Here is a 56,259-nt window from a genome sequence, read left to right as displayed (position 1 = left end):
CCACCCACGTCCCCGCACCGGCCGCGATCGAGAGAAGTACGGACACCTCGCCCCAGGCGGCCAGCAGGCCGGACAGCACGGTGCCGTTGAGCAGACCGCCGGCCGTGCCGGCCGCCGTGTGCCACGGAGCCCTGCGGGCCACCGCACCGACCGCCCGGCGCAGTCCCAGGCCGATGAAGAACAGCGCGGGGACGCCGAGCACGCCCGACAGCAGCGCTGTCCACCAGGGCGACGGCGGCCAGACGAGCAGGAAAACGACGGCGAGCACGGTGCAGAGCATCGCCATGAGCAGCAGACCGGTGTCCGCGTCCGTCTTGTCGTCCGGTGCGACGGTCGGCGCCCCCATGTAGGCAGCCGCCATGGCGACCAGGAAGACCAGTACGCCCAGGGACAGGGTCCAGACCGGGGACCAGCCGGTCAGCAGGGCGAGCTGGGACCAGAGGGCGCCAGTGGCGAGGAGTCCGCTCCAGGCCGACACCCGTCCGGCCCCGGGGACCGTCTGTGCGACGGCGGGCGCGGGGGCGGGGTCCGGCTCGGTCACCGCAGCGGGCTGCGGAGCGGCCTGCTGCGGCTCCGCCTCCGGTGCCGGTCCGCGCGGGGGCCCGGCCACCGGTGCGCGAGGCGCGTCGACCGTCGGCGCAGCGGCGAGCTCCCGGACCCCGGGGATCCCGGGAGGTCCGTCCTCGGCACCGTCCAGCACCCCGCGCAGGCGCTCCGACACCTCTTCGGCCGTGGCGGGCCGGTGGTCCGGGTCCTTGTGCAGCAGGGAGACGACCAGCCGGTCGAGGGCGTCCGGAACGTCGGGGCGCAGGCTCCGCACCGGTTCCGGCGTCCCGTTCAGGTGCTGGGACAGTACCGACCACCCCGCCCCCTCGAACGGCGGTCTGCCCGCGAGGAGCTCGTACAGCAGGCAGCCCAGCGAGTAGAGGTCGCTGCGCCCGTCGAGCGTCCGGTCGCCGCGTACCTGCTCCGGGGACATGTAGGCGGGCGTGCCGATCGCGGAGCCGGTGCCGGTGAGCCCGGTCCCGGACTCCTCGATCAGCCGGGCGATGCCGAAGTCGCAGATTTTCAGGTCGTGTTCGCCGTCCCCGTACACCATGACGTTGGCCGGCTTGATGTCCCGGTGGACGACGCCCGCGCGGTGGGCGGCCGCGAGGCCGGCGCAGATCTGGAGCCCCCAGGCCACCACCGACTCGACGCTCCGCCGCTCCGTGGCGGCGAAGGAGGCCATGGAGCGGCCGGGGACCAGCTCCATGACCAGGAAGAGCACCTGGTGCCCCGCGACGGCGGCCTCGCCGTGGTCGTGGATGGTCACAATGCGCGGGTGGGTCAGACGCGCGGTCGCCCGCGCCTCCTGACGGAACCGTGCGGCCGACTGGCTGGTCGTGAGAGGCGTCTGCGTGATGACCTTGACCGCCACGTCACGGTCGAGCCGTGAGTCGACCGCCCGCCACACCTGGCCCATCCCGCCGGCCCCGAGCAGCTCCACCAGCCGGTAGCGGCTTTCGAGCACCTCTCCGCGCACCGAGCGGCCCCCTTCGATCGTCGTGTCCGGGGCGTCGCGACCCGGCGGCGTGCCCCACGGCTCCCCGGGCAGCAGCCTACGCAGCGACCGGCCCGGAAACACGCCCGGCCGGACATCCTCCCGCGCGAAGCCTCAGGCCTCGTCGCTCTCCGGTTTCAGCAGCGGGTGCACCACACCGGGGAAGACCCGGGCCCGCACGATCTCCTCGGCCGAACCGCCCTGGATCACCGTCTCCGCCACGCCCCAGGGCCGCCCCGGCAGCTGGACGAGCAGCGTGTACGAGGCCGGGCAGCCGGTGCACTCGTAGCGGTCGACCCAGGTCTCCACCTCGGTGGCGCTTCCCGGGTAGCGCGCCACGTGCCGGTGCCGGGCGTGGCAGCGCTCGCACTTCTCGCCGGGCTCGCAGGTGCCGCCGCAGGGGCACGGTACGTCGAAGGACTCGGCCGGACGCCAGCGCTGGGTGAGGACGGCCTCGCGGGTGGCGCCCATGTCCTTCATCGCCTTGAGGTTGCTGGCGGCGACGTTGTACGACTCACCGGTCGCGGCCATCCGGTCCCGGATCACGTCCTTGCGCCCACGGTTCGTCGTCATCTGTTCCTCCTGGGGTTCACGCAGCCCGCCAGGTGGCCCACGAGATCGGTACGCCCCAGGTTACCGGGCTCGGCGAGGCGCCCGCGACACTCCAGGACCGCCCGCGCACGCCCTGGCCTCAGCCCCGCCGGACGCGGCCCGCGAGCCTCCTCCCCAGTCGGCCCAGGGTGCCCTGACTGCGGCGGTTCCAGTCCCGGAAGGCCTCGGCCCGGCCGCTGCTGCCGGAGCGGCCCACGGCCTCCTCCACAGCCGCCACCCCGTCGGCGGGCAGCGCGCGCACGGCGGGGCGCAGCACCTCCTCCAGCAGGGCGGCGGTGGTCCGGCTCCACTCGGTACCGGCGTGCGGATGGGCCGTCCAGACGGCGAAGCAGCCGGCCGCGTAGCCGGGATCTGCCGTCAGCCGGGCCCGGACGTCGGGGCCGTGCGCGGCCAGGTCGTACGCGGCGATGAGGTCGGCGTCACCGCTGTGCGCGAGGGCGTACAGCTCGTCCTCAGGCCCGTCCGGCGCGAGCAGCCGCCCCGCCAGGGAGCCGAACGCGTGCCCGAGCACCCCCGGCTCGACCGGCTCCGCGCCCGGTCGCAGCGCGCGGACCCGTTGCGCCCACTCCGGCTCCGCCTCCCCGGACCGCAGCTCGCGGGCGAAGTCCAGCAGCAGCAGGGCCCCGCGCTCCCGGCCCGCGATCTCCTGCGGGAAGCCGCGCAGCAGGTCGTGGGCGAGCCGGGGCGCCTCCTCGTCCTCTGCGGGGGCGTTCAGTGCGGCGGCGACCAGGTGCGACCAGGTGCCGGCCGTCCGGTGCGCGTCCGAGGTCGCGGTCTCCAGGAGCAGCCGGGCCTCGCCCACCGTCGGGGCGTCCGCGCCCCAGACCAGGCCCACCGCCGTGCGCAGCACCAGCGGCTCGGCGAACGGCGACATCCCCGCTGCCCGCAGCACCCGCTGCACGGCGCCCACCCGGTCGTCGCCGCAACCTGCTTTGGCCTCGGGCGCCTCGGCGCACATCCGCAGGTGCGGCAGCAGCTGCGTACCGGTGAACGGCAGCGCCACCCGGCCCAGCAGCCGTTCCGCCCCGGCGGGGTCCTCGGGCGCGATCCGGTCCAGCGCGCCGAGCAGCGCCGTACGCACGTCGAACTGCTCGTCCATCAGCTCCAGCAGCGCGGGCGCCCAGCCGGGGGAGTGCGCCGGGTCCGTGTCCCGCGCGTCCGCCGTGCCCCGCACGCCCCGCGCGTCCGCATCGGTGTCCCGTGCGTCCGCCGTGTCCCGCGCTTCTGCCGTGTCCCGTGCGTCCGCGAGGAGGGCGGACGCCAGTCGCCGTACGACGCCGGGCAGCAGCTCCGCGCAGTCCACGCCGAGCAGCCGGGCCACCCGGAGCAGCTGCACGGTACGGGCCACGTCGAGACCGGCCCCCGCGCCGCTCAGCTCGGTGACGATCTCCGGCCCGAGCACCGCCGCGACGGCCGCGCCCTCCGGACCGCTGAACGCCGTGCGGCCGGGCAGTTCGACGGAGCCGTTCCCGCCCCGTACCGCCTCCGTCACCAGCATCGCGGCCAGCGGGGCCGTGGTCGTCGCGGGGGAGCGGCCGTCCAGCGCGGCGAACAGCCGTCCCGCCGCGTCGAACTCGGCCCCGGTGCGGTCGTCGACGCCCGTCGAGGTCAGCGCGTCGACGAGCTGCCGGGTGCGTTTCGCGTCCAGCGCGTAGGGCCGTTCGGCGGCCCAGTCGGCGGCAGCGGCACGCTCGTTCGGCCCGAGCGCGATGCCCGCGCACAGCGCGGTCACGGCGACCGGCCCGGCGGCGTACGGCTCACCGGGCAGCTCGGCCGCCTCCCGGAACAGCTCGGGCATACGGCTCCGCCAGATCCGCGCAGCCGTCTCGGCCCAGGCGTCGCCCACCGCCCCCTCCGGGCGCGGACCGGTGCAGGTGTGCACCCGGAACCCGGGCCCGGACAGCTCGTGCGCGTCCTGCGGGAGCACGCCGATGACGCGCTGCGGGGCGCGCTCCGGGTGACGGGTGTACGTGGTGAAGGTCAGCCGCTCGGTGCTCTCCGGCGGCAGGACGGCGGCGGCCAGCGCGATCCACCGGGCCACGTCGGCGCTCTGCCGTTCGACGAGCACGACCTTCACGGCATCGGCGGCATCGGCGGTCTCGGCCGACTCGTCCAGCCCGCGCAGATCGGCCAGCACGCCCGCGAGCCAGGGCCCCCGGGAGACGGCGAAGTCGTTGAGCCCCTCACGCTCAGCGGCGCGGCCGGTCGCGGCGGAGAGCGCGGTGACCGGATCGACGGCGGGCACCCGGTCCGGGGTCGTGGCGGCCCAGCGGGCGGAGCGGCAGGCGGTGATCGGGGGCATGCCGCCCGGCAGATGGGTACCGGCGGGCAGATGGACCGCGTGGGCGTGGAAGCGCAGCGAGGACAGCTGCGGGGTGCGGACCGGCACGGTGCGGGCCAGCAGATGACTGCCGTCGGACAGCACGCTGAAACTGAACGACTCGGGCAGCGCGCGCAGGGCGTTCTCGGTGACCTGGCGGGCGGTGCCGACGGGCGGCTCGTACGCCAGAAGCGGACCGGCCTCGGTGAGCGCGGCAGCGGGTATCGCCGCGTCAACCGCGCTGAAACGGGCGGATATCTCCGCGTCCTCGCCGCTCTCGGGTCCGTCCCCGGCCGTTGCGGAGGTGTAGTGCAACTGCGCGAGGCTCATGCGTTGGCTCTCTTCGTCCCTGCCATGAAGGTCCCCTGCCACCCGCACCCGCCATTCCGCGGTGGCAGCGCCGACCCGGGCAGGGTGACGACCCCGGCGGGGAGAGTTCCGCAGTCGCTGGGGCGACGCTATCAAGTACCCGCGTGCGCTTGCGGCGAGAAGCCGGGGCGGGGGCGGGCGTCCCGGTCGGCGGCGGCCTTCACCGCCGCCGACCGGGACGAGCGCCTGCCGTACCCGAGGGCCGGTCACCCGGCTCGGAGGCGGACGCTCAGCCCTGAACGGTGTAGCCGACGAACCGGGTCCAGGCGGCGGGGGCGAGGGCGAGCTGCGGGCCCTCGTGCACCTTGGAGTCGCGGATGTGGACGGTGGTGGGGCAGGTGGCCACCTCAACGCAGGAGTCGCCGGAGCCGCCGCTGTAGCTGGACTTGTGCCAGGACAGGGCGACTTCGACGCAGCTGTCGCCGGAGCCACTGCTGTAGCTGCTCTTGAACCAGGCCAGTTCGGTGGTGCTGCTCATAACGCTCCTCGCATCTGCCGCAGCAGGCTCAAGGATTCCTCGGGGGAGAGAGCCTGCGAACGCATCCTGGCATATCGCATTTGGAGCGTGCTCACCACTTTGGGATCGGAGATGAACTGACCGCTCTCCTGGCCCTCGCAGTAGCCGAACCAGCGGTTCTCCGGCGTCTCAAGAAGCTGCACGGGCCCATGCAGTCCCGCGTGCTGCTCCCGCCGCACCGGCATGATCTGAATCTCGATGTTCCGTTGCGAGGCGAGCTCCAGCAGGTGGTCGATCAGTTCGGCGGTGACGTCCTTGCCACCCAGCCCGCGCAGCAGCAGATGCTCCTCCAGGATGAAGCTGTAGGCGGTGTTGGGCCGCTGTAACAGCTCCTGGCGCTCCAGCCGGGCAGTCAGATGCGTCTCGATCTGCTCGTCGTCCATGAGCGGCAGTTGTTCAGTGAACAGCGTCCGGGCGTACGCCTCCGTCTGCAACAAGCCCGGAATCAACCGGCATTCGTACGTGTAGAGGGCGATCGCCTCCTGTTCCAGCTGCGCCCACTGGCGGAACCAGTTCGCCAGTCCCGGCCGCCGCGACAGATACTTCGCCGCCGCCTTCAACACCCCCAGGCCGTCGAGCACGGATTCGGCCCGCTCCACGAAGAGCGGTGGCGGAAACCTGCGGCCCTGCTCGATCGAGGCGACCATCGGCACGGAGTACCGCACCATCGGGGCGAACTGTTCCTGGGTAAGCCCGGCGCGTTTGCGCAGGACCTTGAGTACTTCCCCGAACGACTTGAGGCTCTCCGAGTACTCGGGTTCGTCGGTCATGCGCGGCCGCCTTTCGCGTGCTGTCCCCGATCCGCAACCCGCTCATGGTCACGCATCGTGACCCATACTGTCCACGCTCCGTACCCGTACGCTGACCGAGCGTACGGGTTCTGTAGCTGGTCGCAGGAGTCCCCGCCGCCCAGGCTGACCCGCATGGAAGCATCCGTCACCCCCCACCGGCCGCGCACCGAGAGGTTGTTCGTGCAGCGGTTCAGCTCCACATCCCGAGGGGCGCGGCTCGCCCGCAGACTCGCCGTTCATCAGCTGAACGTATGGGGCATCCCGTACCGCTCGGAGGTGTCCGGCACCGCCGCACTGCTGGTGGCCGAGCTGGCGGCCAACGCGGCGACGCACGGCCGCGTACCGGGAAGGGACTTCGAGCTGCTGCTCGGCATGACCGCCGGATGCCCGGGGACGCTCGGCAGGCTCAGGATCGAGGTGTCCGATACCCGGGGCGAGCGCCGCCCGCCCGGCCCCGGGGAGGTCGTGAAGCCGCCGCCCGGGTCCGGCGGCGGGTACGGGCTGGTGCTCGTCGAGGCGTTGGCGGACCGGTGGGCGGTGCTGGATCGCGTACCGGGCAAGACGGTCGGCGTGGAACTGGACCTGGTGTACTGAACCGGGCCGCCGCTCCGGCCCGGTTGCCCGCCCGCCTCGTTACTCGAAGCGGGAGGTGTCGCCCGCTCCCCGCCGTACGATCTCCAGCTCGCCGCTGGAGAAGTCGATGACGGTGGTCGGCTCCGTGCCGCAGTCGCCGGAGTCGACCACGACGTCCACCTCGTGGTCGAGCCGCTCCTTGATCTCCCAGCCCTGCGTCATTGGCTCCTCCTCGTCGGGCAGGAGCAGGGTGCTGGAGAGCAGCGGCTCTCCGAGCTCCTCCAACAGGGCCTGGACGACGGCGTGGTCGGGGATGCGGACGCCGACGGTCTTCTTCTTCGGGTGCAGCAGCTGGCGCGGCACCTCCTTCGTCGCCGGAAGGATGAAGGTGTACTGACCGGGGGTCGCCGCCTTGATCGTGCGGAACACGTCATTGTCGATCTGCACGAACTGCCCTAGCTGGGCGAAGTTCTGACACATGAGCGTGAAGTGATGGCGGTCGTCGAGGTGGCGGATCGTGCGGATACGGGAGATGCCGTCACGGCTGCCGAGCTGGCATCCCAGCGCGTAGCAGGAGTCCGTCGGGTACGCGACGAGCGCGCCGGAGCGGATGCTGTCGGCCACGTTGCTGATGGTGCGCCGCTGGGGATTTTCGGGGTGTACATCGAAATACTTCGCCATCCGGCGAGTCTACGGGCGTGCGGGCGGTCCGGCCTGTGGGTGGAATGCGCCATGCAAGCGATGTGTATCGTGCACTGATAATGTGTCATGCACACTGAATGCAGCATGCATACAATCCGTGGTATATCTGTACAGAAGAGGTGGCCTTCCCGGCGGGAGGCGGGCCCGCATTCGGAGTCAGTCGGAGGAAGCCTCGCGTGGACATGCCCGTGGACCGGATCGAGTTCGAGACCATGCTGCTCGGCCGCCATATGAACCTGCTCGCCTCCCGGGGCGGGGGTCGGCTGGACCGTAGCGCCTATATCCTCCTCAGCCGCATCCAGGTCGAGGGCCCCATGTCCATCGGTGAGCTGCGCGACGCCTTCGGCCTGGACGCCTCCACGCTGAACCGGCAGACCGCCGCCATGCTCCGCGCGGGTGTCGTCGAGCGCATCCCCGACCCGGAGGGCGGCATCGCCCGGAAGTTCGTCATCACGGACGAGGGCACGCGCCGCCTGGACCGGGACCGGTCGGAGAACCTGGATGGCCTGGGGAGGCTGCTGGCCGACTGGACGCCCGAGGAGGCCGCCCAGCTCGCGGACAACCTGGCCCGGCTCAACCGCGACATCGAACGCCTCGACGGACGGCCCTGGCCGCGCGACAAGACCTGACGGCTTCCCCGATCCAGGAGTACGGCCATGAGTGACACCGGGGTGGGCGCCACCCTCATCGTGGGACTCCACGGGGTATTGGACCGGCACCCCTGGATCGACCGGGTGAACGCCGAGTTCGATCTCGAAGAGGACGTTTTCAGCCTCGCCGTGCGGCGGGCGTCCGCCTATGCCTGGAGCTCCACCGTCCTCACGGACAAGCCCGCCGCCGACAACCTCTGGGACCACAACGACGCGGACGGCGACTGGACGCAGGACGGGCAGGTCCGTCAGCTGGCCTGGCTCCAGGCCTCGCTTCCCCGGCCCCAGAACATTCCGGGGAGGCGACAGCGCGCCCGCCGCCTCCCCGTCCTGCCGGTCATCACGGTCCTCTCGGACGCGCTGCGCCGCGTCGGGACCGTACGCCTCGCCGGCATCCACGCCCTCGTGCCGCTGCACCGCGCCGGGGACGCCCGCGTCGAACTGGCTGAGGTCGCCGACTGGTTCGCCCTCGCGGACCCCTCCGGTGCGGCCTCGCTGACGGTCACCGTCTCCGCCCTGCCCTCGGCGGACCTCGGCGCGCGGGCGTCCGAGATCCGCGAGGCCGCGCTCGAACGCACCTACGGGCACCTGGGGGTCGAGCTCCTCAAGCCCGTCACGGTGCAGACCCCGGGGCTGGCCCAGCCCCTCGCCGGAGTGGTGCAGGCCGAGGGGGTGCGGCGGGCGCTCGCCTACCGCTGCGAGGCGCGCGAGTGGTCGACGGATGTGGCCGCCTGGGCGACCGAGGTGTTCGCGGACTCGGTGCGGGCGGTGACGGGGCTCTCGGGCCCGGCGCTCATCACGGTGTCCTCGGACGTCTGAGACGCGGGCGCTCAATGCAGACGGTCACCACGGTCCCGAGGCGGCCGGAAGAGCAGCAGGTACACCGTGGCTACCATCGCCACCGCCTGGGCCACCACAGTGACCCGCTTCTCGGTGAACCAGACCGGTTCGTACATGTTCGGGAACGGCCCCCAGGCGCCGATGTCCGCGTACCGGTAGATCAGCAGGAGAGCCACTCCGCCGGTCGCGACCGACCAGGCGAACAGGTCGGCCGGCCACCGGCGCCAGACCAGCACGAGCAGCGCGGCCAGCGCCGCCATGCCCGCCTCGATCCGGAAGAGCGTGCCCTGGCTGATGTCGGCCATGACGGCGTCGTACCGCCCGGCCAGGTGCGCGTGCACATAGGCGTCCACGGCGAGACCGGCAGCGGCGAGCACCCGGGCCGCACCGCGCACAAAGCGGCCGGAGCCGCCCCCGTGCGAGCGCCCGTCCGGTGTGACGGGGAGTTCTGCGGACATGTGCGGCTCCTTTCGCGCCGGTGGCCGTCGGGCGGCGCCCGGGGCTCACTTGACGGTGAGGGTCCCCGTCATGAAGGGGTGGATCGTGCAGTCGTACGGGTACGCGCCGGCCTTCGACGGGGCGGTGAAGGCGGCCGACTTGCCCGGCGCGATGTCGCCGGTGTCGAAGGCCTTGCCCTTGGTCGCCGTCATCGTGTGCGTGGTCGTGTCGTCGTTGGTCACCGTGACCGTGGCGCCGGGTGCGACGGTCGGGGTGGCGGGCCGAAACTTGAAGTCCTTGATGCTCACCTTCGTCCCACCGGCTGCGGGCGGCCGGGACGAGGCGGGAGCCGACGAGCTGCTGCCGCCGCCCCCGCCGTCACTGTCCGAGCAGCCCGCGAGGGCCGTCAGCGAGAGCAAGAAGGCGGCGGCGGCCACGGCGAACCGCGTCCGGCGGGTACGGAACGGGGACGAGAACGGCATGGCGTCTCCGGGGGCGCGTGGGCCGGTCCGAGGGGGCTCAGTACCCGTTGCCGGTGCCACTGCTGCTACTGCTCGTCGGCGTGGCTGTGGCTGTGGCGGTGGTGGTGACCTGCTTGCCCTTGACGTTGATGACGTACCACTTGGCGCCGAACGCGTCGACGCCCTGGCCCTTCGCGTCGCCAGCCTTCTTGTCCTCGTCGAAGAGGTACAGCGGGTGGCCGTTGTAGGTCACCTGCTTCTTGCCGTCGCTGCGGGTCGTCGTCTTCAGCAGCTTCGAGACGACCCCGGTGCCGCCGGTCGGCGTCTTCTCGTCGAGCAGCGGCGGCCAGGCCTTGGCGCAGTCCCCGTCGCACATGGACTTGTTCCTGGTGTCCTTGTCGAACACGTAGAGCGTCATCTTCTTCTCGTTCACCAGGGTCCTGCCGTACGTGCCCTTCCTGATGGAGACCGTCGCGGGGGGCTTGGACGGGCTGGGGGACGTGGAGGCGGCGGCAGCGGGCACGTCGGCCTGCTGGGCGCTGTTCAGGCTGCCCGTGTCCGTGCCGCCGGAGCCCTGGCCGCTCGATCCGCTGTCGGAGCATCCGGCCGCCGCCGCGGCCAGCAGGGTCACGGAGGCCAGCACTGCGGCCGTCCTGGTGTGGCGTTTCATCGGGGCTCCTCGGTCGTCCGGCCGCCCGCACCAGTGAGGCGGGTCGGCCCCAGTGGACCGCAGGCCCGGAGGGCGGGCCATCGGGGCAGAGCTGTTCGGGTAGCGGGCCGGGAGGCCGCCCACGGGGGCCTCACCCGATCGGCGGAGCGTGCGGGCTTTCCGTCGTCGCGGCACCGCGCGAAACCGTAAGTGGCGTGCACCGGACCCGTCTTGATGGCGCAACAGTTTCACGGACCGCCACCCCGCACGGGCCCGCGATCATAGGATCAGGGTGGTCTTCGGGGAGACGGGGTGGCGGATCGTGGTGTATGGCGGGCCGATACACAGGTACGGGGTGCTGGTGCTGGCTCCACTGGTGCTGGTGGCGTGCTCCAGCGGCGGGGGGAGTCCGGGCGGCGGGGAGGGCCGGAGCACCGGCGCGACCGGTAGCGCCACCTCCGGACCGGCCCCGGACACCAGCTCGGGCATCGAGGACACCGGAGACGTCGAGGCGGACCCGGCCAGGCTGCCTACGTCCCGCGGCGAAGCGCTCGACCTCATCGACCGGGTCATCGCGGACCCCGCCAGCTTCGGGCCCGACGTGACCAGGCGGAACCCGTACGAGAGCGACCCGGCGACCTGGCCGGTCCTCGGCACCGACTGCGTCTGGGAGCAGCAGAAGCCGTTGTCGAGCGTGCTGGCCACCCGCAGCCGCTCCTTCGAGGTGCCCGCCACAGCCGGCAAGGGGCCGGTACGGCTCTCCGCCGTCGTCACCGTGCACCGCAGCCGCGAGGGCGCGCAGTGGGAGATGGCGGAATCGGTGGAGGAGACGATGCGCTGCCCCACCCAGCAGCTCCAGCAGGGCGAACTGATCGGCTCGTTGGTCGCCGCCACCCTGCCGCAGGGCGACAGCGGTCAGGTGAACTCCGCAGACGCGCTGACCGAGATCGGGCAGTACAAGAGCTCCACGCTCGGCGGCCCCTTCCCGTACGTCTGGCAGCAGGCCCAGACCCTCCAGTTCACCGTGGCGGTGACCGGAAAAGGGGCCAAGGGGCGGACCGAAGAGGAACTCGACGGGCTGACGAACCAGGCCCAGGCAGCCATGCTGCTGCGGCTCAAGTCGGCCGTCGAGAAGCAGAGCTGAGAGAGCGGAGAGCGTGATGGAACGGTTGCGTCCCGCAGACCCCTCGACGATCGGCGGACACCGGCTGCTCGGACGGCTCGGGGCCGGCGGCATGGGCGTCGTCTACCTCGGCCGCACGGACGGCGGAGCCCTGGCCGCGATCAAGGTGATCCTCCCGGAGTTCGCGGAGAACGAGGAGTTCCGGGCCCGGTTCCGCCGCGAGGTCGAGGCCGCCCGCCGGGTGGAGACCCCCTGGGCGGTCGCGGTCACCGGGGCCGAGACGGAGGGCGAACGACCGTGGCTCGCCACGGCGTTCGTGCCGGGGCCCGCCCTGTCGGAGGCCGTCGCGCGGTGCGGGCCGCTGCCCGCCCGTAGCGTCCGGGTCCTCGGCAGGCTGCTCTCCCGCGCCCTGACCGCCGTGCACACGGCGGGGCTCGTCCACCGGGACGTCAAGCCGGGCAACGTACTGCTCACGGTCGACGGGCCGCGCCTGATCGACTTCGGGATCGCGCGGGCCACCGACGCCACCGCGCTCACCGCCGCAGACCTCGTGGTCGGCACCCCAGGCTTCCTCTCGCCGGAACAGGCCTCCGGGGACGGCACGGCGGCCGGACCCGCGAGCGACGTCTTCTCGCTCGGCTGCCTCCTGGCGTACGCCGCGACCGGACGGCCGCCGTTCGGCAGCGGAGCCGTCGACGCGCTGCTCTACCGGACCGTGCACGACGAACCCGACCTCGAAGGGGTCCAGGACCCCGGACTCCGCGAACTGCTCGGCGCGCTGCTGGCGAAGGCGCCGGCCGACCGGCCCACCGCCGCCGAACTCGACACCCGGATCACCGAGGACGCGCCGAACGGCTCCATCGACTGGCTGCCGGACGACGTCGTGGCGCTGATAGCCGCCCGGTCCGCCGCCATGCTCGACCTGCCGGGCATCGAACCCACCGTCGCGGAACCGGGAACGCCGCCGCACGAGGCCCGCCCCGGCCGGCGAAGACTGCTGCTCGCGTGCGCCGGTGTCGTCATCGCGGCGGGCGGCGGATTCGCCGTACGGGAATGGCTGCGCGACGACGACTCCGGCGCCGGGGCGGCCAAGTCCGGCGAACGGGCCTGGACCATCGGCGTACAGGCCGACCTGTCCGGACCGCAGAGCGCCGCCGGACGGGCCCAGGAACGCGGGGTGCGGCTGGCCGTGAAGCAGTTCAACTCCCGCGCGGACAAGCCGTTCACCCTGACGGTCAAGGCGATCGACGACGGCGGAGACGTCAAGCGCGCGGTCCGGGCCGCCGCAGAGTTCACCCGCGACCGCGATGTACTCGCGGTGGTCGGCCCCACCGGGGACGACACCACAGAGGCGGTCCTCACCACCTACGACGAGGCGATGCTGCCGGTCATCACCGTCTCCTCGATGCTGCTGTCCTACCGGGCCGGTTCCAGGAAGTCGTTCTTCCAGGCGGTCCCGTCCGACGGCGTGCTGTGCGCGCCGGTCATCCGGAGGCTGGTGCTCCGGCCGGACGTCGAACGGCTCGGGGTACTGCTCGACCGGGTCGGCGGCCAGTCCGCCTACCAGGTCGGCTACCTCACCAACATGCAGACAAGCATGATCACCACCGGCACCACCTACCCGCGCGTGGTGCCCGCCGGGACCAAGGACCTGGCCCCGGTGATCGAGGACATGCTCCAGCACGACAGCGACGCCTTCTTCTACGCGGGCGACGCGGCCGGAGCCGCCCGCACCGCGAGCGCGCTCGGCGGCACCCCCTTCAAGGGCCCCCGCATGGCCATGCACACGGCCATGCGGTCGCGCTTCATCGAGGACGCCGGACAGGCCGCGGAAGGCTGGGAGTTCACCGCGCCCTACACCGACGCCACGGCCCCCGGCGCCGAGAAGTTCGCCGCGGCCCACCGCTCGGCGTACGGCTCCGCCCCCGCGTACTGGGCAGCGGAGGCGTACGACGCGGCCGGGCTGGTGACCGCCGCCGTCACCGCCCTCGCCCTCGCCGGAGGCAAGGCCAAGCCGGTGCGGCCGACCCGGACCGCCCTCGTGGCGAAGATCGCCGCGTCCTCCTACAAGGGCGTCTCCCGGACCTACGCCTTCGACGAGCTGCACCGGATCAAGGGGGCGGACGCCTACCTCTACGGAGTGCGGGACGGGCGCTTCGTCCACCTCGGCGCCGCGCCGAAGGCCGAGAAGACCTGACCCGAATGCGCCCTCTCACCTCGGACGACCCGCGCACCATCGGCGAGTACCGCACCCTGGCCCGGCTCGGGGCGGGCGGCATGGGCGTGGTCTACCTGGCCCGCTCCACGGGCGGGGCGCTCGCCGCCGTGAAGGTGATCCGCGCCGAGCACGCCGCAGAGCCCGGATTCCGCGCCCGCTTCCGGCGCGAGGCGGAGGCCGCCGCCCGGATCACCGGCCCCTGGGTGGTGCCGGTCACCGGGGCGGACACCGAGGCCCGCGAGCCCTGGCTGGCCACCGCGTTCGTCCCCGGCCCCTCGCTGGGCGAGGCCGTCGGGGAGCAGGGCCCCCTGCCGGAAGCCACGGTTCAGGCCCTCGGCGCCCGCCTCGCCGGAGCCCTCGCCGTGGTCCACGAGGCGGGTCTCCTGCACCGCGACGTCAAACCCGGCAACGTGCTCCTCGCCCTCGACGGGCCCCGGCTCATCGACTTCGGCATCGCCCGCCACGAGGGCGCCACCGCGCTCACCGCGACCGGTGCGGTGATCGGCACGCCCGGCTACCTGGCGCCCGAACAGGCCTCTGCGGGGCCGCTCGGACCGGCCTGCGACGTGTTCTCGCTGGGCTGCGTCCTGGCGTACGCGGCGACCGGGCAGCGCCCGTTCGGTTACGGGGCGGCGGCTGGGGTGCTCTTCCGTACCGTCCACGGCCAACCGGACCTGGCGGGCCTGCCGTCCGCGTTGCTCCCGGTGGTGACGGCCTGCCTCGCGAAGGACCCGGCGGACCGCCCGACGGCTGCGGAGGCCGAACGGCTGCTCACGGGGGACGGCACCGGCTGGGAGGTGCCGGGCCTGTCCGCCGCGATCGCCGAACGCTCCGCCGCCGCCCTCGCCCTGCCGGACCCGGAACCCGCGCACCCGGCAGGGGACCGGGCCCCGGACCCCGGCCGCCCGAGCCGTCGCCGTCTCCTCACCGCCGGAGCCGCAGGCGCGGTCCTGCTCACCGGCGGCGGTACCACCGCCTGGCTGGCCGCCCGGCGCGGCGGCAGCGGTACGGGAGCGACGCCCCGCGCGCTCCCCACGTACACGATCGGACTGCACACGGACACCACAGGACCGGGGAAGGCAGTCGGCCTCGCCCATGAGCGAGGCGTCCGGCTCGCCGTCGACGACCACAACTCCCGTACGGACAAGACCTTCCGGCTCGGTCTGCGCATCGAGAACGACGCGGGGGACGCCACCCGCGCCCTCGCCGTCGCGGACCGGCTGGCCGCCGACCCCACGGTCCTCGCGGTCATCGGCCCCACCGCGGACGTGCTCACCGCGGCGGTGGTCAGCCGCTACGCGAAGTCCCGCCTCGCCCAGGTCGTCGTCGCCGCCCGGTACGCCGCCGACTCGGCGGACTCCGAGTACCTCTGCGTGCTGCGCCCGTACGACTCCTCGCTCGCCTCCGGACTGATCCACCACATGGCGAAGGACCGGAACGTCACGAAAGCCGTGGTCATCGAGGACCGGGCCGATCCGCAGGGCGGCTGGATGGTTGCCAACCCGTTCCGGGACGCGCAGACGGGCCGCGTCACCGTCACCACGCGCACCGTCGCGGCGGACACCGACAGCTTCGCCCCGGCCGCCCGTGCCGTGGTCGCCGCCGGGGCCGGAGCGGTGATCTACGCGGGCACGTCCCCCGCCCGGGGCGCCCGCTGCGCCACCGACCTCGCGGCCGCCGGATTCACCGGAACCGCCCTGTCCACCGGCCCCGTCCTGGCCCCAGGCTTCCTCCGGGACGCGGGCAAAGCCGCAGAGGGCTGGATCTTCGCGGAGGCGTACACCGACCCCACGGCCCTGCCCGCCGCCAAGGCCTTCACCGCCGCGCACCGCAAGCGCTTCGGCGCGCCGCCCGCCACCTGGGCCGCCGAGGCCTACGACGCGGTGGGCCTGATCGCACGGGCCGCCGCCACCACCAGCGCCACCGACGCCCTGCGCGGCGGAATCGCCCAGCGCGCCTTCCGCACCGAGTACCGGGGCATCACCAGACGGCTGGCCTTCGACAGCAGCCACCTGGTCCCGCGCAAGGAAGGCATCTTCCTCTACCGGATCGACGACGGGCGGGCCCGCTTCCTCGGCCTGTACGGATCGGTACGGTGACCGTGCGCAGCTGTCCCGTGAAACCCTGAAAGGTGTGCCAGATGGCTGAACCCGAGGCGTCCGCAAGTGTGTTGGAGCTGTCCGCCGGGGTGGTGGAGTACGAGGACACCGGCGGCGACGGTCCGGTACTCGTCCTGCTGCACGGCGTGGCCATGGACGGCACGCTCTGGCGGCACGTGGTCGCGGATCTGCGGAACGGCCACCGCTGCATCGTCCCGACCCTGCCGCTCGGCGGCCACCGCCGTCCGATGAAGCCGGACGCCGACTTGTCGGTCCTCGGCGTCGCACGTCTCGTCGCGGAGTTCCTGGAGGCGCTCGACCTCACCGACGTCACCCTGGTGATGAGCGACTGGGGCGGGGCGCAGGCCCTGGTGGCGGACGGCCGGGACGAGCGGATCGGGAGGCTCGTCATCACCTCCTGCGAGGCCTTCGACAACTTCCCGCCCGGCCTGCCCGGCAAGAACCTGTACGCCTCCGCCAGGATGCCGGGCGGCCTGCGGGCGGCCTTCGCGCTGCTCAGGCTGAAACCGATGCGGCGGCTGCCGATGACCTGGGGCCTGATGACCAGGAGGCCGGTGCCGCACGAGGTGATGGACGGCTGGTTCCGGCCGCTGTGGACCTCCAAGGAGATCCGCCGCGACCTGCGGAAGTACGTCCTTGGCGTGCCGCCCAGGGCCGAGCTGCTCGGCTGGGCGGACGCCCTGCGCACCTTCGACCGCCCGGCACTGGTCGCCTGGGCGGCGCAGGACCGGGTGATGCCGCCGGAGCACGGCCGCCGGCTGGACGAGCTGCTGCCCAGGGGCGAGCTGGTGGAGATCGAGGACAGCTACACCCTGATCCCGGAGGACCAGCCCGAACGGCTCGCCGGTCACCTCAGGGACTTCCTGCGGAAGGAGTGACCCGGGCCCGTGCGGCCGGGGTGAGAAGCGGAACCGGGCACGGGGGGTGTGAAGCGGAACCGCGCACGGGGGGGTGCGAAGCGGAACCGCGCACGGGGGTGTGAAGCGGAGCTGCGGCCGCGCTTAAGAAATCCTCGATGGACCTGGGGCGCGTGTTACGGCAGATTTCTCCGTGACGGCGGAGGATGGTGCGCGGCAGCCGGTAGGAGCGCGCTGCCACGCCGTCCCCTCATTCCTCCCCGGGCCGCAGGCTTCCTCAGGCATGCCCCCTGCCCGGGGAGCTCAACGCCGTACCAGGTACAGGGAGCCGCAGCCGTGAAGGCACTCGTGAAGCAGAAGGCCGAGCCGGGACTCTGGCTGATGGACGTTCCCGAGCCGGAGACCGGTCCCTCTGACGTGCTCATCAAGGTGCTCCGTACCGGCATCTGCGGTACCGACCTGCACATCCGCAACTACGACGGCTGGGCCCAGCAGGCCGTGAAGACGCCGCTCGTCCTCGGCCACGAGTTCGTCGGCGAGGTCGCCGCGATCGGTGCGGACGTCGTCGACATCGCGGTGGGCGACCTGGTCAGCGGCGAGGGCCACCTGGTCTGCGGCAAGTGCCGCAACTGTCTGGCCGGCCGCCGCCACCTCTGCCGCTCCACGGTCGGGCTCGGCGTCGGGCGCGACGGGGCCTTCGCGGAGTACGTCGCGCTGCCCGCGTCCAACGTGTGGGTGCACCGGGTCCCCGTGGACCTCGACATCGCGGCGATCTTCGACCCGTTCGGCAACGCCGTGCACACCGCGTTGTCGTTTCCGCTCGTCGGTGAGGACGTCCTGATCACCGGCGCCGGCCCGATCGGCATCATGGCCGCGGCCGTCGCCAAGCACGCCGGAGCCCGTAACGTCATGATCACCGACGTCAGCGAGGCCCGGCTCGACCTGGCCCGCAAGGTCGGCGTCAGCCTCGCGCTCAACGTCGGCGAGCAGACCATCGCGGACGGCCAGCGGGAGCTGGGACTGCGCGAGGGCTTCGACATCGGCCTGGAGATGTCCGGCCGCCCCGAGGCGATGCGCGACATGATCGCGAACATGACGCACGGCGGCCGCATCGCCATGCTCGGACTGCCCTCCGAGGAGTTCGCCGTCGACTGGTCCCGGATCGTCACCTCCATGATCACGGTCAAGGGCATCTACGGCCGCGAGATGTTCGAGACCTGGTACGCCATGTCCGTCCTGCTGGAGGGCGGCCTCGACCTCGCCCCCGTGATCACCGGCCGCTACGGCTACCGCGACTTCGAGGCGGCCTTCGACGACGCGGCGAGCGGACGCGGCGGCAAGGTCATCCTCGACTGGACCGTCTGACCACCCGACCCCCTAAGGAACCGGCATGTTCGACTCCGTACGCGATGGCCTGCGCACCACCCTCGAAGAGATCGAGGCCGCCGGGCTGCACAAGCCCGAGCGCGTGATCGGCACCCCGCAGTCCGCCACCGTCGCCGTCACCTCGGGTGGCCGCCCCGGTGAGGTGCTCAACTTCTGCGCCAACAACTACCTGGGCCTCGCGGACCACCCCGACGTGATCGCCGCCGCGCACGAGGCACTGGACCGCTGGGGCTACGGCATGGCCTCCGTCCGCTTCATCTGCGGCACCCAGGAGGTCCACAAGGAGCTGGAGCAGCGGCTCTCCTCCTTCCTGGGGCAGGAGGACACGATCCTCTACTCCTCCTGCTTCGACGCCAACGGCGGAGTCTTCGAGACCGTCCTCGGCCCGGAGGACGCGGTCATCTCCGACGCCCTCAACCACGCCTCGATCATCGACGGCATCCGGCTCTGCAAGGCCAAGCGCTTCCGCTACGCCAACCGCGACATGGCAGACCTGGAGCAGCAGCTCAAGGAGGCGTCCGGGGCCCGGCGCCGCCTGATCGTCACCGACGGCGTCTTCTCCATGGACGGCTACGTCGCACCGCTGCGCGAGATCTGCGACCTGGCCGAGCGCTACGACGCCATGGTCATGGTCGACGACTCGCACGCCGTCGGCTTCGTCGGCCCCGGCGGGCGCGGCACGCCCGAGCTGCACGGCGTGATGGACCGCGTCGACATCATCACGGGCACCCTCGGCAAGGCGCTCGGCGGTGCCTCCGGCGGCTACGTGGCAGCCCGCGCCGAGATCGTCGCCCTGCTGCGCCAGCGCTCGCGCCCGTACCTCTTCTCCAACTCGCTCGCCCCGGTCATCGCGGCGGCCTCCCTGAAGGTCATCGACCTGCTGGAGTCCGCCGGTGACCTGCGCGAGCAGCTCAACGCCAACACCGCGCTCTTCCGTACCCGGATGACCGAGGAAGGCTTCGACGTCCTGCCCGGCGACCACGCCATCGCCCCCGTCATGATCGGGGACGCGGCGAAGGCAGGCCGGATGGCGGAGCTTCTCCTGGAGCGCGGTGTGTACGTGATCGGGTTCTCGTACCCGGTCGTCCCGCAGGGCGCGGCCCGTATCCGCGTCCAGCTGTCCGCCGCGCACTCCACGGCGGACGTGAACCGCGCGGTCGACGCGTTCGTCGACGCGCGGGCAGCGCTGGGGGAGTAGTTCCCGAGCGTTCGCGGGGGCGTCCCGGACGCCCCCGCGACCTGGGACAATAGGGCACATGATCGATGCACGGCGGCTGCGGATCCTGCGGGCGGTGGCGGATCACCGCACGGTGACCGCCGCGGCCGCCGCGCTCTACCTGACCCCCTCCGCGGTCTCCCAGCAGCTGGCCGCGCTGGAGCAGGAGACCGGCCACCGGCTGGTCGAGCGCAACGCCAAAGGAGCCCGGCTCACCTCGGCCGGGGAGATCCTGCTGACCCACACCAACGCGGTGCTGGCCCAGCTGGAGCGGGCCGAGGCGGAGCTGGCCGCCTACGGCGCGGGCGACGCCGGAACGGTCACGGTCGCCGCGTTCGCCACCGGCATCGGTCTGGTCCTCGCCCCCGCGATCACCGCCCTCGGCGAGTCCGCCCCCGGCATCCGGGTCCGGGTCCAGGACGCGGAGGGCGACGCGAGCGTCCCGATGGTCCTGGACCGCCAGGTCGATGTGGCCGTCGCCGTCGAGTACCGGGGCGCACCGGGCGAGGACGACCGCAGACTGACCCGGGTGCCGCTGTACTCGGAGCCGTTCGACGCGGTCCTCCCGGTGCGGCACCGGCTGGCGGACCAGGAGCAGGTGGCGATCGCCGATCTGGCGAAGGACACCTGGATCGGCCCCTACCCGGGCAACCCCTGCCACGACGTGGTGGTCCTGGCCTGCCAGTACGCGGGCTTCGAGCCCGCCGTCGAACACTCCTCGGACGACTTCCACGCGGTCGTCGCTCTGGCCGGCGCGGACGCCGGGGTGGCCCTGGTCCCCAGATCCGCGCTGCGCGGCATGGCCCTGTCGGGTGTGGTGGTCCGCCCGGTGCGCGGCAGCGCTCCGACGCGCCGGGTCTTCGCGGCGGTACGCCGTGGCGCGGAGGCACATCCGCTGATCGCCCCGGTGCTGGAGGCGCTGGCGGGGGCGGCGGTGCTCTCGGCCGGTGCTCTCAGTCGGTGATCGAGGCGCGGAAGCGGTAGCGGTCGCCCCGGTAGATGGCCGCCGTGAGCTCCAGGGGTTTCGCGTCCTGGTTGAAGGCGAGTTGAGTCGCCACCAGTACCGGTGTGACGTCCGTGATCTCCAGCAGGCCCCTCTCCTCCTCGTTCGGCTGTCGCGCCTCCACGGAGTAGTCCGCGACGTACGGCACCTGCGGCGGGCTGGCCTGGCGGAGGGTCGCGTAGAGGGAGGCGTGCGTGAAGTCGGTCTCCGGCAGCACCGGGCAGAGCGCGAGAGGCAGGCGGTTGTGCTCCGCGACCACCACCAGATCGTCCAGAAACCTCAGCCGTCGCATGGTGAAGAGCGGCGCGCCCGGAGCGATGCGCAGCTCCTCGGCCTCGGTGATGGTGGCGGCGCGCACTCCCGATTCGAGCACGTGGGTGCGGACGGCGAGCCCGTGCCGCAGCGCGTAGTCGGCGAACCCCTGCACGGCGCGACCGGCACCGGAGCGGGCCGCGGGGGGCGGCGTCGGCGCCGGGGCCCGGCCCTCGTGCAGGAACCAGCCGCGCGCGGGTGACGAAGCGATCAGCCCTTCGTCGGACAGACGGTTCAGAGCCGACCGCATGGTGACGCGCGACACCTCGTACCGCTCGGCCAGGACGCGTTCCGAGGGGAGCCGGTCCCCCGTGCTCATGCCGCCGGTGGCGATGTCCTCCCGCAGCCGCCCTGCCACCAGGGCGTAGAGCGGCCGCGTCTCGGGGTGAAGGCCGGTGGGCTCTGAATCCGAACGATTAGGCATACCAGAACCATACCAGATAGAGACCTTTGACGGGGATGGCTCATACCAGTAACCTGCGACTTCGCGAGTGTTTCTCCGTTTCCTTAAGCAGGCGGGCGTAAATGTCAGAGGCGCTGGACCAACTGGTACGAGACCAGAGAGCCGGTCTGTCCCCTGGCACCACACCCGTCCGCAGCGCACTTCCCACTGGGCGTTCCCTCAAGGAGCACTCCGCCGACGACGAGCGAAGCCGGCGCCCGAACCGTCCGCACGGCTACAGCGACCGCATTCGCTCCTACTGGACGGAACCCGAGACGGCCGCGACCCAGCGGCGGCTTCTCGACAACTTCGAGGCCGCTCCGCTGCCTCCCGCTCTTCCCTCCGCACATCTGCCGTCGCAGTACGCGCGGGTCAGAACCGGACACCTCGCACCGCGACCCCACGACATCGTCGTCGACCGGGTCCGCGACGTCCTCCGTGACTACGACCCCGACTGCGCCCCACGCTCCAAGGAGTACGCGTGAAGACCACCCCCGCCCCCGAGACGGACAACCGACCGGCCGTCGATCCCCGAGGCGCCTCCCACACGCACCGCGAAATCCTTCAGCAGCCCCGGCTGTGGACCGAGATGGTCACCCGGCTGACCGCCGAACGGCCCGCCCTCGACACCTTCCTGGCCCCCCTGCTGGCCGATCCGCGCCTGCGCATCGTCCTCACGGGTGCGGGCACCTCCGCCTACGCGGGCCAGGTCGCACGGTCGGCCCTCGCGGCGGCCACCGGCCGCACGGTCGAAGCGCTGGCGACGACCGACATCGTCGCGGACCCCACCGCGTGCTTCGAGGAGCGGACCCGGCCCACCCTCCTGGTGTCCTTCGCCCGCTCCGGCGGCAGCCCGGAGAGCACAGCCGCCACCGAACTGGCCGACCAACTGCTCGACCACTGCGCGCACCTGGTCATCACCTGCAACGACCGGGGCGCCCTCGCGGTCCGGCACGGGGAACGGGCCAACTCCTACGTGCTCCTGACACCTGCGGAGGCGGAGGACCAGGGCTTCGCCATGACCTCCAGCCTGACCTGCATGCTTCTCGCCGCTCTGCACGCACTCGGCGGGGACCGGGTCCGAGGTCTCGACGCGTGCCCGGCCGCGGCCGCCGCCCTGCTGTCCGAGGGCCTTCCCGACCAGGTCACCGCGCTGACACGGGTCGCGCACCAGCGCTTCGTCTATCTCGGAAGCGGCGCACTGAAGGCACTCGCGGGCGAGTCGGCGCTGAAGCTGCTGGAGCTGACCGGTGGCGCTGTCAGCGCGCTCGCCGACTCGTCGCTGGGATTCCGGCACGGCCCCAAGGCATTCCTCGACGACCGGACCGGGGTCGTCGTCTACCTCTCCAACGACCCCTACACCCGGCGGTACGACCTCGACATCTTCCACGAACTGACCGAGGCCCTGCCCGCCGGCCACGTCGTGGCAGTGACGGGCAGGCCGGAGGGGCTGCCGGAGGCGGCCACCTGGCTGGTGCCCGGCATGGCGGACGCGGACGACGCGGCGCTGGCCCTGCCGGCCGTGCTGTACGCCCAACTGCTGGCCCTGGACGCCTCGCTCGCCTGCGGTGTGACCCCCGACAATCCGTTCCCCGACGGGGAGGTCAACCGGGTGGTGCAGGGCGTCACGATCCACCCCTTCACCGAGCGCTGACCGCTCGGCCCGCTCCACCGGAAGGAAGCACGACATGTACCTGGGAGTCGACGGGGGCGGCACGAAGACGGCCTTCTGCCTGCTGGACGCGGCCGGCACCGTCCGGGCGGAAGCCCTCGGGCCCGCCACCTCACCCGCTCTCGGTCCCGACGGCCTGGAGAACGCCCGGCAGGTGCTGCGGAGCGGGATCGCGGAGGTCTGCGGGCAAGCGGGTACGGACGCCGACGCGCTGACCCACGCCTACTTCGGGCTGCCGGGCCACGGCGAGTCCGAGTCGCTCACCCGCGCCCTGGACGCGCTGCCGGCCCAGCTGCTCGGCCACGACCGCTACGGGGTCGGCAATGACATGGTGTGCGGCTGGGCGGGATCGCTCGGACTCGCGGACGGCATCAACGTGATCAGCGGGACGGGCTCGATGGCGTACGGCGTCGTCGAAGGACGAGAGGCCCGCGTCGGCGGCTGGGGGGAACTCTTCGGTGACGAGGGCTCCGCGCACTGGATCGCCCTGCGCGGGCTGAACCTCTTCACCCGCAGGAGCGACGGCAGGAACCCGCCGGGACCGCTGACGGAGATCCTGCGCCGCCATCTCGCACTCGGCACCGATCTCGAACTCATCGACGCCATGCTGCTCGCCCGGCCCGGCCGCACCGATGTCGCCGCCCTGAGCAGACAGGTGTCGGAGGCCGCCCGCGCCGGGGACGCCGCCTGCACGCGCATCCTCACCGAGGCGGGACAGGAACTGGCCGAACTCGCCCGGACCGCACGGCGGAAGCTCGTGGCGGCCCCCGACCGTCCCGTACCCGTCTCCTGGTCGGGCGGCGTCCTGGGCGTGGACCAGGTACGCGAGGCCTTCGTCTCGGCACTCGCGGCCTTCCCGGAACGTTACGAGACGCGCCGGCCGCGCCACACACCCGTCATCGGGGCCGCCCTGCTCGCCGCCCGCCTCGCGGGCGAGCCGCTGAGCGAGCGCGCCGGGGAAACCCTGCCCCTGCCGGGGGAGACCCTCCCTCCGCCGCCCGGCGAACCCGGCAGCACCGTCTGATCCGCCCGGCCGCGGCCCTTCCGGGGGCCGAGCCCTCTATCCGTCCCGCTCGCCCCGCACCGGGCGGGCAGCGGGACGCCCACGAAAGGAACATCCCGTGTCCGACAGCAAGCTCGGCCGACGCTCACTCGTCCTCATCGGTGCGGGCAGCGCCGTCTTCACCCGCGGTCTGCTCGCCGACCTGATCACGGCGGAGGACCTCGGCAGCTGGGAGATCCGGCTGGTCGACGTCAACCCGGAGGCCCTCTCGGTCGCCACCCGCCTCGCCGGGCGCATGGTGGAGGCCCGCGGCGCCCAGGCCCGTATCACCGTGCGTTCCTCCACCGACCGGCGCAGCGAACTGCCCGGCGCCGACTACGTCGTGACGTGCGTGGGAGTGGGGGGACGCCCCGCCTGGCAGACGGACCACGAGATCTGCCAGCGGCACGGGGTCTTCCAGCCGGTCGGTGACTCCGTCATGCCCGGCGGCATCTCCCGGCTGCTGCGCACCACCCCCGTGATGGTCGACGTCGCGCGCGACATCGTCGAACTCGCCCCGCAGGCCCACTTCTTCAACTACAGCAACCCGATGACGGCCAACGTCCAGGCCATGACCCGCCACGCGGGTGCCGAGGTCGTCGGGCTGTGCCACGGCATGCACCACGTGCAGCGGGAGCTGGCCGCCTTCGCGGGGCTGCCGTTCGAGGAGACCTCGACGCTGTACGCCGGCATCAACCACCTGACGTTCATCTACGACTTCCGGCACCAGGGCCGCGACATCTGGCCCGAGGTCCGCGCCCGGATGGAGAAGGAGCTCGGGGAGCCCGCCCTCCCCGAGGACATCGGTGCGATCTGGGAGAACGGCAAGGCCTGGCACAACCCGTTCTCCTGGGAGTTCTTCCGCACCTACGGCGCCTACCCGGCCGCCAACGACCGGCACGTCGTGGAGTTCTTCCCCGAGCGCTGGGCGGGCGGTGACTACTACGGGAAGAAGCTGGGCGTCGACGCCTTCTCCGTGCCCGAGATCCTCCAGTGGGGCGAGGAGCGCTACCGGTCGATGCGCGTCCAGGCCGAGGGGGACGTCCCGCTCGACGACGCCGCCTTCGACAGCTCCACCGGTGAGCAGGAACAGCTGATCGCCATCATCCGGTCGATCACCTTCGACCGCCGCGAGATGTTCTCGGTCAACGTCCCCAACCGGGGCTCCGTCCCCGGTCTGCCGTCCGAGGCCGCGCTGGAGATCCCGGCGGTCGCCACGGCACGCGGTCTGCGCCCCGTACAGGTGCCAGACCTCTCGGCGCCGCTCACCGCGATCCTCGCCCGGCGACTGACCTCCGTAGAGCTGGCGGTCGAGGCCGCGATGACGGGCGACCGCGACCTGACCGTCGAAGCCATGATCGCGGACGGCGCGGTCACCTCACGGGACGCCGCCGCCGCGCTGACCGACGAACTGCTGGAGGCACAGCGCCGCTTCCTCCCGCGCTTCTCCTGACCGCATGACCGCATGACCGCATGACCGCACAGCGCATAGCCGTATGACCGCACCGACCAGCCTGGAGAGACAGTGAAGACAGCTCGCGTACGCCACCAGGGGCGGGTCTTCGCCGCCCGCGTCGAGGGCGACACCGTGTTCCCCGTCGTGCCCGAGGAGCCGCGGTACATGTCCGACGCCGTGCGGGACCTGATCGCGGACGGCACGGCGCACGAGCGGCTCGGCGCCGACGTGCCCGGCGTACCGCTGGCCGATGTCGAACTGCTCAGCCCGCTCGCCCACCCGCAGAAGATCATCTGCATCGGGCTGAACTACGCCGACCACATCCGGGAGACCGGTCTCGCCACCCCCGAGGTGCCCCTGGCCTTCGTCAAGACGGCCCACACCCTCACCGGCCCCACCGCACCCGTGTCCGTGCCCCGGGGTACCACGGAGCAGCTCGACTGGGAGGCCGAGCTCGCGGTGGTCATCGGCCGCACCGCGCGCGATGTGACGGTGGAGGAGGCCTCCTCGTACGTCTTCGGGTACACCGTGGCCAACGACGTCTCCGCCCGTGACGCGCAGTTCTCCGATGTGCAGTGGTTCCGGGGCAAGAACTTTGACGGCTTCTGCCCGCTCGGACCCTGGATCGTCTCCGCGTCCGAGGTGTCCGACCCCCAGGACCTCGCCATCAGCGCGCGTGTCAACGGCGCGACCGTGCAGGACAGTTCGACCAAGGAGATGATCTTCGGCGTCGCCGAGACGATCTCCTACCTGTCCCGCTACATGACCCTGCAACCGGGGGACGTCATCGCCACCGGTACCCCGCACGGCGTCGGCATGGGCCGCACCCCGCAGCTCTGGCTGCGGGACGGGGACGTCGTCGAGGTCGAGGTCGAGGGGATCGGCCTCCTGAGCAACCGCATCCACGTCACCGGCTGACGGCACGAGCCGACACCCCCCTCCCGGCACTCCCTCCGCCGGGGGAGGAGACCGCTTCACTTTCCGCCCCGAAGGAGCCGTTATGAACATCGCTGACGATCCCGACCGCGCGCCGGCCCGCTCACACCTGTACGCCATGGGCCTGAGCGACGAGGACATGCGCCGCCCGACGGTCGGCATCGCCTCGACGTGGACCGGGACGATGCCCTGCAACCTGACGCACCGGGACCTGGCTCGCCATGTCGCCACCGGGGTGCGCCGGGCGGGCGGGACACCCATGGAGTTCAACACGATCGCCGTCTCGGACAACCTGACCATGGGGACGCCCGGCATGCGCGCCTCGCTCGTCAGCCGGGAGGTCATCGCGGACTCCATCGAGCTGATGGGGCGCGCGCACCAGTTCGACGCCCTGGTCTGCATCGTCGGATGCGACAAGACGGTGCCCGCCGCCATGATGGCCATGGCGCGTCTCGACATCCCCTCCGTCCTCCTCTACAGCGGCAGCATGATGCCGGGGAAGTGGCGGGGGCGCGAGGTGACCATCCAGGACATGTGGGAGGCCCTCGGTGAGCGGGCGGTCGGCACGGTCAGCCAGGAGGACGTGGACGATCTCGCCCGGCACGCCTGCCCCGGGGCCGGCACCTGTGCGGCGCAGTACACGGCGAACACCATGGGCGCGGTCGCCGACTTCATGGGGCTCGCCCCGTTCGGAGTGGGGGACATCCCCGCGACGGCGAAGGAGAAGCAGGCGGCCGCGGAAGGCGTGGGCGAGCTCGCTCTCGACGTCCTCGCCCGCGACCTGCGGCCCTCGGGCATCCTGACGGCGGACGCCCTCCACAACGCCATCGTCTCGGTGGCCGCCATGGGCGGTTCCACCAACGCCGTCCTGCACCTTCTCGCGGTCGCCCGCGAGGCGGGACTCGACCTGGCCATCGACGAGATCGGCGCGCTCTGCCGTGCGGTGCCCATCATCACGGCACTCAAGCCGGCCGGGCCGTACACCGCCGCCGACCTGTGGCGGGCCGGGGGCACCTCGCTGGTGGCCGCCCGGCTGCTGGAGGCCGGCGTCCTGCGCGACACGGTCACCCTGGTCGACGGCCGCACCCCGGCACAGGTGGCCGCAGCGGCGGTGGAGGCGGAGGGCCAGTCGGTGGTCAGGAGCGTCGATCACCCCGTCAAACCGGCGGGCGCCCTGGCCATCCTGCGCGGCTCGCTGGCCCCGGACGGCTGTGTGCTCAAGCTGGGCGGCCGGCCCGACTTCGTACGGGAGGGGCCCGCGCGCGTCTTCGACTCGGAGGAGGAGTGCTTCGCGGCGATCCAGGACGGCGCGATCAAGGAGGGGGACGTGGTGATCGTCCGCTACGAGGGCCCGGCCGGCGGGCCCGGCATGCGCGAGATGCTGTCGATCACCGGCGCGCTCGTGGGACAGGGGCTCGGGGAGTCCGTCACCCTGGTCACCGACGGCCGGTTCAGCGGCGTCTCGCACGGGCTGGTGATCGGCCACGTGGCTCCGGAGGCCTGGCACGGAGGGCCCATCGCCCTGGTGGAGGACGGTGACACGGTGGTCGTCGACTCCGCGCGGAGCACGCTCGACCTCCGCGTCGCACCGGAGGAGACAGAGCGGCGGCGCGCACGCTGGTCGCGCCCGTCCCGGGAAGTGGAGCGGGGCGTGCTGAGCAAGTACGTCGCGGGCGTCGGCTCGGCCTCGGACGGGGCGGTCACCGTGTGACGGCGCGCGGCCGACGATGACGGAAGGGCCCCTGCCACTCGCTCGCGAGTGGCAGGGGCCCTTCCGTCATCACGTACTCCTACTGCTCGCGGAGGCCCCACGGGGCGTCGTACGCCTTCAGCAGGTCGAGGAAGGGCTCTGCGGGCAGGGCCTCGGGACCGAGGACACCGCTGCCCTTCCACTGCCCGCCCGCCAGCAGCTCCAGCGCGACGACCGGATTGAGCGCGGTCTGCCAGACCACGGCCTGGGAGCCGTACTCCGCCATCGACCACTCGTTGTCGACCACGTGGTAGAGGTACACCTCACGGGGAGCGCCGTCGCGGACACCCTTCACCCAGGTCCCCGCGCAGGTCTTGCCCCGCATCCGGTCGCCGAGGCCGGCCGGGTCCGGCAGACACGCGGCCACCACGTCACGCGGGGACACCTCGACGTCCCCCACGCGCACCTTCTCCGTGCGGTCCAGACCCAGCTTGTGGAGCGTGCGCAGGACGTCGATGAACTCCTGGCCCAGTCCGTACTTGAAGGTGACGCGGGGGGCGTCGACCCATCGGGGGATGAGCAGCACCTCTTCGTGCTCGACGTTGACGCATTCGACCTCTCCGATGCCCTCGGGGAAGTCGAAGACCTCGGGCTCGGAGAACGGCTCCGTGGTGAACCAGCCGCGCTCGCGTTCCCACACCACCGGCGGGTTCAGGCACTCCTCGATCGTCGTCCAGATGGAGAACGACGGAGCGAAGTCGTGCCCCTCCACGGTCAGGTTGGCACCGTCGCGGATACCGATCTCCTCGATGGTGTCGAAGAGGTGGTCGGCCGCGTACCGGGCGAAGACGTCGGAGAGTCCGGGTTCGACGCCCATGCCCACCAGAGCGAGACGGCCGGCCCGCTCCCACTCGGCGGCCAGGGCGAACTGCTCGTCGCCGAGCATCACCCCGGTCTTCTCGTAGGGGCTGTCCGGGTGGGGGCGGGACAGGGACATCGCCATGTCGATGTAGTGCGCGCCCGCGCTCAGGGCCGCGCGGAACAGCGGCATGACGAAGCGGGGGTCCGTCGCGTTGAGCATGACGTCGCAGCCGTGCTCGCGGAGCAGGGCCGCGACCGCGTCCTCGTCGGAGGCGTCGATCCGGGCAGCGACGAAGCGGGGGTCGTCGGTGGCACCGGCCGCCCGCACAGCCCGTTCCAGTACGTAGTCGGCGATCACGCAGTGCTCGAAGAAGGGGCGTCGGGCGGCGATCCCGGCGGCAGCGGTACCTACGCCACCGGCGCCGACGATGAGTATGCGCATGTTGATTCCTCTGGTCTGTCTCTAGTGGTGCTGGCGATGGGTGAGAGGTGGTGGGGGAGCGCCGGTGACGCCCGTGGCGACGTGGCTCAGGAGCAGCGGTGCACGGGCCGGGGTTCTCCGGTCGCGGTCGCCGAGAGCCGGCTCACGACGGGGGCGGCGCAGGCGGTGCCGCCGGGCCCGGGATCCCACAGGTGCCAGAGCTCCCCGCCCCGGCGGACCACGAGGTCGGTGCTGCCCTCGGCATGGGCGAGAGCCGTAGCCGCCAGGGCCGTGACCCGTCCGCCGCCGGGCAGGGGCAGCCGGCGCCCGTCTCCGGACTGTCCGGGGCGCAGGACATCCAGCCAGGGGCCGCCGCTCCACAGGTACACCAGGGGCTCCCCGTCCGCTCCGGTCACCGCGGCGGCGGTCTCCGCGCCCGGGAGCGGATGAGGAGCGCCGGACGGGCCGAGGTACGTTCCGGCCGCCGCCCCCGTGAGAACGATGCCCGGCCGCTCCCCGCCGCTTCCTGGAAGCAGGAGCATCCCGTTCCACACCCCGTCGACCGGCCGCGACGGTGCGGCCGGTTCCTCGTGCCACGTCAGCCTCGGGTAGGCGGAGGTGTCGGCGCGGAAGAGACGCGGGACCCCGTCCACCCCGAGTGCGCCGGCCCACAGGACACCATCGGTGCCCTCCGTCTCCGCGACCGAGTTCGCGGCCCCGCCGGGCGGTGGTGCCTCGACGGTGAAGGCGGCCTCCGGGCTCCAGCGCAGCCGGTGCGGCGTCGGGCCGGAGCGGGCGACGATCTCCAGGTGGTGGGGGCCGTGGCCGCTCTGCACCACGGTGACCTCGTCGTAACGGTGGCCCGTTGCGAAGCGCAGTCCGCCGCTCCACTCGCCCGGCGGCGGGCCGCCGGGATCGGGGGCGGCGTTCTCCGGATCACAGTTGAACCAGAGGACCCACAGCCCGTCGCGCTCGTCGCAGAGCATGAGTTCGAGATTCCCGCGGGCGCCGTAGCGCCCCTGGGCGAGTCCCAGCCCGCCACGGGACGGAGGTGGCAGGGCGGTACGGAGGGGAGTCGGGGGTGCAGCAGCCATGGGATACCTCAGGGGCCGGCCGACGAGAAGGGGGGCGCGTTCCAGGGCCGACAGCCGGCAGCGCCACAGCGGACCCTAGTTGTTTCATTAATGCGCGTCAATGAGCAGAAACGAGCATACTGGTGACGGTTATGCTCACACCGCTTCCTCGTCCCCCGATCACGGCATTGCCGACAGATACCGGAAGGTGCTGCCGATGCGCGAGACTCACGAACCGATTCCGCCACTCACCCGCCCGAGCGCCGGACATGTACTGGTCGTCGGCGCGACCCGCATCCTGCGGCCTGCCGTGACGGCCCTCGCGGCACGCGGCTGCGCCGTGACAGCGGTGGCCCGGTCGCAGGACGGGCTCCGCCGCCTGGTGGCCGAGACCCCGGGGCGGGTCGGTCCGCTCGTGGCGGATGTGACGACGCCGGATTTCGGCGATGCGCTGCACCGCGCCACCGACCGCGCGGGACTCACCGGCGCCCTCGTCTACGCCCCTTCGGGCACTCCCGCAGCGATCGAGGCGCTCACCCGGGACCTCGTCGTCAGCGGTCCCGTCGTCCTCATCCTGACGAGCAAATGGGCGGCACCGGAAGCATTCGCCGCGCAAGCCGCGCAAGCCGCGCAACCCGGCCAACCCGGCCAACCCGCGCAAGCCGCGCCATGGACGCCGGACAGCCTGCCCGCCTCGTCCCGTCCGGCCCCGGGCTGCCGACGGCTGGTCCTCGGCTGGCACCGCGACGCCGGGGGTACGCGGTGGCACACATCGCAGGAGATCTCCGCCGCCGCTCTGGACCTGCTCGACGCCCCCGCCGCACAGGACTCCGTGCTCGGAACGGTCCGTCCGTGGGAGGAGCGTCCCAGGTGACGCCCGAGGTGACGCCCGCCTGCCGTGGCTCGGGCCGGCCGCCTCTTGTCGTCTTCGGGCAAGGGTGAGCAATCCCAGGTAATAGGCTGGCACCTCTTGTGGACGCAGTGCCGGCCACGCACGCACATCGCGGTGGTGGGAACGACCGGTCCCCGCGCCGTCTGCCGAGAGGGAGAGAGACGGGTTCATGCTGGGCGCCGAGCGAAGGAAGAGGCTGCTCCAGGTCGTGCGGACGGAAGGTGTCGCACATGTGGCCACGCTCGCCGCGTCCCTGGACGTCAGCTCCTCGACCATCCGGAGAGACCTCTCCGCCCTCCAGGCCCAGGGCCTGCTCAACCGCACGCACGGCGGCGCGATGGCCGAGGCGGTGCAGACGGAGGAGCCGGACCGCCCGCAGCGCAGCGGTGTCGCCCCCTGGGAGAAGAGCAAGCTGGCGAGCGCGGCCGTGGAGAACATCGCGCCCGGCGCCACCATCCTCATCACGGGCGGCACCACGACAGCGGCCATGGTGCCGCTCCTCGGGGGCATCGACCAGCTGACCGTGGTGACCAACTCGCTGCACCTGGCCGGTGAACTCGCCCAGCACGAGGAGATCAGCACCGTGGTGCTGGGCGGGTACCTGCGGCACCGTGAGATGTCCCTGCTGGGCCACCTCACCCGTCAGGCGCTGGACGAACTCCACGTGGACGAGGCGTTCGTCGGGGCGTACGGCATCACGGGCTCCGGGGTCAGCGGTGCCCATGTGGACGAGGCGGAGACCGACCGCTGGCTGCTGTCGCGGGTGCGGCGGATCACCGCCCTGGTCGACGGATCGAAGTTCGGGCGCTCGGGCCCGGTCCGGGTCGCGCCCGCGGCGACGCTGTACCGGGTGATCACCGACGCCTCGGCGCCAGAAGAGGACGTGGCGGCGCTCCGCGCGGCCGGGGTGGACGTGATCCGGACCTGACCGGCGGCAGGTCAGCGGCTGACCGCGCCCCCCGCGGTCGCCCATTCGACCCAGACGTCCCCGGGTGCGGTCCCCCAGCCGTCCGCCAGCGCCGCCGCAGCGGCGGCCAGCGCGTTCCGGGTGGCCTCCTCGCCCCGGTCGGAACCATGAATGACGGCAAGCGGCCAGCCGTCGATCGCGCCGCTGCCCGTACTCGTCACCGCGCTCGCGCACAGTGCCGCCACGACGCCCGAGGGCGGAAGCCCGAGGGCATCCGCCACCGCCGCGCACAGTGACGCCAGTCGCGCGGCGTCCGTCGCGCCGTCCTTGGCTGCCGTAGCGGTCACCTGGATCACCGGCATGCGGATGCTCCTTCTTTCCGAGGTCAGGGGATTCTTCTCCGGGCCTTCTCCGGGCCTCCTCCGGGCCTTCTCTCCGAAGTGCGGGAGGGGACTCTCCGCGCCGCGACGAGGCCGCGGAGCCGGCGCCCGGCGCCCCGGCGTACCGCCGAGGGGGCTCGTCATCCGCCCGAAGGCTAAGCGCGCTCTTCGGAGGCGTCAAGAAAAAGTGAGCAATAAAAATCATTCTCTGATTGATATTGACTGAGCTTGGTTGCGCAGACTACAAAACAGACATCGAGGCCGTCTGAGGCCGAAACTCCTCTTGACCCCTGAAGGATGTGCGCCATGGCTGTCGCCAGACGAGCAGTGCTGGGTGCGGCCGCGGTAGGCGCGGGCGCGGTCGGCTTCGCACGCCGGGCAGGATTCACGCCCTCGAAGACGGGCTCTGCCGGGGCCGACACCCTCACCTTCTCGCTGTGGGGAGCCGACAGCGAGATCGCCGCCTTCCAGGCCCTGGCCCGCGCCTACGAACGCCGCCACCACGGGATCCGGGTGGAGATACGGATGGAGCCGTATCAGCAGATGTACACCAATATGGACGCACTCCTCTCGGGCGGCCGGGCCCCCGACCTGTTCCGGTGCGACTACGCGAACCTCGGGATGTACAGCGCGAGCGGCCAGCTCCTCGACCTCAGCCCCTACTTCGGCGAGGCGGAACGCGCCGCGTTCCTGCCCGCCCTGTGGGAGGCCGTGTGCCACGAGGGCCGGCCCTACGCCGTCCCGCACCACACCGACACGACCGCCGTGCTCTACCGCAAGGACATGTTCCGGGCGGCCGGCATCACCGAGGTGCCCGAGTCTCTGAACGAGGCCTGGTCGTGGGACGAGTTCACCGAGATATGCGCACGACTGCGCAAGAAGGTGCACGGCGTCTACCCCTTCGTCTACGGCTGGCAGCAGGCCGGGGCCTTCCGCTGGCTGAGCTGGCTGTGGCAGGCGGGCGGCAGAATCCTCGACGCGGACCTCTCCGCACCCGCCATCGAGTCCGCCGCGGGCCTGCGCGCCCTGCGCTACACGCAGGACTTCTTCCGGGAGGGCTTCGTCCCGCCCAACAGCTCGGTGAAGAGCGCCGCGTACCCCGACGCGCTCTTCACCGCCGGCACGGTCGCGATGAGCTTCGCGGGCGACTTCCTGCTGCCGACCATCGACCCCGCGCTGAAGAAGGAGCTGTACGGAGTCACCTTCCAGCCGCACGGCCGCTACGCGGCCACCGATCTGGGCGGCAACGCCGTCGTCGCCACCCGCACCACCGAGAATCCCGAACTGGCCGCCGACTTCCTGAAGTTCCTGGTGGAGGAGGAGAACATGGCGCGCTTCTGCGAGCAGTGCGTCGTGCTGCCCACCCGGCGCTCCCTGCTCGGCCGGCCGCTCGACTACGCCGTGCGGCCCGACCTGATGCCCGTCTACGCCGAGCAGGCCACCGCCCTCACCCCGGCCATGACCGCGCAGGTCGCCGTCCCCTCCTTCGGACGCATCAACGCCTCGCTCCAGGACGAACTGGAGGCCGCCTTCGTCAGTCGTCAGCCGGCCGAAGTGACGCTCCGGAACATCGCCGAGGCCGCCCGTTCCGCGCTGGCCTCCGCGTAAGGCCCTCTCATTCCCGCCCCTGGAGCTGCCATGGCCACCACCGCCTCGCTGCCACGAGAAGTACGCCCGCCCGCCCCCGTCAAACCCCCCGCCGCCCCGCGCCCGAAGTGGGGCGCCCGGTACCGCGACACGCTCGCCGCCTACTGCACCCTCGGACCGAACCTCGTTCTGGTGACGGTCTTCCTGATCGTTCCGCTGGTCATGACGGTCGTACTGAGCTTCCAGTACAGCACCGGCCTGTCCTCGCCCAGCTGGGCAGGGCTCGCCAACTACCGTCAGCTGGCCGGGGACCCGGTCTTCTGGCGCACCGTGCTGAACACCGGGATCTTCTGCGTGGCCACGGTCCCCGTCGAGATGGCGGTCGGACTCGCCGTCGCCATGCTCTTCAACAAGGTGATGCCGGCCCGCCCGCTCTGGCGCACGCTCGTGTACCTGCCGATGGTCATCTCTGGCGTGGCCACCGCTCTCATCGGCACGCTGATGTTCGACCAGAACATCGGCCTGCTCAACAAACTGCTCGCCACCTTCGGCCTTCCCGCCGCCCCGTGGCAGACGAGCGGCACCGCCGCGATGGCCTCGGTGGTCCTGATCACCCTGTGGATGCGGGTCGGCTTCAACATGGTGATCTACCTGGCAGGTCTCCAGGGAATCTCACCCGAGATGTACGAGGCCGCCGACCTGGAAGGGGCGGGCCCCTGGCAGCGGCTGCGCCACATCACCATTCCGCTGCTCGGCCCCTCGACGTTCTTCCTCCTCATCATGAACGTCATCTACTCGTTCCAGGTCTTCGACACCGTGTACGTCATGACCCTGGGCGGCCCCGGCCACGCGACCGACGTCATGATCACCTACGCGTACCGCAACGGCTTCGAGAGCCGGCAGCAGGGCTACGCCGCCGCCATCGGGATCGTGCTGTACGTCATCGTCATGATCTTCACGGCACTCCAGTGGCGCTTCAGCCGCAACAGGGACACGGTCGGCTGACCCCTCCTCGCCGCAGCCCTCCCACCCCGTCACGAAGGACGCCGATGTCCGTCATCTCCCCGACCCAGCCCGTACAACCGAAGCCGGTGCACCGGCGCGACCGCGCACGCGTCCTGCGTGCCGTCGCGGCGGCGCTGATCGGCCTGGCCATGGCCCTGCCCCTGTTCTGGATGATCCTGGTCGCCTTCTCGCCCCTGGCGGACCTGCACACACCGCACCTGCGGTGGTGGCCCAGCGCACCGACCCTGGACAACTTCCACCGCGTCTTCCGGCTGCCCGTGTGGACCTGGACGATGAACTCGACCGTCATCACCTCGCTGGTCGTGCTCATCACCGTCTCCTGCAACCTGCTCTCCGGATACGCCTTCGCCAAGATGCGGTTCCGCGGCCGGAACCTGATCTTCCTGCTCATGCTCAGCACCATGACGGTGCCCGTCCAGGTGCTGATGGTGCCGCAGTTCAAACTCGTCAGCGCGATGGGGATGTTCGGCAGCTTCTGGGCCGTGATCGTCCCCGCCTCCTCCACCGCCTTCGGGATCTTCCTGGCCCGGCAGTTCATGCTCGGGATCCCGGACGAGGTCATCGAGGCGGCCCGGATGGACGGAGCCGGACAGCTCCGCACCTTCTTCCACGTGGTCCTGCCCCTGTGCAAGCCGCTGATCGCGGTGCTGTCGCTGCTCACCTTCCTCAGCCAGTGGAACGACTTCGCCTGGCCGCTCACCGTCCTCAAGGACGAGCGGCTGTACACGCTGTCCGTCGGCATGCAGTTCGTCAACGGCCAGTACACCGCCGACTACGGCGCCATCATGGCGCTGGCCCTGCTCTCCATCCTGCCCATGGTCGTTCTCTTCCTGTGCTTCCAGAAGTACTTCGTCCAGGGCTTCGCACGATCGGGAATCAAGTGACCGCTCCGACCCCCGTCCACTACCTCAGCACCCTCTCCTTCCCCGACTGGTGGCTGGACCGACTGCGCGCCCGCCACCCGGGACTCACCGTCACCCAGATCCACGCCGCGTCCGCGGCCGACATACCGGACGAGGTGTGGCGCCGTACGGAGATCCTGCACACCGGCTCCGTCTTCCCGGAGTCCGCGGAGGCGGCGCCGCAGCTGCGCTGGGTCCAGCTCGACACCTCCGGAGCCGATCATCTGAAGGGCACCAGCGCATGGGACCTCCCCGTGCCGCTCACCTCCATCGGCGGGATCTCACCCGTCCCCATGGCGGAGTACGTGATGATGATGCTGCTGGGCCTGGCACACCGCCTGCCCCGCGCCATCGACGTCCAGCACGGTGGCGTCTGGCCCTCGCTGGAAGAGCGCTGGAACACCCTCATGCCACGACGGCTGCGCGGCGCCACCGTCGGCGTGGTCGGTTACGGCCGCATCGGCCAGGAGATCGGCCGCCTCGCCGGACAGTTCGGCATGACCGTACTGGGCCTGAAACGCGGTCGCGGCACCCGGGCCGGCGAGTTCTTCGGCAGTGCTGCGACGGACGCCGCGCAGGCCGAGCTCTACACCCCGGACGAGCTGCACGCCTTCCTCGGCCGGTGCGACTACCTGGTGGTCACCTGCCCCCTGACCGAGGAGACCCGGGGCATGATCGACGCCGCGGCGCTGGACGCGCTCAAGGACGGTGCCATGGTCATCAACGTCTCCCGCGGCGGGATCGTCGACGAGAACGCGCTGCGCGCCGGACTGCGCTCCGGCCGCGTCGCGGGGGCGGCCCTCGACGTGTTCGACGAGGAACCGCTTCCCGACGGTCACTTCTGGTGGCGCGAGCCCGGCGTCCTCCTGACCCCGCACGTCGCCGGCTTCTCGCCGGACTACGAGGAACAGACCCTCGAACTCGTCGGCACCAACGTCGAGCGCTATCTCGCCGGCCGGGAACTGGTGAACCTGGTGGACCGGGCGCATGGCTACTGAGTTCCTGCTGGCCCCGCAGCGCCGGCACGCCGTGCTGACCCGGCTGCGCAGGCGCGGCACCGTCAACGTGCAGGAACTCTCCGACCTGTTGCGCATCAGCCCCTCGACGGTCCGGCGCGACCTGCGGGATCTTGAGGACCAGGGAATGCTGCGCCGGGTGCACGGGGGAGCCACCACACTGGACGGGGCCGCGGAGCCCGACCAGCCACAGCGGGCGGCGGTCCAGCTGGAGGAGAAGGGCCGCATCGCGCATGCGGCACTTCCCCTGGTACGGGACCACAGCACCGTCCTCATCAGCGGGGGAACCACGACCGAGGCCCTGGCGGCACGCCTGGGGGAGCGCCGCGGACTCACGGTGGTGACCAACGCGCTGCCGATCGCCCAGGTCCTCTCCGCCACGACCGCGGTGGACGTGATCGTGCTGGGCGGTGTGCTGCGCCATCGGGAACAGTCGCTCCTGGGGCATCTGGTCGAGCGGGCGCTGAGCGAGCTCCAGATCGACCAGATCGTCACCAGCGCGTTCGGCCTGGACATCGACGCGGGTCTGACCGGCGCCCATGTGGACGAGGCCCAGACCGACCGGGCCCTGCTGGCAGCCGGCCGCAGGGTCGTGGTGCTCGCCGACGAGTCCAAGCTCGGGCGGCGCGGCCCGGTACGGCTGGCCCCACTGGACCGCGTCGCCACGCTGGTGACCGACGCCGGCCCCGAGCACCCGGTCTCCCGCACCCTCACCGAGCAGGGCGGCACGGTCATCACGGCCTGAACCGGCTCCCCGCCACCCACGCCTGACACAGCTTCGCACCACCACGGCACAGGAGTTCGCCCATGACCACTTCCCACCACCACACACCCGTCCCCGATCCGCGCGCCCTGCTGACCGCGCTCGGCGAGCGGGTACTCGAACGCGAGGGCATCCCCATGTACCTGGCGTTGCAGGTGCCGTCGTCCGGTGATGACACGCCTGTCGACCACGGACCGCCGGAGGCCGGGGACGAGGAACTGGCCGGCCTGTTCCGGCACTACAGGCAGGCGCTCGCCCCCGAGGCGGCCGATGACGCCGAACCGGCCCTGATCGAGGTGCTCCAGGTGCTGGCCTCTGCCCACTTCACCCCCGAACCCCCCGCCGCCCGGAAGGACGAGGCCCAGCGATGACCGGCGCCACCCACCCCCAGCTCCCCTCCTTCTCCGGCCAGGAGGAAGCCCTCCGCGCAGGCCGCTACATCCGGGTGGTCAACTACCACAACACGCCGCACGCCGACACGGAGAAGATCCGCGGCGAACTGGCCGCCCTGGCCGAGTCCTTCTCGTCCGTGACGCTCGAAGACCTCGACCTCTTCCGCTCCACCGGCCACTGGCACAAGGACCGGCCGGGCGTCATCCCGGTCTTCTACGAGGGCTACCGCAACAACGCGGAGGTCGCCGCGCCGCTGGCCGAGGAAGCCGGTCTGACCGCCTGGTTCTTCATCTGCACCGCCTTCCTCGACGTGCCCGTAGAGGAGCAGTTCGACTACGCCAACGCGCATGACATCGACCTCGTCCAGGAGAACCGCAAGGGCGAGCGGCTCGCCATGACGTGGGAGGACGTGGCCGCGCTCAGCCGCCGCCACGTCGTCACGCCGCACACCGCGAACCACGCGGAGGCGGCAGCGCTGCGCACGGAGGCGGACCTCGAACGGGAGATCTTCGAGCCGAAGCGCCGCATGGACGCGGTGACCGGGCAGGACGCGGCCTGCACGGCCTTCCTCTGGGGCACTCCGTACGGGGCGAACCCGGTGGTGGACGCGGCGCTGCGGCAGGCCGGGTACCGCTACCAGTTCGGCAACACCATGATCCAGTACCTGGGCTGACGCCACCCCGGGAATGATGCCGTCGGCCGCACCGTGAAGGGTGCGGCCGACGGCATCGTCGTCAGCCCGGCAGCCGCCTGACCATCGTGTTGCCGAACACGTAGCGGTACCCGGCGTCGACGAGCGCCCGGTCGGCGGCCGACTCCCCGGTCCAGTCGGTGCCCTCCAACCAGGCCGTGCACAGCGCAAAGCCGCCGGTGGCCCGGTCCATCCGCCGCTTCGGCTCGATGACCTCCCGCTCGATGTCCGCCTCCGTGCGCACGGTGCGGGCGAGCGCGTGGGAGGCCGTGTGCGGAGTGACCACATGCCCGCGCCGGTGCAGGTCTGCGACCTCGGCCCAGCTCATGGCGATGCGTTCCGCGCGCGGATTCTCCGGAACGAGCTTGATCCGGTGGGCCAGGGCGTAGTCGTACTGCTCCTCGACCGGAGTGTCCACGAACGCGGTGCAGACGAAGAACCACCCGGTGATTCCGGCCTCCTCGCAGGCAGCGGCGGCCACCTCGTAGTTGTCGCGGTAGCCCTCGTAGAAGACGGGGAGCAGCCCCGGCCGTTCCTTGTGCCAGACCCCCGTGCCGGAGAAGCGCTCCAGGTCGTCGACCGTGACGCTCTCGAACTCCCGCGCATAGCCGCGCAGCTCGGCGACCAGCTCGTCCTTCCAGCTGAGCGGAGTGTTGTGGTAATTCACCACGCGCAGGAACTGCCCCGCGCGCAGGTCCGCCCGGGTTTCGGAGGCGTTGACCGCGCGGGTGGTCGACAGCGGCCGTGCGGGGGAGGGTTCCCGCTCGCCCTCCGGGGAGGGCCGGGCAGCGGCACGGTCCGGCCCCAGGGTCGCGTAGGCGAGCGCCTGCAGCGTGCGGATCACCGCTGGTTCGCCGTCCGGGGACGGGCCGAGGCGGGTGTGAAACGCGGTGAACGTGCTCGCGAGCTCGTCGTCGGCGGGAGAGGCGGCGGGGCCCGTGACCGGCCGGCCGTCATCGGTGCCGAGAGGGCCGGCTGCGGCAGCGCCGCGGAGCGAGACGAGCATGGGCACACCCCGGCGCCGGGACACGAGCGCATCGCTGGCTTCGAGGGCGCGGTCGGGTGATATCGGGGAAAGGTCCTGCGACATGTGATTCCTCGGTGAAGCGGGTGGCGTACAGAGCCACTCTCCCCGCCAGGCCACCGAGAATTCAGTAACGCGCAGGCACTGCTCGATATTGCTCATTTGCTGTATGCGGGTGTGGCTCACGCGGGCTGGAGCAGGTCCCAGCGGTTGCCGTACAGGTCCTCGAAGACCGCGACCGAACCGTAGACCTCGTGCCGGGGCTCCTCCAGGAAGCGGGCCCCGGCCGCCAGCATGCGTGCGTGGTCGGCCGCGAAGTCCTCCGTGTGCAGGAAGAAGCCGACCCGGCCACCGGTCTGCGCCCCGACGCTCGCCCCCTGCGCCTCGCCCTTGGCGCGGGCCAGCAGCAGCCCCGTGCCCTGTGTGCCACGCGGGCGCACCACCACCCAGCGGGAGCCGTCGCCCCGGTCCGTGTCCTCCACCAGCTCGAAGCCGAGGGCGTCCGTGTAGAAGGCGAGTGCCTCGTCGTAGTCGCGGACGACCAGGGTGACCAGGGCGATGTGGGACATGGGGTTCCTCGGATTCCTCGCGGGACGGAAGGGAGGCCGCCGGGCCCGTAGCGGGACAATATCCGTCATGGAGACCAGTGACCTCACCGGGCTGACGGCCCGCGCGCGTCGGCTCGCCCTGACCGGGAAGCGCCGTGTTCTCGGACTGGCGGGTCCGCCGGGAGCCGGGAAGTCCACCCTGGCCGCACAGCTGGCCGACACTCTCGGGCCGCTGGCCGTGCTCGTGCCCATGGACGGTTTCCACCTCGCCCAGGCCGAACTGGAACGGCTCGGCCGGGCGGACCGCAAGGGCGCGCCCGACACCTTCGACGCCGCCGGGTACGCCGCCCTGCTGAGGCGGCTGCGCGACCCCGAGTCGGACACCGTCGTGTACGCCCCGGCCTTCGACCGGGCCCTGGAGGAGCCGGTCGCCGGGGCCGTCCCGGTCGGCCCGGACATCTTCCTCGTCATCACCGAGGGGAACTACCTGCTGCACCCGGAGGGCGGCTGGGCGCCGGTGCGCGGGCTGCTCGACGAGGCGTGGTACCTGGAGCTCGACCAGGACGTACGGGTCCGCCGGCTCGTGGAGCGGCATGTGCGGTTCGGGAAGCCGCGCCCGTACGCGGAGCGCTGGGTAGCCGGTTCCGACGAGGCGAACGCCCGGCTGGTCGCCCTGGGACGGGACCGGGCCGACCTCGTCGTACGGCTCGGGGCGGCGTCCGGCCCCGGAACAAGTGAGGAACCGCACCGGCAACGCCCCTGACCGCTCGCGCGGGCTCCCCGCACCCGGCAGGATGCGGGGAGCCGTTCCGTGCCGCCAGGAGGTCCCGCATGTCCAGCCCGAACCAGCCCGCGCCCAACCAGCCCGCGCCGTTCACCGCCGACGACTACCGGGCCCGGATGGCGCGGGCCGCGGAGAGCGCGGCCGCCGCCGGGCTCGCCGGTGTCCTGGTCGCACCCGGACCCGACATGGTCCACCTGACGGGATACCGGCCCACCGCGGACACCGAGCGCCTCACCCTCCTCGTCCTCGCGGCCGGGCAGGACCCCGTCCTGGTCGTGCCGACACTTGAGGCGCCCGACGCGGAGAAGTGCGCCGGCGCGCCCGCCCTGACCCTGCGGGACTGGACCGACGGCAAGGACCCGTACGCCGTCACGGCGCCGCTGCTCGACGCGAAGGGGCGGTTCGGGATCAGCGACAACGCCTGGGCGATGCATCTGCTCGGCCTCCAGCAGCTGCTGCCCGGCACCTCGTACGCCTCCCTCACCGAAGTGCTGCCGATGCTGCGCGCCGTGAAGGACGCCGCGGAGCTGGACCGGATCGCCGCCGCCGGGGCCGCAGCCGACGCCACGTACGAGGAGATCCTCAAGGTCCGCTTCGCCGGCCGCAGGGAGACCGAGGTCGCCGCCGATCTGGCCCGGCTGCTCACCGAGTACGGGCACTCCCAGGTCGACTTCACCGTGGTCGGCTCCGGGCCCAACGGCGCCAACCCGCACCACGAGGCGGGGGACCGCGCCATCGAGCGCGGCGACATGGTCGTGCTCGACTTCGGCGGCCTCAAGCACGGCTACGGCTCCGACACCTCCCGCACGGTCCACGTCGGTGAACCCACCGCGGAGGAGCAGCGGGTCCACGACATCGTGCGGGAGGCGCAGGAGGCGGGCTGCGACGCGGTCCGGCCCGGCGCGGCCTGCCAGGACATCGACCGGGCCGCCCGCGCCGTCATCACCGAGTTCGGCTACGGCGACCGCTTCATCCACCGCACGGGCCACGGCATCGGCGTCACCACCCACGAACCCCCGTACATGATCGAGGGCGAGGAGCAGCGGCTCGTCCCCGGCATGTGCTTCTCCGTGGAGCCCGGCGTCTATCTGCCGGGCCGCTTCGGCGTCCGGATCGAGGACATCGTCACGGTCACAGAGGACGGCGGCCGCCGCCTCAACGCCACCGCACGCGAACTGGCGATCGTCGAGTAACCGCGGCCGGTCCGCCGCCGGTCAGCCCTGCGGCTCGCGGTCGCGGAACCGGTGCAGCACGTCGTACGGGTACGGCAGCGGACGGGCACTCGCCTCGTCCAGCCGTGCCGTCTGCTCCGGCGTCAGTTCCCAGCCCACCGCGCCCAGGTTGTCGGCGAGCTGCCCGACCGTCCGCACCCCGACGATGGGTGCGGCCACGCCGGGCCGGCCGAGCAGCCAGCGCAGGGACACCTGAGCCGGGGTGCGCCCGGTCTCCTCTGCGACGGCTACGACGGCCTCGACGACCCGCCAGGTCTCCTCGTTGTCCCGCTCCCGCCAGGCCTCGCGCCCCAGCTCCCGCTGGTAGCGGGCCTCCCGGGTGTCCGGCGCGGCCTCGCTCATGCCGCGCCGGTACTTCCCGGTCAGCCAGCCGCCCTGGAGCGGGCTCCACGGGATGATGCCGACGCCCTCCGCCACGCTCACCGGCGCCAGCTCCCACTCCACCTCGCGCGCGAGGAGGTTGTAGAGCGGCTGGAGGCTGATGTAGCGCTCCCAGCCGTTGCGGGCGGCCAGGTCCTGGGCGCGCTGGAGCTGTGAGGCGGAGACGTTGCTCGCGCCGAGGTAGCGCACCTTCCCCGACCTCACCAGGGTGTCCAGCGTGGCGAGCGTCTCCTCGACCGGTGTGGTCGCGTCCCACACATGGGTCTGGTAGAGGTCGATGTGGTCGGTGCCGAGCCGCCGCAGGCTCGCATCGACCGCCGAGAGGATGTGCTTGCGGCTGAGCCCGCCCGCGTTGGGTGCCTCGCCCGTCGTGCCGAACACCTTGGTGGCGACGACCAGGTCATCGCGTGTCCGGCCCTTCAGCCAGCGGCCCACGATCTCCTCGGAGACGCCCTGGTGGTAGACGTCCGCCGTGTCGATGAAGGTGCCGCCGGCCTCGGTGAAGGCGTCGAGCACCCGGTGCGCGCCCGCCTCGTCGGTGTCCTGGCCGAAGGTCATGGTGCCCAGGCAGAGTTCGCTGACGCGCAGACCGGACCGGCCGAGAAATCGCTGCTTCATGGTGTCCCCTCGTTCGTTTCCACCGGCAGGCTACGAGTTGAAGTGCACTCCAGAGCAAGCGAGTTACGGTCGCGGCCCGCCGGCTCAGCCGTCGGCCAGCACCACGCAGGACTCCGCCGGCAGGTGCAGCACGCCGTCCGCGCCGGGCGCCTCCACCGGCTGCCAGGCGGCCAGCACCCTGCCTCCGCCGCTGCGGTGCCGGCCGCCGCCGAGCGGGATCGCGGCGGGCTTCTCGTGCAGGTTGACCGCGATCCGCAGATCGCCCCTGCGGTAGGCGAACCAGCGGGCCTCGTCGTCGTACGCCGGTTTCACCGTCGCCAGGTCCGGGTCGCAGAGGTCGGGCATGGCGCGGCGCAGCGCGATCAGCTCGCGGTACCAGGCGTGCAGCCGGGCGTGCGGTTCCCGGCCCGGTTCGTCCCAGTCCAGGCAGGAGCGGTTCCGGGTGGCCGGGTCCTGCGGGTCCGGGATGTCCTCCGCCGCCCAGCCGTGCGCGCCGAACTCCCGGCGCCTGCCGGTGCGCACCGCCTCGGCCAGCTCCGGGTCCGTGTGGTCGGTGAAGAACTGCCAGGGCGTACGGGCGCCCCACTCCTCGCCCATGAAGAGCATCGGCGTGAACGGGCCGGTGAGCACGAGCGCCGCCGCGCAGGCCAGCAGGCCGGGGGAGAGGGAGGCGGCGAGCCGGTCCCCGAGCGCCCGGTTGCCGATCTGGTCGTGGGTCTGGGCGTAGCCGACGAAGCGGTGGGCGGCGGTGCGGGTGACGTCGACGGGGCGGCCGTGCGTACGGCCTCTGAAACCGGAGTACGTGCCGTTGTGGAAGAAGGCGCCCGACACGGTCTTCGCCAGCGCGGCCAGCGGGGCGACCGCGAAGTCCGCGTAGTAGCCCTGTGCTTCGCCGGTGAGGGCGGTGTGCAGACAGTGGTGGAAGTCGTCGTTCCACTGCGCGTGCAGACCGGTGCCGCCCGACTCCCGGGGCGTTGTCGTGCGCGGGTCGCAGAGGTCGGACTCCGCGATCAGTGAGAGCGGGCGGCCCAGTTCGGCGGAGAGCGCGTCGGTCGCCGCCGACAGCTCCTCCAGGAACGTCAGCGCCCGGGTGTCGGCCAGCGCGTGGACCGCGTCCAGCCGCAGCCCGTCCAGCCGGTAGTCGCGCAGCCAGGCGAGCGCGCTGCCCAGCAGGAACGCCCGCACCTCGTCCGAGCCGGGGGCGTCCAGATTGACCGCCGCGCCCCACGGGGTGTGGTGCGTCTCGGTGAAGTACGGGCCGAAGAGCGGGAGATAGTTGCCGGACGGGCCCAGGTGGTTGTGGACCACGTCCAGGACGACGGCGAGCCCGAGCCCATGCGCGGTGTCGACAAAGCGCTTCAGCCCTTCCGGACCGCCGTACGGCTCGTGCACCGCCCACAGCGACACCCCCTCGTACCCCCAGCCGTGGACACCGGGAAAGGGACAGACCGGCATCAGGGACACATGGGTGATGCCCAGCTCGGCCAGCTGCCCGAGCCGCGCGGCCGCCGCGTCGAAGGTGCCCTCCGCCGTGTACGTGCCGACGTGCAGCTCGTACAGGACGGCGCCCGGCAGTCCGCGCCCGGCCCACTCGGAGCGCCACGCGTACCCGGAGTGGTCGACGACCGCGCTCCCACCGTCCGGCCCGTCCGGCTGGCGGCGCGAGCGGGGGTCGGGGCGCACCGGCCCGCCGTCGAGGACGAAGCCGTAGCGGTCGCCGTCCCCCGCCTCCGCCTCCGCCGTCCACCAGCCCGCCCGTACGGGATCGCGCTCCATGGACCGCAGCTCACCGGCCAGCCGCAGCGCGGCCGACTCCGCATCCGGTGCCCATACGTCGAACAGCATGCGACGCTCCTCGTCTCCTCGCCCCTGGCCATGGTCGGCAGAAGCCGCGATCACCGACCAACGACACTGGATCGAGCCCGTTACTGGCGATTAAGGTCTGGTTCTGATCACTGCCCTGCCGACTTCTGCCATACGCACTCCCTCTTGGACCGTCCCCGATTGCCGGTGGTCCTGCCAACGGCTGTGGAGGCCGAGATGACTGTGCCGACGTTCCCGCCCGGTTTCCTCTGGGGCGCCTCCGCCTCCGCGTTCCAGACCGAGGGGGCCGCGGACACCGACGGCAAAGGGCCCTCCGGCTGGGACGCCTTCGCCGCGCAGCCCGGACGCATCAAGGACGGCGCCGACACCAACCGTGGCACCGGCTTCCACCGGCACTACCGGGAGGACGTCGCCCTGCTGGCCGGCCTCGGCGCCGACGCCTTCCGCTTCTCGGTGAGCTGGCCGCGCGTCGTCCCCGGCGGCAGCGGGCCGGTCAACCCCCAGGGGCTCGACTTCTACGACCGGCTCGTCGACGAACTCTGCGCACACGGGATCACCCCGGCCCCCACCCTCTACCACTGGGACACCCCGCTCCCGCTGGACGAGGCGGGCGGCTGGCTCAACCGGGACACGGCCCACCGCTTCGCCGAGTACGCCGGCGTCGTCGCCGAACGCCTCGCGGACCGCGTCCCCATGTGGATCACCATCAACGAACCCGCCGAAGTGACCCTGCTCGGCTACGCACTCGGTGAGCACGCCCCCGGCCGCACCCTCCTCTTCGACGCCCTGCCCGCCGCCCACCACCAGCTCCTCGCCCACGGACTGGCCGTCGGGGCGCTGCGGGCCGCGGGCGCCGGGAACATCGGCATCGCCGTCTCCCACTCCCCGGTCTGGACCGCGGGCGAGAGCGAGGAGGACCGCTTCGCCGCAGACCTGTACGACACCCTCACCAACCGGCTGTTCTCCGACCCCCTGCTCACCGGCCGCTACCCCGACGAGAACTTCGCCGCACTGATGCCCGGACCGGTCGAGGACGACCTGCGGACCATCTCCACCCCGCTCGACTGGTACGGGGTCAACTACTACAACCCCACCCTCGTCGGCGCTCCTGCGGCCGCCGCCCTGGACACCTTCGCCGGATTCGACATGCCTGCCGAACTGCCCTTCGGGATACGGCAGATCGAGGGATACGAGACGACCGACTTCGGCTGGCCCGTCGTCCCCGACGGACTGCGCGACACCCTCGTCCAGCTGAACGGCCGCTACGGCGACCGGCTCCCGCCGCTCTACATCACCGAGAACGGCTGTGCCATCGACGAACCCGCAGAGGACACCCGCCGGATAGCCTTCCTCGACGCCCATCTGAACGCGCTGCGCTCTGCCATCGACGCGGGTGTCGACGTACGCGGCTACTTCACCTGGTCGCTCACCGACAACATCGAGTGGATCGAGGGGGCGGGCAAGCGCTTCGGCCTGGTCCACATCGACTACGAGACGCTGCGCCGCACTCCCAAGGACTCGTACGGCTGGTACCGCGACATGATCAGGGAACAGAAGCGGCAGGGCGCCGGTCCGGGCGACCGGACCGGCGCGGACCGGGCCTGACGGCCGCCCTCAGGCGGCGGAGGCGAAGACCCGCTCCAGGACCCGGCGGCCCGCCCGGCCACAGGTCTGCTGGCCGCCGGGAAGGCCCCGGTCCCACGCCTGGCCCACCGAGACGAGCGCGAGGGCCTTCAGCACGGCCCGGCCCTGGGCCCGCCGCACGGTCGCCTCGTCCGTCCCGCCGTACGCGGCGAAGAAGTCGCCGTCCGAGCCCTGCGGCAGCAGCTTCCACGCGGCGGCGAGGTCGACGGCCGGATCACCGGCGCAGAGATCACCGAAGTCGACGATGCCGGAGATCGCGCCCTCGGCGACGACGACGTTGGCGGGGTGCAGATCGGCGTGCAGCCAGAGGGCGGGCCCGGTCCACTGCGGCGCCGCGACCGCCCGGTCCCACACCCGGCGCACGCGTGCCACGTCGACCGCCTCCGCGACCCCGGCGAGCAGGGCCTCGAAGTCGCCGGTGGCCGTGGCGAGCGGGCCGCCACGCTCCTCGTCCCTCGGCGCGTCCGCCGGGGCCGGCCGGTGCAGGGCGCGGAGGAACCCCGCGAGGTTCGCCACGGACCGGGCGGCGTCGGTGACCTCGACGCCGTCCGCCGGTTCGCCCGGAACCCAGCTCACCAGGGACCACGGCCGGGGGAAGAGCGCGTCCGGCTCGTGCAGGAACCGGGGCACCGGCACCGGCAGCGGCAGCCGTCCGGCAAGCTCAGGGAGCCACCGGAACTCCTTGCGCAGCAGCTCCGGAGCGCGCTCGGTCATCGGCAGCCGGACGACCAGCTCGTCCCCGAGCCGCCAGAGCTGGTTGTCCCAGCCGGAGGGGACCCGCCGGATCTCCAGACCGGCCAGCTCCGGGTAGCGGCCCCGGACCAGGGTGCGGACGAAGCCCTCGTCGACGCTGTCTCGTTCCACGCGCTCCTCCAAGCGATCACGCCCAGACTATGGTCCGTCAGTCCCACACCATGTCGAACGCGCGCTCGAAGTTGACGTAGCCCAGCCGCTCGAAGGACTTCGCCATCGGTATGTTGCCGAGGTCCGTCGCGGCCCGGATCCGCTCCACCCCGTCCTGCCCGGCCAGCACCCGGGTCCCCTCGGTGAGGAGGTCGTCGATGTAGCCGTGGCCGCGCTGCGCGGGCAGCACACCGATGTACGCGATGATCGGGTTGTAGCTGTTGCGGGCCGGGATCACGAAGCCGACCGGTTCGCCGTCCGGCAGCTCCGCGATGCGCCACCAGTCCCGAGGCGTGGTGTAGCGGGCCAGCTCCTCGTCGTAGTGCTTCTCCGCGGCCCGGAGCGGGGACAGGCCGGAGGCCAGGTCCTGTTGGCCGTGCGCGTCGAGGGTGCCCTCCATCACGGGCGCCATCAGCGCGAGGAGGTCCTCGCGCCCGGCGACCGGGCGGAACCGCAGCCGGCCGCTGTCGGCGGGCACCGGAGTGCCCGCGCGCCACTCCAGGCGCAGCCGCTCGACCAGCATCCGGGCACCGGTGCGCTCCATGACCCGGATCCGGGCCTCGACGGCATCGCGGACCACCGGGTCCTGGCGCCAGTCCGGCGGGACGAACCGCCCGTACTCGGGACGCGGACCGCCGGCGGGCAGTACCGCCGCGCTCGCCGTCTCCAGCAGCCGCAGGCCCACGTCAACGCGGTCCGGCTCCGGCAGGGTGTCGTCCAGGTCGAAGAAGTCGAGAAGGAGCGGCACCTTGCCGTCCTGGCTCCACCACGCGATCCGCGCCACCACCCGCTCGCCCCGCAGCGCCACCCACATCCACTCCGGGCGGCGCCGGCCGGAGTCGAGGTCGTCCGCCAGTTCGTGGTCCAGGACGTAGGGCAGCCGGCGGAAGAGATCCAGCTCCTGCGGGCCGGTCAGCGGACGGATGTTCAGTTCGGGTGGTGCAGTGGGCACAAAGTCTCCAGGAACTACGGGGGAGCGTCCCGACGGTCGTCGGGGCGGCACGGCGGCAGACGGTAGCAACGTCCCGCTCCGGGCGCCCGCGAATATCCGGCGGGGGCGTACGCGAGCCCCGGCCGGTCCGCCCGCGCAGGTCAGGAGCGAGGAAGGGGGCGGCCGTTCTGGACACGTCGGGGCCATCGGCCCGACACTTGTCCCTGTGACGTCCTCCTTCGAGTTCCACACGTATCCCGCGCGGGTGTCCGATGCCCAGCGCGACCGTGTTCTCGGCGTGCTCAGAGAAGGCGCGGCGCAGGGAAGGCTCTCCCACGAGACCTTCATCCGGCGCATGGAACTGGCCCTGACCGCGAACCGCTCGGAGGAACTGGCGGCGCTCACCGCCGATCTGGACACCGGGGGCCGTCTGTCGCGGCAGCTGATCCGGTTCGTCGGCGGGGTCTCCGGCTTTCCCGGCCGGGTGCGCAGGGCCTGGTGGGCGGAGCGGCTGCCCAAGCTGCTGCTGCCGGCGCCGAGTCCGTACCCCCTGCTCATCGGCCGGGACCCGGGCAACGGTCTGCGTCTCAGCCACGAGACCGTCTCCCGGACGCACGCCGAACTCACCGTGCACGGCGGCCGGTGGCTGCTGCGCGACCTGGGCTCGACCAACGGCACCTGCGTCAACGGCCAGCGCGTCACGGGGACGGTCTCGGTGCGCGAGGGGGACCAGGTGAGCTTCGGCACGATGATGTTCCGGCTCTCCGCCCCCGCGCTCAGGCCACCCGCCTAGGCCGTGTCTGACAAATACCGCCTGGCTCGCGACGCCTGGCACTTCCCCGAGCTCTCGGCTTCGCTTGAGCAGGGGAGGCCCCATCGCTCGCGGCGTTGTCGGAGTCGCCCGAGTACGTCCAGTACACGGGCGATCCTCCGCCTTGCGATCGCACGCACCAGGCGCCGCGAGCCCCGCCCTGCGGGCGGACGGCGCTATTTGTCAGACACGGCCTAGGGCCTCACGCCCGCTGGTGCAGCCCCCGGCCCGCCAGGGTCAGGAAGGCCTCACCGACCGCCTCCGAGAGCGTCGGGTGCGGGTGCACATGCTGGGCGACGTCGGACGGGTCGGCGTCCCAGCCGACGATCAGCTGGCTCTCCGCGATCATCTCCGAGACGTGCGGCCCGACGAGATGGACCCCCAGCACCGGGCCGTCCCGCTCCGCGACCACCTTCACCATCCCGCCCTGCCCGTGCACCATGCCCTTGGCGACCGCCGTCAGCGGCATCGTGCCGACCACCACGTCGTGCCCGGCGTCACGGGCCCCGGCCTCGGAGAGCCCCACGGCGGCGGTCTGCGGGGCGGAGTACGTCACCCGGGGCACCGCCGCGTAGTCGACCGGCGCCGGACGCAGCCCGGCCAGCGTCTCCGCCACCAACAGGCCCTCCGCGAAGGACGCGTGGGCCAGCCCCAGGGACGGCGGCGGCAGCAGGTCGCCCACCACGTGAATCCCCGGCACCGAGGTCTCCAGCCGGTCCCAGTCCGCCGGGACCACATACCCGCGCTCATCGGTGGACAGTCCGGCCGCCGCCAGCCCCAGACCGTCCGTCACCGGGACCCGGCCCACCGCCACCAGCAGCCGCTCCGCCTCCACCGTGCGGGTCTCACCGCGCGGGGTCCGGACAGCGGCGCGCACCCCGTCCGCCAGCACGGTCGCCTCCAGCAGCCGCGCACCCGTGCGCACGTCGATCCCGCGCCGCTTCAGCCCGCGTGTCAGGTGCCGGGACACCTCTGCGTCCTCCAGCGGCACGAGCCGGTCCGCCGCCTCCACCAGGGTGACCCGGGCCCCCATCGAGCGGTGCAGGGAGGCGTATTCGACGCCGATCGCCCCGCCGCCCAGCACCAGCACCGACTCCGGCAGACCGGCGGCGAACAGTGCGTCGTCGCTGGTGACCACCCGCCGCCCGTCGGCCGTGAGACCCGGCAGGGTGCGCGGCCGTGACCCGGTGGCCAGCACGATGCCGCGCCGGGCGGCGACCTCCCCGTACCCGCCGATCCGGACACCGCGCGGGCCCGTCAACTCCGCGCTGCCGTACACCACTTCCACCCCGGCGTGGGCGAGATGGCCGGTCACCCCGCGGTGGTTGCGGTCCACGATGTCGTCCCGGGTCGCGACGAGCGCGGGCCAGTCCACCGACTCCAGGGTCGCCTTCACCCCCCACCGCTCACGCGCCTCCGCGATGCCGTCCACCAGCTCCGCCGCGTGCAGCATCGCCTTGCTGGGGATACAGCCCCGGTGCAGACACGTGCCGCCCACCTTGTCGCGCTCCACGAGCACCACCCGCAGCCCGAGTGCCGCGGCCCGCAGCGCGGTCGAGTAGCCGCCCGTCCCCCCGCCGATCACCAGCACATCGGTCTCGGTCACCTTCTCCGTCTGTGTCATAACTCCCACCCTCCGCCCGCTCATTGCCATGAGTCCAAGGCAATGTTTCTGTGGGACCGATGACATACGTCTATGGCAGAGGGCGGGTAGCGGATCGATGAGCCTGCGTCAGATGGAGTACTTCCTGACGGTCGTAGAGGAGACCTCCTTCACCCGGGCCGCCGAGCTGCTCCACGTCACCCAGCCCGCGCTGTCCCACCAGATCAAGGCCCTGGAGCGGACCGTCGGCGGCGCCCTGCTGGAGCGGCTGCCGCGCGGCGTGCGGCTGACCCCGATGGGCCGCGCCTTCCTGCCGCACGCCGAGCGGTCCGTGCGCAGCGCCGCCCAGGCCCGGCGCGCGGCACGGGCGGCGGCCGGCGCGGAGGGCGGCGAACTGCACATCGCCACCGTGCACGCGATCGCCGTCGGCATCCTCCCCGAGGTCTTCGCCCGCTGGCGCGCCGGCCACCCCGGCGTCGGCCTGGTGCTCCACGAGTACGCCACCACGGAGGCCCTGGAGGAACAGATCGAGCGCGGCACCGCCGACCTCGCCGTCGGCCCGCCGCCCGCCGACTGGCCGGGCCCCCTCGTCCCGATCGGTGCGGAGAGCATCGTCCTGGTCGTCCCGTTCGACGACCGGCTCGCCGGGCGCGCCTCCGTCCGCCTCCAGGAGCTCGCGGACCGTCCCTGGGTGCGGTGCGCGATGGAGGCCGTCGTGCACGGCCGGCCGTTCCTGGACTGGGTCTGCGCCGAGGCCGGCTTCGTACCGCGCACTGCGGTGCGGACCGAGCACACCTCGACCGCGGTACGGATGGCCGCCGCCGGGGTCGGCATCGCGACCGCCCCCGCGCATGTCGTACGCGGCGCGGTCGGCGAGGACTGCGCGGTGCTCACCGTCGACCCGCCGTGGTCCCGGCCCCTCGCGGTCTTCTCCCGCGTCGAACTGACCGGCGCCGCCGCCGCGTTCACCGAACTCCTGGCCGCGTCCCGGCCACCGGGCCCCCGGGCCGCCCCCTGACGCCCGTCCGGACCGCCCCCGGCTGCCGCGCGGACGGGCGGCGCGCGCCCCGTCACCCGGACGGCCGCGCGCCGACTGCGGCGGGCCCGTCCGGGTGATCCCCTGAGGGGGACCGCGCCGCACACCGGCGCACCGACCACCGGGGGTACGGATGCAGGCCGACGCCCCAGGAGGCATACCCGCCCCGACGCCCTCGCCCGACCACCGCCCCGCCGGGCCCTCCCGCTCCGCCCGCCCGGGAGCCGGCCCGAGCCTCCTCGCCCCCGGCGCGGCCCGCGACCCGTACCGGCTCTACCGGGTGCTGCGCGAGGACCATCCGCTCTGCTACGACCCCGCACTGGGCGCCTGGCTGGTCAGCCGGTACGACGACGTGGTCGCCGCGCTCACCGGCCCCCGGTTCACCGGCTTCCCGCACGACGGCGCGCCGCGCGGCGGCCCCGCCCCGCTCGGCCTCTGCCACGGCAGCGCCCGCTGCCTGCCCCGCGAGCGGTACACGGTGGTCACCGGCACCGCGCCACGGCACCTGGCGGAGCGGGTCGAGCGGACCGCCTTCGTGCTGGCCCGGCGCATCGCCGGGCGGCGGCAGGCCGATCTCGTCGAGGAGTTCTGCCGCTGGCTGCCCGCGGGCAGCGGCCCCTTCCGGACCCGTGACGGCGACCCCGGCCACCCGGGTGACGGCCCCTGCACCCGGCACACCGGACTGCGTGAGACGGCCCTCGCCTCGTTCCTGGCCAACCTGCTGGACGACCCCGACCTGCTGGCCGCCCTGCGCGTCGAACCCGCGCTCGCCGGCCGCGCCTGGACGGAGACCATGCGCCGGGACCCGCCCGTCCAGGTCGTCCTGCGCCGCACCCTCACCGAGGTCACCCTCAGCGGCGGCACCCTCCCGGCGCGGGCCCCCGTCGCCTGCCTGATCGGCGCGGCGGGACGCGATCCGGAACGGTTCGCCGCACCGGACCTGTTCGACCCCTTCCGCCGCGACCAGGGCCGCACCACCGCAGGACCGGCGGGCTGCCCGGCCGTGGTGCTCGGACGGCTGGAGGCCGAACAGGGGGTGCGCGCCCTGCTGGACGCCATGCCGGGGCTCCGCTGGGCGGACGGATTCCGGCCGTCCGCCACCGGCCTGCTCACCCGTGGTCCGAGGTCCCTGCTGGTCCGGCCTTGCTGAGGAGCGCCACCGGCCGCTCGTCGAACAGTTCGGCCACCGCGACCGTACCGCCGGAGAACTCCCGGCCCGGCGCCAGCAGATCCCGCCACACCCCGTCGTCCGGCAGCGCCAGCTCCGTCCCGCGCCAGCCGCCCGACTCCGCCAGCCGCAGCGACAGCCGGGTGACCGCGGTGACGGCCTCGCCCGAGCGGCAGAAGGCCAGACAGTGCCCGGCCGCCGGTCCGGAGGCCGTCAGCGGGGCGTACGTCCCCGACTCCCCGAACACCCCGGGCCGCTCCCGCCGCAGCCGCAGCGCCGCCGCCGTCAGCTCCTCCTTGGCGGAGGCGGGCGCGTCCGGGTGAGGCGGCGAGAAGGGCCGCCGGTTGTCCGGGTCGACCAGCGCCAGGTACTCGCGCTCGGTGCCCTGGTAGAGGTCCGGCACCCCCGGCATCGTCAGCTGCACCAGCGCCGCGCCGAGCACATTGGCCCGGACATGCGGGGCGAGCGTGGCCGCGAACTCCGCCAGCAGCTCCCGCGCGGGGCCGGTCGCGGCGCCGGGACCGGCGGCCACGAAGTCGGACATCGCCCGCTCGTACCCCGGATCGGGTTCGGTCCAGCTGGTGAAGAGACCCGACTCCCGCACCGCCTTCAGCAGCGCGGGCTCCAGCCGAGCCGCCTGCTCACCGGCCGGGAACCCCACACAGCCGAACGCGGTCTGCCACGCCTGCCACGCCAGCTGCGGATCGGGCGCCGCCGGAGCCTTCCCGGCCAGCTCCGCCACCAGCCGCGACCACCGCCCGGGACACTCGGAGAGCACCGCCACAGCGGCCCGGACATCGGCGCTGCGCTTGGTGTCGTGCGTGGTCAGCGCGGTGCCGGTGGCCGGCCAGTCCCGGGCGAGGCGGGTGCAGAAGGCGTGGAAGTCCGCCGGGGCCACCGCCGGCCTGCCCGGATCACCGCCCACCTCGTTCGCCGAGATCAGCGGCACGTACCGGTAGTACGCGGTGTCCTCGACCGACTTGGCCCGCAGCGCGGACGCCGTCTGCGCGAACCGGTCGCAGAACGCCGCCCGGTCGGCGCCCGGACCCAGCCGCCCCAGCGCCAGCTCCCGCACCACGTCGACGGCCGACGCCTCCTCCCGCACCGCGAACACCGCCTTGGCGTCGCTCACCGCCGTCGCGTCCAGCGCCGCCCCGGCCGACTCCGTACAGGGGCCGCCCGCCGTCACGTACGGGCGGTAGACCGGCACCCGGACCAGCAGCTCACGCACCGCGGTGCGCAGCGCCCACGGGGCGTGGTCGCGCAGCGCGGGGTCCTCCGCGCAGATTCGCGACGCCAGCCGGGTCAGCAGTGCGGTCTCCGCGGCCAGCTCATGGGTGACGACGCGGTACGCGGCCCGGCGCACGGTCGCCTGCCAGTAGCCGCCCCGGTCGCCCGCCGGGGAGGCGGACTCCCGGTAGTGGCCCAGCAGTTCCGCCGCGCCCACCGGGTCGGTGAAGAGGCCGTCGATCCGGTGCAGCGCGTCGTACCCGGTGGTCCCGGCCACCGCCCAGCCGGCCGGCAGCGGCTCCGGGCCGGTGAGGATCTTCTCCACCACCGTCCATGCGCCGCCGCTCGCCCCGGAGAGCCGCTCCAGATATCCGGCCGGGTCCGCGAGCCCGTCGGGGTGGTCGATCCGCAGCCCCTCGACGGTCCCGTCCCGGACCAGTTCGAGAATCTTGGCGTGGGTGGCGGCGAAGACCTCCGGGTCCTCCACCCGCACCCCGATCAGGTCCGAGATGGTGAAGAACCGCCGGTAGTTCAGCTCGGTGCGGGCCAGCCGCCACCAGCAGAGCCGGTAGTGCTGGGCGTCCAGCAGCTCCGGCAGGGCGAGGCCGGAGGTGCCGGTCCTCAGCGGGAACTCCTGATCGCCGTGGCGCAGCACGTCCCCGTCGACCCGGAACCCGTCCATCTGGTCGCCGAGCCGCCCGCCGAGCACGGGCAGCAGGATCCTCCCGTCACCCGCCGCCCAGTCGATGTCGAACCAGCGGGCGTACGGGGAGCCGGGCCCCTCGCGCAGGACCTCGCGCAGCGCGTGGTTGTGCCGGGGGTCCGCGGCCATGTGGTTCGGCACGATGTCCAGGACCAGCCCGAGACCGTGGCGCCGGGCGGTGCGGGCGAGCCGCCGCAGCCCCTCCTCGCCGCCCAGCTCGGCGCGGACCCGGCCGTGGTCGACGACGTCGTAGCCGTGCGTGGAGCCGGGCACTGCTTCGAGCACCGGGGACAGGTGCAGATGGGAGACGCCGAGCGTGGCGAGGTACGGTACGGCGTCCTCGGCGGCCGAGAACGGGAAGTCCGGCTGGAGCTGGAGCCGGTACGTGGCGGAAGGCGTCATGCAGACGTTCGTACCCAGATCCGGGCCGCCTGTGTCACCCCGGCACGCACAAGAGCCCGAGCGGCGGCCCCGTACACCGCGCGGATCCGCCCTACGCGGGCCGCTGGAGCACCACCATGCTCCGGCCCACCAGCGTCACCCGGTCGCCCGCCGCCACCTTCGGGCCCGCCCCGGTCAGCACTCCGGCCGGGCGTGCCGTGTCGACGACGACATGCCACTGCCGGCCGTGGTTCACCGGGACGGCGAACTCCAGCGTCTCGGCGCTCGCGTTGAACATCAGCAGGAAGGAGTCGTCGGAGATCCGCTCGCCGCGGGGACCCGGCTCCGAGATGGCGTGCCCGTTCAGGAAGACCGTCAGGGCCTTGGCGTGTGCGGCCTGCCAGTCCCGCTGGGTCATCTCCTGGCCCTCGGGCGTGAACCAGTTGATGTCGGAGAGCTCGTCGTGCGTGCCCTCCACGGGCCGTCCGTGGAAGAACCGGCGCCGCCGGAAGACCGGATGGTCGCGGCGCAGCCACACCATCGCCCGGGTGAACTCCAGCAGGCTGCGGGAGAGCCCGTCGCCGCCCG

53 protein-coding genes (2 of these 53 running past the window's edge) are annotated in these 56,259 nt (G+C 72.5%); 31 read left to right on the top strand and 22 right to left on the bottom strand.

Annotation, left to right across the window (positions count from 1 at the left end; translation table 11 throughout):
- From ACZ601_RS06270 to ACZ601_RS06250, 5 genes are all read right to left on the bottom strand, one after another.
- Positions 1-1,525: the 5' portion of a serine/threonine-protein kinase gene (locus ACZ601_RS06270; protein WP_469533573.1), read on the bottom strand. 71 nt of this gene lie to the left of the window's left edge; only the first 1,525 of its 1,596 coding nucleotides appear in the window; its start codon is at positions 1,523-1,525; its stop codon lies off the left edge, out of view.
- A gap of 132 nt (positions 1,526-1,657) precedes the next feature.
- Positions 1,658-2,116: a hypothetical protein gene (locus tag ACZ601_RS06265; protein ID WP_469533570.1), complete on the bottom strand. Its 459-nt coding sequence runs from the start codon at positions 2,114-2,116 to the stop codon at positions 1,658-1,660.
- Positions 2,117-2,234: 118 nt separating this feature from the next.
- Positions 2,235-4,805, bottom strand: a complete 2,571-nt coding sequence (locus ACZ601_RS06260) for a GTPase-associated protein 1-related protein (protein WP_469533567.1) — start codon at positions 4,803-4,805, stop codon at positions 2,235-2,237.
- Between the two features lie 268 nt (positions 4,806-5,073).
- Entirely contained in the window at positions 5,074-5,322 is a 249-nt protein-coding gene (locus ACZ601_RS06255; protein WP_469533565.1) for a DUF397 domain-containing protein, read from the bottom strand.
- Positions 5,319-6,131 (bottom strand): helix-turn-helix domain-containing protein, encoded by an 813-nt coding sequence (locus ACZ601_RS06250; protein WP_469533562.1) that lies wholly within the window; start codon positions 6,129-6,131, stop codon positions 5,319-5,321. The genes ACZ601_RS06255 and ACZ601_RS06250 overlap by 4 nt, the downstream gene beginning before the upstream one ends.
- 153 nt (positions 6,132-6,284) lie before the next feature.
- Between ACZ601_RS06250 and ACZ601_RS06245 the strand changes: the two genes are divergently transcribed.
- The gene (locus tag ACZ601_RS06245; protein ID WP_469533559.1) at positions 6,285-6,746 is read left to right on the top strand and encodes an ATP-binding protein; all 462 of its coding nucleotides are present in this window, start codon (positions 6,285-6,287) and stop codon (positions 6,744-6,746) included.
- 39 nt (positions 6,747-6,785) lie between these two features.
- Here ACZ601_RS06245 and ACZ601_RS06240 read toward each other — a convergent pair whose 3' ends face one another.
- Positions 6,786-7,406 carry an L-threonylcarbamoyladenylate synthase gene (locus tag ACZ601_RS06240; RefSeq protein WP_469533556.1) on the bottom strand — a complete coding sequence of 207 codons (621 nt, stop codon included), beginning with the start codon at positions 7,404-7,406 and terminating at the stop codon, positions 6,786-6,788.
- Positions 7,407-7,603: 197 nt separating this feature from the next.
- Between ACZ601_RS06240 and ACZ601_RS06235 the strand changes: the two genes are divergently transcribed.
- Both ACZ601_RS06235 and ACZ601_RS06230 read left to right on the top strand, forming a co-directional pair.
- Positions 7,604-8,056 (top strand): MarR family winged helix-turn-helix transcriptional regulator, encoded by a 453-nt coding sequence (locus ACZ601_RS06235; protein WP_469533553.1) that lies wholly within the window; start codon positions 7,604-7,606, stop codon positions 8,054-8,056.
- Positions 8,057-8,083: 27 nt separating this feature from the next.
- Positions 8,084-8,896 carry a hypothetical protein gene (locus ACZ601_RS06230; RefSeq protein WP_469533551.1) on the top strand — a complete coding sequence of 271 codons (813 nt, stop codon included), beginning with the start codon at positions 8,084-8,086 and terminating at the stop codon, positions 8,894-8,896.
- Positions 8,897-8,907: 11 nt separating this feature from the next.
- Here the strand turns inward: ACZ601_RS06230 and ACZ601_RS06225 are convergent, their stop codons facing one another.
- From ACZ601_RS06225 to ACZ601_RS06215, 3 genes are read right to left on the bottom strand one after another with little or no spacing between them, the layout of a single operon-like run.
- Positions 8,908-9,375, bottom strand: a complete 468-nt coding sequence (locus tag ACZ601_RS06225) for a hypothetical protein (RefSeq protein WP_469533548.1) — start codon at positions 9,373-9,375, stop codon at positions 8,908-8,910.
- A gap of 45 nt (positions 9,376-9,420) precedes the next feature.
- Positions 9,421-9,837 carry a cupredoxin domain-containing protein gene (locus ACZ601_RS06220; protein WP_469533546.1) on the bottom strand — a complete coding sequence of 139 codons (417 nt, stop codon included), beginning with the start codon at positions 9,835-9,837 and terminating at the stop codon, positions 9,421-9,423.
- Between the two features lie 37 nt (positions 9,838-9,874).
- Positions 9,875-10,486: a COG4315 family predicted lipoprotein gene (locus tag ACZ601_RS06215; protein ID WP_469533543.1), complete on the bottom strand. Its 612-nt coding sequence runs from the start codon at positions 10,484-10,486 to the stop codon at positions 9,875-9,877.
- Between the two features lie 340 nt (positions 10,487-10,826).
- Between ACZ601_RS06215 and ACZ601_RS06210 the strand changes: the two genes are divergently transcribed.
- The 7 genes from ACZ601_RS06210 to ACZ601_RS06180 all read left to right on the top strand — a co-directional run bounded on the left by ACZ601_RS06210 (position 10,827) and on the right by ACZ601_RS06180 (position 20,349).
- Positions 10,827-11,609 carry a hypothetical protein gene (locus tag ACZ601_RS06210; protein WP_469533541.1) on the top strand — a complete coding sequence of 261 codons (783 nt, stop codon included), beginning with the start codon at positions 10,827-10,829 and terminating at the stop codon, positions 11,607-11,609.
- Between the two features lie 16 nt (positions 11,610-11,625).
- Positions 11,626-13,785: a bifunctional serine/threonine-protein kinase/ABC transporter substrate-binding protein gene (locus ACZ601_RS06205; protein ID WP_469533539.1), complete on the top strand. Its 2,160-nt coding sequence runs from the start codon at positions 11,626-11,628 to the stop codon at positions 13,783-13,785.
- Between the two features lie 5 nt (positions 13,786-13,790).
- Entirely contained in the window at positions 13,791-15,905 is a 2,115-nt protein-coding gene (locus ACZ601_RS06200; protein WP_469533536.1) for a protein kinase domain-containing protein, read from the top strand.
- Between the two features lie 41 nt (positions 15,906-15,946).
- Positions 15,947-16,804, top strand: coding sequence for an alpha/beta fold hydrolase (locus ACZ601_RS06195; protein WP_469533533.1), 858 nt, complete (start codon positions 15,947-15,949; stop codon positions 16,802-16,804).
- Between the two features lie 315 nt (positions 16,805-17,119).
- The gene (gene tdh / locus ACZ601_RS06190) at positions 17,120-18,148 is read left to right on the top strand and encodes an L-threonine 3-dehydrogenase (RefSeq protein ID WP_469533531.1); all 1,029 of its coding nucleotides are present in this window, start codon (positions 17,120-17,122) and stop codon (positions 18,146-18,148) included.
- Positions 18,149-18,173: 25 nt separating this feature from the next.
- A complete protein-coding gene (locus ACZ601_RS06185; protein ID WP_469533528.1) occupies positions 18,174-19,367 on the top strand; it encodes a glycine C-acetyltransferase in 1,194 nt (397 codons plus the stop codon).
- Between the two features lie 58 nt (positions 19,368-19,425).
- Positions 19,426-20,349, top strand: a complete 924-nt coding sequence (locus tag ACZ601_RS06180; RefSeq protein ID WP_469533525.1) for a LysR family transcriptional regulator — start codon at positions 19,426-19,428, stop codon at positions 20,347-20,349.
- On the opposite strand, the gene ACZ601_RS06175 is transcribed toward ACZ601_RS06180, so the two are convergent.
- On the bottom strand, positions 20,339-21,124 hold the full coding sequence (locus ACZ601_RS06175; RefSeq protein WP_440576848.1) for a GntR family transcriptional regulator: 786 nt from the start codon (positions 21,122-21,124) through the stop codon (positions 20,339-20,341). The genes ACZ601_RS06180 and ACZ601_RS06175 overlap by 11 nt on opposite strands.
- 101 nt (positions 21,125-21,225) lie before the next feature.
- On the opposite strand from ACZ601_RS06175, the gene ACZ601_RS06170 reads away from it, so the two are divergent.
- The 6 genes from ACZ601_RS06170 (at position 21,226) to ilvD (ending at position 27,959) form a co-directional block, all read left to right on the top strand.
- Positions 21,226-21,627 carry a class II D-tagatose-bisphosphate aldolase non-catalytic subunit gene (locus tag ACZ601_RS06170; RefSeq protein ID WP_469533522.1) on the top strand — a complete coding sequence of 134 codons (402 nt, stop codon included), beginning with the start codon at positions 21,226-21,228 and terminating at the stop codon, positions 21,625-21,627.
- On the top strand, positions 21,624-22,796 hold the full coding sequence (locus ACZ601_RS06165; RefSeq protein ID WP_469533519.1) for an SIS domain-containing protein: 1,173 nt from the start codon (positions 21,624-21,626) through the stop codon (positions 22,794-22,796). The genes ACZ601_RS06170 and ACZ601_RS06165 overlap by 4 nt, the downstream gene beginning before the upstream one ends.
- Before the next feature lie 34 nt (positions 22,797-22,830).
- A complete protein-coding gene (locus ACZ601_RS06160) occupies positions 22,831-23,838 on the top strand; it encodes an N-acetylglucosamine kinase (RefSeq protein WP_469533515.1) in 1,008 nt (335 codons plus the stop codon).
- Between the two features lie 97 nt (positions 23,839-23,935).
- Positions 23,936-25,309 (top strand): family 4 glycosyl hydrolase, encoded by a 1,374-nt coding sequence (locus tag ACZ601_RS06155; protein ID WP_469533512.1) that lies wholly within the window; start codon positions 23,936-23,938, stop codon positions 25,307-25,309.
- A gap of 72 nt (positions 25,310-25,381) precedes the next feature.
- Positions 25,382-26,230, top strand: a complete 849-nt coding sequence (locus ACZ601_RS06150) for a fumarylacetoacetate hydrolase family protein (protein ID WP_469533509.1) — start codon at positions 25,382-25,384, stop codon at positions 26,228-26,230.
- Positions 26,231-26,312: 82 nt separating this feature from the next.
- The gene (gene ilvD / locus ACZ601_RS06145; RefSeq protein WP_469533506.1) at positions 26,313-27,959 is read left to right on the top strand and encodes a dihydroxy-acid dehydratase; all 1,647 of its coding nucleotides are present in this window, start codon (positions 26,313-26,315) and stop codon (positions 27,957-27,959) included.
- Between the two features lie 79 nt (positions 27,960-28,038).
- Here ilvD and ACZ601_RS06140 read toward each other — a convergent pair whose 3' ends face one another.
- Positions 28,039-29,241: a saccharopine dehydrogenase family protein gene (locus tag ACZ601_RS06140; protein WP_469533504.1), complete on the bottom strand. Its 1,203-nt coding sequence runs from the start codon at positions 29,239-29,241 to the stop codon at positions 28,039-28,041.
- 86 nt (positions 29,242-29,327) lie between these two features.
- Positions 29,328-30,314 (bottom strand): hypothetical protein, encoded by a 987-nt coding sequence (locus ACZ601_RS06135; RefSeq protein WP_469533502.1) that lies wholly within the window; start codon positions 30,312-30,314, stop codon positions 29,328-29,330.
- 196 nt (positions 30,315-30,510) lie between these two features.
- Between ACZ601_RS06135 and ACZ601_RS06130 the strand changes: the two genes are divergently transcribed.
- Together ACZ601_RS06130 and ACZ601_RS06125 are read left to right on the top strand one after the other, a co-directional pair.
- Positions 30,511-31,167, top strand: coding sequence for a Rossmann-fold NAD(P)-binding domain-containing protein (locus tag ACZ601_RS06130; protein WP_469533500.1), 657 nt, complete (start codon positions 30,511-30,513; stop codon positions 31,165-31,167).
- A gap of 187 nt (positions 31,168-31,354) precedes the next feature.
- On the top strand, positions 31,355-32,113 hold the full coding sequence (locus ACZ601_RS06125) for a DeoR/GlpR family DNA-binding transcription regulator (protein ID WP_469533497.1): 759 nt from the start codon (positions 31,355-31,357) through the stop codon (positions 32,111-32,113).
- A gap of 11 nt (positions 32,114-32,124) precedes the next feature.
- Here the strand turns inward: ACZ601_RS06125 and ACZ601_RS06120 are convergent, their stop codons facing one another.
- Positions 32,125-32,454, bottom strand: coding sequence for a hypothetical protein (locus ACZ601_RS06120; RefSeq protein WP_440576859.1), 330 nt, complete (start codon positions 32,452-32,454; stop codon positions 32,125-32,127).
- A 324-nt stretch (positions 32,455-32,778) separates the two neighbouring features.
- On the opposite strand from ACZ601_RS06120, the gene ACZ601_RS06115 reads away from it, so the two are divergent.
- From ACZ601_RS06115 to ACZ601_RS06085, 7 genes are all read left to right on the top strand, one after another.
- A complete protein-coding gene (locus ACZ601_RS06115) occupies positions 32,779-34,080 on the top strand; it encodes an ABC transporter substrate-binding protein (RefSeq protein ID WP_469533493.1) in 1,302 nt (433 codons plus the stop codon).
- A 30-nt stretch (positions 34,081-34,110) separates the two neighbouring features.
- Positions 34,111-35,064, top strand: coding sequence for a carbohydrate ABC transporter permease (locus ACZ601_RS06110; protein WP_469533491.1), 954 nt, complete (start codon positions 34,111-34,113; stop codon positions 35,062-35,064).
- A gap of 44 nt (positions 35,065-35,108) precedes the next feature.
- The gene (locus tag ACZ601_RS06105) at positions 35,109-35,969 is read left to right on the top strand and encodes a carbohydrate ABC transporter permease (protein ID WP_469533488.1); all 861 of its coding nucleotides are present in this window, start codon (positions 35,109-35,111) and stop codon (positions 35,967-35,969) included.
- Entirely contained in the window at positions 35,966-36,985 is a 1,020-nt protein-coding gene (locus ACZ601_RS06100) for a D-2-hydroxyacid dehydrogenase (RefSeq protein WP_469533486.1), read from the top strand. Before ACZ601_RS06105 ends, ACZ601_RS06100 begins: the two co-directional genes overlap by 4 nt.
- Positions 36,975-37,748, top strand: coding sequence for a DeoR/GlpR family DNA-binding transcription regulator (locus tag ACZ601_RS06095; RefSeq protein ID WP_440579098.1), 774 nt, complete (start codon positions 36,975-36,977; stop codon positions 37,746-37,748). Before ACZ601_RS06100 ends, ACZ601_RS06095 begins: the two co-directional genes overlap by 11 nt.
- A gap of 62 nt (positions 37,749-37,810) precedes the next feature.
- Positions 37,811-38,137 carry a hypothetical protein gene (locus ACZ601_RS06090; protein WP_469533483.1) on the top strand — a complete coding sequence of 109 codons (327 nt, stop codon included), beginning with the start codon at positions 37,811-37,813 and terminating at the stop codon, positions 38,135-38,137.
- Entirely contained in the window at positions 38,134-38,832 is a 699-nt protein-coding gene (locus ACZ601_RS06085) for a polysaccharide deacetylase family protein (RefSeq protein WP_469533482.1), read from the top strand. The genes ACZ601_RS06090 and ACZ601_RS06085 overlap by 4 nt, the downstream gene beginning before the upstream one ends.
- A 61-nt stretch (positions 38,833-38,893) precedes the next feature.
- Here ACZ601_RS06085 and ACZ601_RS06080 read toward each other — a convergent pair whose 3' ends face one another.
- Both ACZ601_RS06080 and ACZ601_RS06075 read right to left on the bottom strand, forming a co-directional pair.
- Entirely contained in the window at positions 38,894-39,856 is a 963-nt protein-coding gene (locus ACZ601_RS06080) for a polysaccharide deacetylase family protein (RefSeq protein WP_469533480.1), read from the bottom strand.
- Between the two features lie 200 nt (positions 39,857-40,056).
- Positions 40,057-40,443, bottom strand: coding sequence for a VOC family protein (locus tag ACZ601_RS06075; RefSeq protein WP_469533479.1), 387 nt, complete (start codon positions 40,441-40,443; stop codon positions 40,057-40,059).
- 67 nt (positions 40,444-40,510) lie between these two features.
- On the opposite strand from ACZ601_RS06075, the gene ACZ601_RS06070 reads away from it, so the two are divergent.
- Entirely contained in the window at positions 40,511-41,185 is a 675-nt protein-coding gene (locus ACZ601_RS06070; RefSeq protein ID WP_469533476.1) for a nucleoside/nucleotide kinase family protein, read from the top strand.
- 68 nt (positions 41,186-41,253) lie between these two features.
- Positions 41,254-42,399 (top strand): M24 family metallopeptidase, encoded by a 1,146-nt coding sequence (locus ACZ601_RS06065; RefSeq protein WP_469533474.1) that lies wholly within the window; start codon positions 41,254-41,256, stop codon positions 42,397-42,399.
- 21 nt (positions 42,400-42,420) lie between these two features.
- Here the strand turns inward: ACZ601_RS06065 and ACZ601_RS06060 are convergent, their stop codons facing one another.
- Both ACZ601_RS06060 and treZ read right to left on the bottom strand, forming a co-directional pair.
- On the bottom strand, positions 42,421-43,437 hold the full coding sequence (locus tag ACZ601_RS06060; protein ID WP_469533472.1) for an aldo/keto reductase: 1,017 nt from the start codon (positions 43,435-43,437) through the stop codon (positions 42,421-42,423).
- A gap of 84 nt (positions 43,438-43,521) precedes the next feature.
- Positions 43,522-45,282 (bottom strand): malto-oligosyltrehalose trehalohydrolase, encoded by a 1,761-nt coding sequence (gene treZ, locus ACZ601_RS06055; protein WP_469533469.1) that lies wholly within the window; start codon positions 45,280-45,282, stop codon positions 43,522-43,524.
- A gap of 195 nt (positions 45,283-45,477) precedes the next feature.
- Between treZ and ACZ601_RS06050 the strand changes: the two genes are divergently transcribed.
- Positions 45,478-46,866: a GH1 family beta-glucosidase gene (locus tag ACZ601_RS06050; protein ID WP_469533466.1), complete on the top strand. Its 1,389-nt coding sequence runs from the start codon at positions 45,478-45,480 to the stop codon at positions 46,864-46,866.
- Positions 46,867-46,875: 9 nt separating this feature from the next.
- Here ACZ601_RS06050 and ACZ601_RS06045 read toward each other — a convergent pair whose 3' ends face one another.
- Together ACZ601_RS06045 and ACZ601_RS06040 are read right to left on the bottom strand one after the other, a co-directional pair.
- On the bottom strand, positions 46,876-47,769 hold the full coding sequence (locus tag ACZ601_RS06045; protein WP_469533464.1) for an aminoglycoside phosphotransferase family protein: 894 nt from the start codon (positions 47,767-47,769) through the stop codon (positions 46,876-46,878).
- Between the two features lie 37 nt (positions 47,770-47,806).
- Positions 47,807-48,760 (bottom strand): GNAT family N-acetyltransferase, encoded by a 954-nt coding sequence (locus ACZ601_RS06040; RefSeq protein WP_469533461.1) that lies wholly within the window; start codon positions 48,758-48,760, stop codon positions 47,807-47,809.
- 205 nt (positions 48,761-48,965) lie between these two features.
- Between ACZ601_RS06040 and ACZ601_RS06035 the strand changes: the two genes are divergently transcribed.
- The gene (locus ACZ601_RS06035) at positions 48,966-49,532 is read left to right on the top strand and encodes an FHA domain-containing protein (protein WP_440576983.1); all 567 of its coding nucleotides are present in this window, start codon (positions 48,966-48,968) and stop codon (positions 49,530-49,532) included.
- A gap of 220 nt (positions 49,533-49,752) precedes the next feature.
- Here the strand turns inward: ACZ601_RS06035 and lpdA are convergent, their stop codons facing one another.
- Positions 49,753-51,174 (bottom strand): dihydrolipoyl dehydrogenase, encoded by a 1,422-nt coding sequence (gene lpdA, locus ACZ601_RS06030; RefSeq protein WP_469533459.1) that lies wholly within the window; start codon positions 51,172-51,174, stop codon positions 49,753-49,755.
- Positions 51,175-51,271: 97 nt separating this feature from the next.
- Between lpdA and ACZ601_RS06025 the strand changes: the two genes are divergently transcribed.
- Together ACZ601_RS06025 and ACZ601_RS06020 are read left to right on the top strand one after the other, a co-directional pair.
- Positions 51,272-52,171, top strand: coding sequence for a LysR family transcriptional regulator (locus ACZ601_RS06025; protein ID WP_469533456.1), 900 nt, complete (start codon positions 51,272-51,274; stop codon positions 52,169-52,171).
- Between the two features lie 151 nt (positions 52,172-52,322).
- A complete protein-coding gene (locus ACZ601_RS06020) occupies positions 52,323-53,339 on the top strand; it encodes a cytochrome P450 (protein ID WP_469533453.1) in 1,017 nt (338 codons plus the stop codon).
- Here the strand turns inward: ACZ601_RS06020 and treY are convergent.
- Together treY and glgX are read right to left on the bottom strand one after the other, a co-directional pair.
- Complete coding sequence (gene treY / locus ACZ601_RS06015) at positions 53,299-55,692, bottom strand: malto-oligosyltrehalose synthase (protein WP_469533449.1); 2,394 nt, start codon at positions 55,690-55,692, stop codon at positions 53,299-53,301. The two genes, ACZ601_RS06020 and treY, sit on opposite strands and share 41 nt — an antisense overlap.
- A gap of 91 nt (positions 55,693-55,783) precedes the next feature.
- Positions 55,784-56,259: the 3' portion of a glycogen debranching protein GlgX gene (gene glgX, locus ACZ601_RS06010; RefSeq protein WP_469533447.1), read on the bottom strand. It continues 1,699 nt past the right edge of the window; 476 of the gene's 2,175 nt are visible here — the last part of the coding sequence; its start codon lies beyond the right edge, outside the window — the gene reads right to left on this strand; it ends in the stop codon at positions 55,784-55,786.

Source organism: Streptomyces sp. NPDC104307, assembly GCF_055584045.1.
Note: the sequence above shows the minus strand (reverse complement) of the source record. Positions and strands in the feature narration are given on the sequence as shown.

Coding starts and splice junctions, on each gene's coding strand:
- ACZ601_RS06250 (WP_469533562.1), bottom strand. CDS start 6,131: ATGACCGACGAACCCGAGTACTCGGAGAGCCTCAAGTCGTTCGGGGAA.
- ACZ601_RS06125 (WP_469533497.1), top strand. CDS start 31,355: ATGCTGGGCGCCGAGCGAAGGAAGAGGCTGCTCCAGGTCGTGCGGACG.
- ACZ601_RS06115 (WP_469533493.1), top strand. CDS start 32,779: ATGGCTGTCGCCAGACGAGCAGTGCTGGGTGCGGCCGCGGTAGGCGCG.
- ACZ601_RS06110 (WP_469533491.1), top strand. CDS start 34,111: ATGGCCACCACCGCCTCGCTGCCACGAGAAGTACGCCCGCCCGCCCCC.
- ACZ601_RS06160 (WP_469533515.1), top strand. CDS start 22,831: ATGTACCTGGGAGTCGACGGGGGCGGCACGAAGACGGCCTTCTGCCTG.
- ACZ601_RS06020 (WP_469533453.1), top strand. CDS start 52,323: ATGCAGGCCGACGCCCCAGGAGGCATACCCGCCCCGACGCCCTCGCCC.
- ACZ601_RS06200 (WP_469533536.1), top strand. CDS start 13,791: ATGCGCCCTCTCACCTCGGACGACCCGCGCACCATCGGCGAGTACCGC.
- ACZ601_RS06105 (WP_469533488.1), top strand. CDS start 35,109: ATGTCCGTCATCTCCCCGACCCAGCCCGTACAACCGAAGCCGGTGCAC.
- ilvD (WP_469533506.1), top strand. CDS start 26,313: ATGAACATCGCTGACGATCCCGACCGCGCGCCGGCCCGCTCACACCTG.
- ACZ601_RS06060 (WP_469533472.1), bottom strand. CDS start 43,437: ATGAAGCAGCGATTTCTCGGCCGGTCCGGTCTGCGCGTCAGCGAACTC.
- ACZ601_RS06185 (WP_469533528.1), top strand. CDS start 18,174: ATGTTCGACTCCGTACGCGATGGCCTGCGCACCACCCTCGAAGAGATC.
- ACZ601_RS06085 (WP_469533482.1), top strand. CDS start 38,134: ATGACCGGCGCCACCCACCCCCAGCTCCCCTCCTTCTCCGGCCAGGAG.
- ACZ601_RS06265 (WP_469533570.1), bottom strand. CDS start 2,116: ATGACGACGAACCGTGGGCGCAAGGACGTGATCCGGGACCGGATGGCC.
- ACZ601_RS06225 (WP_469533548.1), bottom strand. CDS start 9,375: ATGTCCGCAGAACTCCCCGTCACACCGGACGGGCGCTCGCACGGGGGC.
- ACZ601_RS06050 (WP_469533466.1), top strand. CDS start 45,478: ATGACTGTGCCGACGTTCCCGCCCGGTTTCCTCTGGGGCGCCTCCGCC.
- ACZ601_RS06215 (WP_469533543.1), bottom strand. CDS start 10,486: ATGAAACGCCACACCAGGACGGCCGCAGTGCTGGCCTCCGTGACCCTG.
- ACZ601_RS06170 (WP_469533522.1), top strand. CDS start 21,226: ATGTCAGAGGCGCTGGACCAACTGGTACGAGACCAGAGAGCCGGTCTG.
- treY (WP_469533449.1), bottom strand. CDS start 55,692: ATGACGCCTTCCGCCACGTACCGGCTCCAGCTCCAGCCGGACTTCCCG.
- ACZ601_RS06240 (WP_469533556.1), bottom strand. CDS start 7,406: ATGGCGAAGTATTTCGATGTACACCCCGAAAATCCCCAGCGGCGCACC.
- ACZ601_RS06180 (WP_469533525.1), top strand. CDS start 19,426: ATGATCGATGCACGGCGGCTGCGGATCCTGCGGGCGGTGGCGGATCAC.
- treZ (WP_469533469.1), bottom strand. CDS start 45,282: ATGCTGTTCGACGTATGGGCACCGGATGCGGAGTCGGCCGCGCTGCGG.
- ACZ601_RS06230 (WP_469533551.1), top strand. CDS start 8,084: ATGAGTGACACCGGGGTGGGCGCCACCCTCATCGTGGGACTCCACGGG.
- ACZ601_RS06130 (WP_469533500.1), top strand. CDS start 30,511: ATGCGCGAGACTCACGAACCGATTCCGCCACTCACCCGCCCGAGCGCC.
- ACZ601_RS06205 (WP_469533539.1), top strand. CDS start 11,626: ATGGAACGGTTGCGTCCCGCAGACCCCTCGACGATCGGCGGACACCGG.
- lpdA (WP_469533459.1), bottom strand. CDS start 51,174: ATGACACAGACGGAGAAGGTGACCGAGACCGATGTGCTGGTGATCGGC.
- ACZ601_RS06080 (WP_469533480.1), bottom strand. CDS start 39,856: ATGCTCGTCTCGCTCCGCGGCGCTGCCGCAGCCGGCCCTCTCGGCACC.
- ACZ601_RS06090 (WP_469533483.1), top strand. CDS start 37,811: ATGACCACTTCCCACCACCACACACCCGTCCCCGATCCGCGCGCCCTG.
- ACZ601_RS06120 (WP_440576859.1), bottom strand. CDS start 32,454: ATGCCGGTGATCCAGGTGACCGCTACGGCAGCCAAGGACGGCGCGACG.
- ACZ601_RS06025 (WP_469533456.1), top strand. CDS start 51,272: ATGAGCCTGCGTCAGATGGAGTACTTCCTGACGGTCGTAGAGGAGACC.
- ACZ601_RS06065 (WP_469533474.1), top strand. CDS start 41,254: ATGTCCAGCCCGAACCAGCCCGCGCCCAACCAGCCCGCGCCGTTCACC.
- ACZ601_RS06195 (WP_469533533.1), top strand. CDS start 15,947: ATGGCTGAACCCGAGGCGTCCGCAAGTGTGTTGGAGCTGTCCGCCGGG.
- ACZ601_RS06245 (WP_469533559.1), top strand. CDS start 6,285: ATGGAAGCATCCGTCACCCCCCACCGGCCGCGCACCGAGAGGTTGTTC.
- ACZ601_RS06260 (WP_469533567.1), bottom strand. CDS start 4,805: ATGAGCCTCGCGCAGTTGCACTACACCTCCGCAACGGCCGGGGACGGA.
- ACZ601_RS06135 (WP_469533502.1), bottom strand. CDS start 30,314: ATGGCTGCTGCACCCCCGACTCCCCTCCGTACCGCCCTGCCACCTCCG.
- ACZ601_RS06220 (WP_469533546.1), bottom strand. CDS start 9,837: ATGCCGTTCTCGTCCCCGTTCCGTACCCGCCGGACGCGGTTCGCCGTG.
- ACZ601_RS06255 (WP_469533565.1), bottom strand. CDS start 5,322: ATGAGCAGCACCACCGAACTGGCCTGGTTCAAGAGCAGCTACAGCAGT.
- ACZ601_RS06140 (WP_469533504.1), bottom strand. CDS start 29,241: ATGCGCATACTCATCGTCGGCGCCGGTGGCGTAGGTACCGCTGCCGCC.
- ACZ601_RS06070 (WP_469533476.1), top strand. CDS start 40,511: ATGGAGACCAGTGACCTCACCGGGCTGACGGCCCGCGCGCGTCGGCTC.
- ACZ601_RS06075 (WP_469533479.1), bottom strand. CDS start 40,443: ATGTCCCACATCGCCCTGGTCACCCTGGTCGTCCGCGACTACGACGAG.
- ACZ601_RS06175 (WP_440576848.1), bottom strand. CDS start 21,124: ATGCCTAATCGTTCGGATTCAGAGCCCACCGGCCTTCACCCCGAGACG.
- ACZ601_RS06095 (WP_440579098.1), top strand. CDS start 36,975: ATGGCTACTGAGTTCCTGCTGGCCCCGCAGCGCCGGCACGCCGTGCTG.